This window comes from Clostridium hydrogeniformans DSM 21757 (genome assembly GCF_000686705.1).
Taxonomy (GTDB): Bacteria; Bacillota; Clostridia; order Clostridiales; family Clostridiaceae; genus Clostridium_Z; species Clostridium_Z hydrogeniformans.
The window spans coordinates 147,377-193,368 of record NZ_KK366006.1; the positions used below are offsets into that span (position 1 = coordinate 147,377).

General features: G+C 28.3%; 41 protein-coding genes and 1 pseudogene (1 of these 42 cut by a window edge). 5 read left to right on the forward strand and 37 right to left on the reverse strand.

Annotated elements, in window-relative coordinates; genetic code table 11:
• From BR69_RS20930 to BR69_RS0119405, 13 genes are all read right to left on the reverse strand, one after another.
• A protein-coding gene (locus BR69_RS20930) for a B12-binding domain-containing radical SAM protein (RefSeq protein ID WP_051623706.1) crosses the window boundary here: on the reverse strand, positions 1-368 show its start. 1,303 nt of this gene lie to the left of the window's left edge; 368 of the gene's 1,671 nt are visible here — the first part of the coding sequence; its start codon is at positions 366-368; the stop codon falls past the left edge of the window.
• Complete coding sequence (locus BR69_RS20935) at positions 331-1,548, reverse strand: DUF6365 family protein (RefSeq protein WP_051623707.1); 1,218 nt, start codon at positions 1,546-1,548, stop codon at positions 331-333. Before BR69_RS20935 ends, BR69_RS20930 begins: the two co-directional genes overlap by 38 nt.
• Positions 1,523-2,431 (reverse strand): radical SAM protein, encoded by a 909-nt coding sequence (locus BR69_RS0119355; RefSeq protein WP_027634674.1) that lies wholly within the window; start codon positions 2,429-2,431, stop codon positions 1,523-1,525. The genes BR69_RS20935 and BR69_RS0119355 overlap by 26 nt, the downstream gene beginning before the upstream one ends.
• Positions 2,428-3,261, reverse strand: a complete 834-nt coding sequence (locus BR69_RS0119360; protein WP_027634675.1) for a sugar phosphate nucleotidyltransferase — start codon at positions 3,259-3,261, stop codon at positions 2,428-2,430. The genes BR69_RS0119355 and BR69_RS0119360 overlap by 4 nt, the downstream gene beginning before the upstream one ends.
• Before the next feature lie 66 nt (positions 3,262-3,327).
• Positions 3,328-4,206: a hypothetical protein gene (locus tag BR69_RS0119365; protein ID WP_027634676.1), complete on the reverse strand. Its 879-nt coding sequence runs from the start codon at positions 4,204-4,206 to the stop codon at positions 3,328-3,330.
• Positions 4,187-5,449 (reverse strand): DUF6365 family protein, encoded by a 1,263-nt coding sequence (locus tag BR69_RS0119370; protein ID WP_027634677.1) that lies wholly within the window; start codon positions 5,447-5,449, stop codon positions 4,187-4,189. The genes BR69_RS0119365 and BR69_RS0119370 overlap by 20 nt, the downstream gene beginning before the upstream one ends.
• A 16-nt stretch (positions 5,450-5,465) precedes the next feature.
• Complete coding sequence (locus tag BR69_RS0119375; protein ID WP_034850160.1) at positions 5,466-6,092, reverse strand: hypothetical protein; 627 nt, start codon at positions 6,090-6,092, stop codon at positions 5,466-5,468.
• A 1-nt stretch (position 6,093) separates the two neighbouring features.
• Entirely contained in the window at positions 6,094-6,414 is a 321-nt protein-coding gene (locus tag BR69_RS20940) for a hypothetical protein (protein WP_051623708.1), read from the reverse strand.
• Positions 6,415-6,449: 35 nt separating this feature from the next.
• Positions 6,450-7,265: an ABC transporter permease gene (locus BR69_RS0119385; protein ID WP_027634679.1), complete on the reverse strand. Its 816-nt coding sequence runs from the start codon at positions 7,263-7,265 to the stop codon at positions 6,450-6,452.
• Between the two features lie 2 nt (positions 7,266-7,267).
• Positions 7,268-8,179 carry an ABC transporter ATP-binding protein gene (locus BR69_RS0119390; protein ID WP_027634680.1) on the reverse strand — a complete coding sequence of 304 codons (912 nt, stop codon included), beginning with the start codon at positions 8,177-8,179 and terminating at the stop codon, positions 7,268-7,270.
• A gap of 196 nt (positions 8,180-8,375) precedes the next feature.
• Positions 8,376-8,930, reverse strand: a complete 555-nt coding sequence (locus BR69_RS0119395) for a LemA family protein (RefSeq protein ID WP_027634681.1) — start codon at positions 8,928-8,930, stop codon at positions 8,376-8,378.
• A gap of 31 nt (positions 8,931-8,961) precedes the next feature.
• Positions 8,962-10,818: a DUF2207 domain-containing protein gene (locus BR69_RS0119400; RefSeq protein ID WP_027634682.1), complete on the reverse strand. Its 1,857-nt coding sequence runs from the start codon at positions 10,816-10,818 to the stop codon at positions 8,962-8,964.
• A gap of 232 nt (positions 10,819-11,050) precedes the next feature.
• On the reverse strand, positions 11,051-11,335 hold the full coding sequence (locus tag BR69_RS0119405; protein ID WP_027634683.1) for a hypothetical protein: 285 nt from the start codon (positions 11,333-11,335) through the stop codon (positions 11,051-11,053).
• Positions 11,336-11,477: 142 nt separating this feature from the next.
• Between BR69_RS0119405 and BR69_RS0119410 the strand changes: the two genes are divergently transcribed.
• Positions 11,478-11,879 carry a hypothetical protein gene (locus BR69_RS0119410; protein ID WP_027634684.1) on the forward strand — a complete coding sequence of 134 codons (402 nt, stop codon included), beginning with the start codon at positions 11,478-11,480 and terminating at the stop codon, positions 11,877-11,879.
• Positions 11,880-12,289: 410 nt separating this feature from the next.
• On the opposite strand, the gene BR69_RS0119420 is transcribed toward BR69_RS0119410, so the two are convergent.
• The 20 genes and pseudogenes from BR69_RS0119420 to thyX all read right to left on the reverse strand — a co-directional run.
• Positions 12,290-13,156 (reverse strand): DMT family transporter, encoded by an 867-nt coding sequence (locus tag BR69_RS0119420; RefSeq protein WP_027634686.1) that lies wholly within the window; start codon positions 13,154-13,156, stop codon positions 12,290-12,292.
• A 193-nt stretch (positions 13,157-13,349) separates the two neighbouring features.
• Entirely contained in the window at positions 13,350-13,850 is a 501-nt protein-coding gene (locus BR69_RS0119425; protein ID WP_027634687.1) for a VanZ family protein, read from the reverse strand.
• Positions 13,851-13,945: 95 nt separating this feature from the next.
• The gene (locus BR69_RS0119430) at positions 13,946-15,733 is read right to left on the reverse strand and encodes an ABC transporter ATP-binding protein (protein WP_034850161.1); all 1,788 of its coding nucleotides are present in this window, start codon (positions 15,731-15,733) and stop codon (positions 13,946-13,948) included.
• A complete protein-coding gene (locus BR69_RS0119435) occupies positions 15,733-17,523 on the reverse strand; it encodes an ABC transporter ATP-binding protein (protein WP_027634689.1) in 1,791 nt (596 codons plus the stop codon). The genes BR69_RS0119430 and BR69_RS0119435 overlap by 1 nt, the downstream gene beginning before the upstream one ends.
• Positions 17,524-17,720: 197 nt before the next feature.
• On the reverse strand, positions 17,721-18,272 hold the full coding sequence (locus tag BR69_RS0119440) for an AAA family ATPase (RefSeq protein WP_027634690.1): 552 nt from the start codon (positions 18,270-18,272) through the stop codon (positions 17,721-17,723).
• Between the two features lie 407 nt (positions 18,273-18,679).
• The gene (locus BR69_RS0119450) at positions 18,680-19,312 is read right to left on the reverse strand and encodes an ATP-dependent Clp protease proteolytic subunit (protein ID WP_027634691.1); all 633 of its coding nucleotides are present in this window, start codon (positions 19,310-19,312) and stop codon (positions 18,680-18,682) included.
• 595 nt (positions 19,313-19,907) lie between these two features.
• Positions 19,908-21,335, reverse strand: coding sequence for a 6-phospho-beta-glucosidase (locus tag BR69_RS0119460; RefSeq protein ID WP_034850162.1), 1,428 nt, complete (start codon positions 21,333-21,335; stop codon positions 19,908-19,910).
• 27 nt (positions 21,336-21,362) lie between these two features.
• A complete protein-coding gene (locus tag BR69_RS0119465) occupies positions 21,363-23,216 on the reverse strand; it encodes a beta-glucoside-specific PTS transporter subunit IIABC (protein WP_027634693.1) in 1,854 nt (617 codons plus the stop codon).
• Positions 23,217-23,407: 191 nt separating this feature from the next.
• Complete coding sequence (licT, locus tag BR69_RS0119470; RefSeq protein WP_027634694.1) at positions 23,408-24,244, reverse strand: BglG family transcription antiterminator LicT; 837 nt, start codon at positions 24,242-24,244, stop codon at positions 23,408-23,410.
• A gap of 273 nt (positions 24,245-24,517) precedes the next feature.
• Positions 24,518-26,362, reverse strand: coding sequence for a heavy metal translocating P-type ATPase (locus BR69_RS0119475; protein WP_027634695.1), 1,845 nt, complete (start codon positions 26,360-26,362; stop codon positions 24,518-24,520).
• A gap of 15 nt (positions 26,363-26,377) precedes the next feature.
• A complete protein-coding gene (locus BR69_RS22245) occupies positions 26,378-26,599 on the reverse strand; it encodes a cation transporter (RefSeq protein ID WP_027634696.1) in 222 nt (73 codons plus the stop codon).
• 2 nt (positions 26,600-26,601) lie between these two features.
• Positions 26,602-26,910, reverse strand: a complete 309-nt coding sequence (locus tag BR69_RS0119485) for an ArsR/SmtB family transcription factor (protein WP_051623709.1) — start codon at positions 26,908-26,910, stop codon at positions 26,602-26,604.
• Positions 26,911-27,140: 230 nt separating this feature from the next.
• Entirely contained in the window at positions 27,141-27,500 is a 360-nt protein-coding gene (locus tag BR69_RS0119490; RefSeq protein WP_027634698.1) for an ArsR/SmtB family transcription factor, read from the reverse strand.
• A 264-nt stretch (positions 27,501-27,764) separates the two neighbouring features.
• Positions 27,765-28,625, reverse strand: coding sequence for a decaprenyl-phosphate phosphoribosyltransferase (locus BR69_RS0119495; RefSeq protein ID WP_051623710.1), 861 nt, complete (start codon positions 28,623-28,625; stop codon positions 27,765-27,767).
• Positions 28,618-30,120, reverse strand: a complete 1,503-nt coding sequence (locus tag BR69_RS20945) for a glycosyltransferase family 39 protein (protein WP_242840725.1) — start codon at positions 30,118-30,120, stop codon at positions 28,618-28,620. Before BR69_RS20945 ends, BR69_RS0119495 begins: the two co-directional genes overlap by 8 nt.
• Before the next feature lie 754 nt (positions 30,121-30,874).
• Positions 30,875-31,216 carry a hypothetical protein gene (locus BR69_RS0119505; protein ID WP_027634700.1) on the reverse strand — a complete coding sequence of 114 codons (342 nt, stop codon included), beginning with the start codon at positions 31,214-31,216 and terminating at the stop codon, positions 30,875-30,877.
• Positions 31,217-31,298: 82 nt separating this feature from the next.
• Entirely contained in the window at positions 31,299-32,963 is a 1,665-nt protein-coding gene (locus BR69_RS0119510) for an ABC transporter ATP-binding protein (RefSeq protein ID WP_027634701.1), read from the reverse strand.
• A 38-nt stretch (positions 32,964-33,001) separates the two neighbouring features.
• A complete protein-coding gene (locus BR69_RS21325) occupies positions 33,002-33,664 on the reverse strand; it encodes a GNAT family N-acetyltransferase (protein WP_242840726.1) in 663 nt (220 codons plus the stop codon).
• A 56-nt stretch (positions 33,665-33,720) separates the two neighbouring features.
• On the reverse strand, positions 33,721-34,224 hold the full coding sequence (locus tag BR69_RS0119520; RefSeq protein ID WP_034850163.1) for a kinase: 504 nt from the start codon (positions 34,222-34,224) through the stop codon (positions 33,721-33,723).
• A gap of 493 nt (positions 34,225-34,717) precedes the next feature.
• Positions 34,718-35,260, reverse strand: a pseudogene (thyX, locus tag BR69_RS20955) (FAD-dependent thymidylate synthase); the annotation flags it as partial.
• A 374-nt stretch (positions 35,261-35,634) separates the two neighbouring features.
• On the opposite strand from thyX, the gene BR69_RS0119530 reads away from it, so the two are divergent.
• The 4 genes from BR69_RS0119530 to BR69_RS0119545 all read left to right on the forward strand — a co-directional run bounded on the left by BR69_RS0119530 (position 35,635) and on the right by BR69_RS0119545 (position 39,305).
• The gene (locus tag BR69_RS0119530) at positions 35,635-35,925 is read left to right on the forward strand and encodes a hypothetical protein (protein ID WP_027634703.1); all 291 of its coding nucleotides are present in this window, start codon (positions 35,635-35,637) and stop codon (positions 35,923-35,925) included.
• Positions 35,926-35,993: 68 nt separating this feature from the next.
• Entirely contained in the window at positions 35,994-36,617 is a 624-nt protein-coding gene (locus BR69_RS0119535) for an ABC transporter ATP-binding protein (protein ID WP_027634704.1), read from the forward strand.
• 13 nt (positions 36,618-36,630) lie between these two features.
• A complete protein-coding gene (locus BR69_RS0119540; protein ID WP_027634705.1) occupies positions 36,631-38,778 on the forward strand; it encodes an FtsX-like permease family protein in 2,148 nt (715 codons plus the stop codon).
• A 20-nt stretch (positions 38,779-38,798) separates the two neighbouring features.
• The gene (locus BR69_RS0119545) at positions 38,799-39,305 is read left to right on the forward strand and encodes a hypothetical protein (RefSeq protein ID WP_027634706.1); all 507 of its coding nucleotides are present in this window, start codon (positions 38,799-38,801) and stop codon (positions 39,303-39,305) included.
• 583 nt (positions 39,306-39,888) lie between these two features.
• Here BR69_RS0119545 and BR69_RS21920 read toward each other — a convergent pair.
• From BR69_RS21920 to BR69_RS21925, 4 genes are all read right to left on the reverse strand, one after another.
• Positions 39,889-40,041 carry a hypothetical protein gene (locus BR69_RS21920; protein WP_160169971.1) on the reverse strand — a complete coding sequence of 51 codons (153 nt, stop codon included), beginning with the start codon at positions 40,039-40,041 and terminating at the stop codon, positions 39,889-39,891.
• A gap of 50 nt (positions 40,042-40,091) precedes the next feature.
• Positions 40,092-41,918 (reverse strand): glutamine--fructose-6-phosphate transaminase (isomerizing), encoded by a 1,827-nt coding sequence (gene glmS, locus BR69_RS0119555; protein ID WP_027634707.1) that lies wholly within the window; start codon positions 41,916-41,918, stop codon positions 40,092-40,094.
• A gap of 1,307 nt (positions 41,919-43,225) precedes the next feature.
• Positions 43,226-45,004 (reverse strand): tetratricopeptide repeat-containing glycosyltransferase family 2 protein, encoded by a 1,779-nt coding sequence (locus BR69_RS21330; RefSeq protein ID WP_051623711.1) that lies wholly within the window; start codon positions 45,002-45,004, stop codon positions 43,226-43,228.
• A gap of 316 nt (positions 45,005-45,320) precedes the next feature.
• The coding region (locus BR69_RS21925) for a DUF6385 domain-containing protein (protein WP_027634708.1) at positions 45,321-45,992 on the reverse strand (672 nt) is incomplete at its 5' end.

A 45,992-nucleotide genomic window follows, 5' to 3' on the forward strand; every position in this document is an offset into this window, starting at 1 on the left:
AAGTGTATTTGCATCAAGGAAAAATCTGCCCCTATGGAACTCCCAAAGGAATCATATTTACTTAAGTCTATTCCATTTAGCAGATATCTAGCTATTTTCTCTATATCCTTATCCTCTTTTCCTTTAATATAATTTAAAACCCTATCTTTATCATAAATACACTTAAAAAGTTCTATGTTTTTATCTATATCTACATTATCCTGATTCTTATTATCCATATAGTTAAGATCAAACATATATGTTTCGATATCTCTCCCTTTTAAGTAGCCTGATAATACCCCAAGACTTATTGGTGGAATAGATGGTTCTTCTAAATTAAACAAGGCTTTCTCAGAAGGAATTAATACTATACATAGATTCTTTATCATCTTTAAAACCTCCTAATACTATAGATTCAACTATATAATTTGGTTTCCAAAGTGAACTTAAACTTTTCTTAAGTTCTATAATCCTTTCTCCTATTCTCTCTTTCTTTTCCTCGTTAAAAAGCATTTCTTCCACTTCTCTTATTACATCACTTTTATCAAATTGCTCTACAGTACTTATAATATCCATGTATGGGTTTCCTTCCATAAGTGGCTTTAAAAACTTATACCATCCTACTGGATACATATAATATCCATAGGTATAGACATCATCCCCCACTTTAGAAAACTTAGAATTCATAAGCATTATACAGGGTATCCTTGAAAGAGCGAGTCTTATCATAGAGGTAGAAGTTATATTTCTCCCAATATATAAGTCACTTGCCATAGCATATTTATCAAAGTCCTCTGTTGCCATAGAGGTAATCCTTTTAATATTATTATTCAATGAATACTTAGCCTCATCTCCTATATATAGGATTAAATATCTTTTACTTAAATCACTAAGTATTGACTCATATATTTTATCTGATATGGATATAAATTCATCGGCCCCTTTATATTTTCCATGGATATTCTGCCAGGTAGCTGAAGTCACCATTATAATTTTTTTATCTTTAGGAAGCCCTAATTCATCCCTGTACTTTTCCTTATTATCTTTGTTATATGGTAAAAAATCTTGAATAAGTGGATATTTAAATTGATTATTTTCTGAAGCTAAATGAGGATTAACAATTGGGCATGGTGCTAGTTTAAACCCATAATCCTCTATTTTGGTATTTTTAAGTATATTAGAGTTGAATCCATATGTGTCCATGGCTTCTCTTTGTAATTCCCAATGAAAGTTATCAAAGGTTCCTACTTTCCCTGAAAATATTTCTAAGTCATTAATATTTATTCCATAATGCTTTTCACAATAATGATAATTTAAAAAATCTGACAATATAATTATTTCTGGCTTAATTCTAAGTTCTATATCCTTTAATAAAACCCTATTTATTTTAGAGGCCTTAGGTATTAGTATGGTGTACGGGAAATTAAGACTTTTTACTACTTTTTCATGTCGTGGTGGTATTAAAAAATGTGGCTTATGACCATATTTCTTTATTTCCTTTGCAAATTCAATGGCTATTATAAGCTCTCCATAAGCCCAAAAGCTAGTTACAACAAATAATACCTTCAAACTCATCCCACCCATAAAACTCTAAGTATTCTTTATATACCCCACCACATTTCTTATTCTTAATACAGTTATTGCACACCTTTCCCTGATTACGAGTTTGTTTTTCCATAAAGTTATCATAGTTTGGCAATATAACATTATGGTAAAGAAGCTTGTACTTTATCTCTTCCCAGTTTATAAGGTGCTTGCTATAGTCCCCTAGGATACATGGAGGAAATCCTTCCAATGTAACAAAGGTATTTAATTTTATAGCTGCATCAACAGCCTCTTTAACATAAGGTACTATATCAGTAAGCTTTGGAGTTACCTCATAAAAATTTTTATAAGCTTTTCCTGTTGGATGTATAGCTGAAATATTTATATGATCTACTTTAAGTTCTTTTATGTTATACTCTATTATTTCCTTAAGTTTTTTATAGTTTTGTTTACAAACAACTGTATTAGTTCTAACCTTAGCTCCAAGTTCCTTCACATTCTTTATTCCTTCTACTACTTGATTAAAACATTTTTCCTTAACTCCACAAATTTCATCTAGAACCTCTTCATTGTTAGAATGTAATGAAACCACAAATAAATTTACTCCTAACTCCACTGTAGTTTTTGCAAAGTCTTTATCAGCTAAGGCTCTTGCATTAGTTTGTATTGATACATTAGGATAACCTAAATCTTTAATCTTTTCTAAAACTTCTAGAAAATGAGGACATATACAAGGCTCTCCCCCATGGATGTTTACCACCTCATAGCCTCCATCTTTATTACTCTCAAGAAATTTAAATATAACCTCTTTTTTTACTAACTCTTCCCTATCTTTATGTGAGTCTACCACACAAAATATACAAGAATTATTACAAGTATCCGTTAAATGTATGCTTAATCCTTTCATAGTTTACCCCCATTAATAAATAAATCATTATATACATTATTAAGTAAGTAGTTATATAACTTGTCTGTACAACCAATGTCATAGCACATCCCCTCTGGAAACATGATAGCCTTAGCCTTAAGCCCTTTTTCTACGGCTTCCATAAATATACTGCTCATTAGTAACTCTCCTTTATCTCTTTCTTCTCCCTTTATATACCTTAAAACTCTAGAATGTAGTAATTCTGTGAATTTAGGAGACCATACAGCAACATTCCATGAATTATATATTTTTGTTGATTTAGGCTTATCATATATCCCTAGCACCTCTCCATTTTTACCTATTTCCACTGGTGCTAATTCTTTTGGATTATCAGAAGGAAAAACTCCTAATGCTAAATCTAACTCCTCTTCTATAAAGGCTTTATATAAACTTCTAAAACATGTACTTGGCTTAACCACAGTATCTGGCATTCCAAAGAATACATCCTTATCTTTAACAAAAGGATAGGCAATATCAAGGGCTACAGGCATAGCATATAAGTTATTAGCAAGATCCTGTATCAAATATGCCATATTTACATCATACCCATTCCCATCTCCATAAAACCTTATAAGCTCAGTCTTTTGGGTATTCACCACCATATATAAATTGTCTACTCCAGCATTTTTCATATTTTCTATAATGTACTCTGAAATTACCTTAGGAACCCTTATCTCTTTTTTATTCTCATCTAAAGCAGTCTTATATCCTAAAGGGATTAACTCTTTCCATATCTGAAGAGGTTTCATCCTTTTCCCTATTCCTCCTGCTGGTATAACTGCAACCTTCTCCCTACTGCTAACTTTCATTATATCCCTCCTTTAATCAAAGAATTTTATATAAATATCTCTTTCTTTTATAAATAAATTTACTTTCTATATATTATCATATTCTAGTTGAATGGTAATTTTTCGTCTAACATATTCCTGCTTAATAGAGTTATCAAAATTCACATAATTCTCTTCCATATCTCCATATAGGCATAATCCATTTTCTACATCTATCATTATGTGACCAGAGTAAAAAGACTTTCCTTCCTTTGATGCTTTTTCATGGCATATCTTAACCTTTGAGTCATCACAATAATATTGAAATATAAAACATAATTTCTCTAAGCAAACTCCATATCCCATATACTTAAAATAAAACTTACCATTTTTAAAGGAGGACTCATCTTTATATAATCCAAGTCCTATAAAGCTTTCTTGGTTCGATATCTCATCTATCTCTACGAATTTACCAATTGAACTAAATATTTTATTATTAGAATGTATTATAGATATAAAGCTTTCAAAGGTTATAATATCAAAGGCTTGCATTATTAAGAGGTATACACTTGGGGTCTTTGGGAGCTTATTGAAAGAATTATATAATGACTCATACTGTTCTTTCTCCCTAGTAAAAGGAGTATCCCCAAATAACTTCTTTCTTATTTCTTCTTCCTTTATTGAATATAATGCATGATTAAGAATAACTGACTTAGGAAAATTCCAATTCATCCAAGTGTTATTAGAGGAATTTCTAAACTTAACATCTTCCCAAGAAATTTCTGTGAAGAAAACATTATTTTCAGGAGAGCTAACTATATTTCTTATATACCTAGAATGTAATTGCTGTAGCCTTTCCCTGTTATTCTTTAAATCAATATATCTATTATCCATGGTTATTTTATATCTACTCTTATGACCAATAGTTATATTTAAATTACTATTTGGTATTTCATTAAATAACCTCTTAAGTTCTAAAATATGCATCTCCTCCTTTATCCTTTTCTATAATCTCTTCCATAACTTCAAAGGAGTCTTTAACTTTATAATATTTTTCTATAAAGTCCATCTGCTGTTTTTTTAATTCCTCTATAAAAACTTTATTATTAAGAAGATTATCTAGGGCGGAAACTGCTTCACTCACCTTAAACATGCTAGCTACTTCAAAGGTTTTTACATAAGGATTTTCTTTTAATACAGCTGTTAGAAAATTACTCCATCCAAACACACTAGCCTTAAATGGATAGACTACTTTTACTTCATCAGCCATCTCTCTATACCACAATGGCATTTCTTTTATTCTGTTAGTTAATTTATAAAACTCTATTAATTTGTTGTTTTGAAAAACTAAGGAAGGTACATTACCAAGTATAGCTTTAGTTAATGTAATTGAAACAATATTAGTAGTTATATATAGATCTGATATTAATAAGTACTTTTCAAATTCTTCTGATGGTAGACCCTTATAATGTATATAGTTTATATTTTTAGACTTTCTCTCTATCCATTCCCCATGCCCTACATGGATTACTGTTACCTTTTCATTTAACATTTCTATATAGTTGTATAGAATTTTAGGTATCCATTTTATAAGCATTGATAAGGCTGGAATCCTATATATATTTAAAGTTTCCCAATAAGATGTGGTTATAAAAATTATCTTTTCTTCTTCTTTTAAATCAATACTATTTTTTATCTTAATCTTTTCTTCAAATTGTAGGGGTTTTATATGATTAAATAGTCTAAAATATCCTTCCTCCTTACTCCTTGGCATGGTTAAAGGACAGTTCTTTACTATATAATCACACTGATCTAACAAAGGTTTTAACTTTTTATTTATTCCTCCATAATAATCTATGGAATACCCTGCTTCTGAATACTCATATTCATCTAAGCTGATTATAGGAACTTTATACTGTTTTAAAAAACTTAAGTTTATTCCACTCCAATTCTCAGAGTATTCTACAGTAAAGGCATCACATAAAATTATATAACTTGGAAGAATATTTTTTATATAATTTTCCACTATACTACGATTCTTTTCTCTTCCATCTAATGTATCTAGATACAAAAATGATATTTCCTTATCACTTACATACATCTTATGTTTTTTAGGTAATATAAAATGTATATCATAATTATCCCTTGGTAATGATTTCTGAAAAGAATCTGCAATGGTGAGTTCTCCTGATGAAAGTTCTCCTAGTATCATAAACATTAATTTAACCATAGCTATTACCCCTATATTAAAAGTAAATCTCTTCTATTAAAGTAATCTTTTCTACTATATCACCATCCCCAGATATCTTAAGCTTGTTCTTGTATTCCACTAAAAAACTTCTAAAAAAATCTGATATTAACTCTATCTTACCTCCTTCTAATTCCTTAGAATCATCTATTATTTTTATTGCCTTATCCCTATTAGACATAGAATAATATATTTCTGATAAAAATATATAGGTCACTATATAATAGGACTTATATTCAGATTTTTTTTGCTCATCTATTAAGTTCTCCAGTCCATTAATTATGGTATCCTCTGCTTCGTAACTAAAAGATAAAAGCCTGTATTTCATTATTAACATTAACCAATTAAGTGGTTCCTGTTCTAGTATTCTATCTATAGCACCAATAATATCATTCATTATAGAAAAAGATACCTCATTATTATATTGATTAATGGTTTCATCATGCTTTGCTAAAAACCAGTTATAAAATATAAAGGTTAATGCTTTTTCCCTATTATCTAAATCACTATAATATAGGTCCTTAACCTTTTTATTATAACTACTATCCTTATATTTTAACTTAGCTAAAAAAGCACTAGTTCTAACACTTTCTTCTACTTTACTATCAATATAAAGCAAAGCCATACTATATATCATCCTCCGTTGCCTTTTCAACTTCTTCATTACCCTCTAAGTCTGGTGTATATACTGCTGAATCTGCTGCAAAAAACTCTTCCATATTCTCTGGGGTTAGTTTATCATAATCATCTTCTCCTAAAGACTTAATGAGTATCTTCTGTACTTCTGATAGTTCATAATCATTAAGAATTTCCTCTGGTTCTTCTATAAGTCTCTTTTTAAACTCCCCATCTTGTACTGCCTTCATTATTATCTCTTGTATTGCTGTGCCGCTATTATTTACGGTCTCCATTACCTTGTCATTTTCTCTTTCTTTAAAATCACTCATTTAAACCCCTCCATAAAATATTAATTTATATAAATTTATATAAATAATGCTGCTAATATTAAAGGTAAAAATATTAAAGCAGCTATTAAATCTTTATTACCTTCCTTATTTTTATTATCCCATTTAAAAAGCCTGTAGCTTAAAATATAGGATAATACTGCCATAATAAATAATATTATTAAGGCTTTTGAAGAAGGTATACCGCCCTTTAAGCTTTCTGTCCCCATTGCTAAGTTATTAATACTATTCATTGCATAGGTACTTGGAATTAATTTAGAGATTGTTTTTAAAGACTCTGGCATAGATTTTATTGGAAGCATTAATCCACCTATCATTACAGATGGTATAAAAATTAACTGAGCCCATAAGGTGGTTACTCTTGAATTATTACTACATACCCCTATAAGTATTGATAACCCTAAGTTTACAAAAGCAAAAACTCCACATATTAGTACTAGATATAATGGGTTTTCAGGGATATTTGCATTAAAAAATACCTTTGATGAGAAATATATTATTATTGAACTTATTAAAATATGAAAAAGAGTTGATATGGTTATAAGTGATATTATTTGTAGCCTGCTTATTCCATATATTTTGTAGCTTCTATATACTCCATTATCTCTTGAAGAAACTATAAGGTTTGGTATGCTTAATATAGTAGCTGCCATAATACTAAATATTATCATAGAAGGTATCATCTGCTCTTTAAAATCTGGTTGTAATTTTCCCATTATATTTCCTATGAAAAAGAAAAATCCTAGAGGAAATAAATAATTCATAAATAATATGGATTTATCCCTAAGTCCCATATTAAATTCTATTTTTAAGTGATATAAAAAATTCTTCATATTTACACCTCCTGCTCAGTTAATTTTATAAAGGTGTCTTCTAAGGATGGTCTATCTACCTTTAAATCAGTTATTATATTATTACTTTCCTTAAGATGATTTACTAAGGTAAACAACATATTATTTATATCTGTTGAATAGAACACATGATATTCCTCTATCTGTCCACTATATTTAATACTTTCACAGCATATATCTTTAATTCCTATATCTTCTTCATTAAGTTTAATCATAATCTTATTTCCTTTATTCATAGATGCTGATATCTCTAGCGGACTTCCAACCTTAACTAATTTTCCATTTACTAAAACTCCAATCCTATCAGAAAGCTTTTCAACCTCTGCCATATCATGAGATGCTAATAATATAGTAGTGTTTTCTTTCTTTAACTCTTCAATAATCTTATGAAGTTCTATTCTTGTAACTACATCAAGACCCGCAGTTGGTTCGTCTAATATAAGTAATTTTGGTTTATGTGCAATAGCTATGGCTAATACTACCTTTCTTTGTTGCCCTACTGATAAACTTCCATAACACTTATTCATATGTTCTGTTAACTTAAATCTTTCTAAAATATTATGGGGAAGACCTACATTATGATATCCTGTAAATAACTTAATAGCTTCTGATACCTTCATATCCTTTGGCAATGCTGAGGATTGCAATTGCACTCCCATTACCTTTCTTATATGATTTAGATTATTAGAAACTGATTTGTTATCAATTAATATCTCCCCTTTAGTAGGTTTAATTAGTCCTTCTAAACACTCTAAGGTGGTAGTCTTCCCAGCTCCATTAGGTCCTAATAAAGCAAATACCTCTCCTTCTTTAATAAAAAAACTTATGTCATCTACAGCTTTATGTCCATTATAATCCTTAGATAAATTTCTAACTTCTACAAGAAATCTATTCATTTCCCCTCTCCCCTTAAAATTAATAAATTATCAAATTAAAAAACTTTATTATATTATATATTTATAATATAATAACCTTTATTACATTTATTGTAAATTATTTTTTTGTTAATATATATTAACTTTAATATTAAGATAAACTAAGGGGACTAAGAATCTTCTATTCTTAATCCCCTTAACACATTCTATATTATATTTAAAACTTAACCCTAACTACGTCTCTATCCCTATCCTCTATTTTAAAATATGCTTCTTCTTTAAATCCAAAAATAGAAGCAAAAATATTTTTAGGAAAAACCTGAATACTATTATTATATTTAAGGACTATATCATTATAAAACTGTCTTGAATATCTTATTTTCTCTTCAGTATCCTTTAAGTCTCCTTGAAGACTTATAAAATTGCTATTTGCCTTAAGCTCTGGATAAGCTTCAACTACCACCATAAGCTTATCTAAGGCCTCAGCCATCATATTATTTGCATTAACAGTCTCTTCTATGGACTTAGCAGATATAGCAGCATTTCTTGCTTTTACTACTTCATCAAAGGTGCTCTTTTCGTGAGCTGCGTATCCCTTAACAGTTTCAACTAAATTTGGTATTAAATCTGCTCTATTCTTAAGCTGAACATCTATTTGTGCCCAAGAATTCTTCACTCTATTTCTTAAAGTAACCAGTCCATTATATATAGAAATTATATATAGTAGCAATATAACTACTAAGAAAATAGTAACTATTAAACCTATCTTCACTTTATTCACTCCTTATAATAAAACTTTATGGCTAAAAGGCTCCACCGCCGCCTCCGCCACCACCGCCTCCAGAACTACCTCCACTAAATCCTCCACCAAAACCTCCAGTGGAAGAATCCTGTGATGTAGCTACTGCTGCACTGTCAATGGCTGTATCAACTATAGTTGTAGTATCTGAAATCATAGAACTTATCATGTAATAATTATAAAAACTATTATTAAGTCCCATATAGGTTAAAGAAGGATCATTAAATTCCTCTTCCTTAAATATCTTAGGTAACTTTTCAATTACTTCCTCTGCAACTCCTAAGGATATTGCATATACTAAATAATGTTCCCATATAACTATTGAAGGTATATCTGCCTTATCCATATTAGAGAAATGTCTTAAGAACTTTTTAAATGCCATCCATTTAGCATTTTCTTCTACCCCAAACCTAGTTTTCTTTTTAATATTAGAAAGAAATGCCATTGCTACTATAATAATTACTCCTAATCCTGCTGCTACTGCTGAAATGGCTGATTTAAGAATAATAGCTAAAACTCCAAAGGCTATTGCAATTATAAATCCTAAGGTATAGAATATTTCCTTTCCATTAGCCTTATTTTGTCCAAAGAAATTTTTCTTTTCTCCTTCTTTATTAACTAATTCCTTAAATGTATCGTAGTCCTTATTAAATCTATTAGCGGCAGATTTTTTCTTAAGCTTCTGTTTAATATTATCTAAGATTACAGATTCTCCATCACCTAAGTGGTCTATAAACCACTTAATAATAAATCTCTCATGAGGATAAAGAGAATCTAAACTTACATTATTTATTTTCTCTATCTTGTACTTAGTTTTAATTTTTCCTCTTTTCCCCTCTTCATCAACACTAGATATTTTTATTTTTCTCTTTCTAACTAAGTCCATAATAGTTGCCATAATATCCTCTGAATTAGTGCTTCTATTATATACTAGGTAGCTCATTATTGCTGGAGTATAATCTCCTGGAAGATCTCTATAATATTCTCCTTTAAACTCTGGTTCAAGATCTCCTCCAAACTTTTTAAACATGTATAATAAGCTTGAAATCCCTGCCCCTATGCCTCCAAAGAATAATGGCGCTAGCTTATTCCTAGTTCCCCTAAGTTCTTCTTCTCTTTTTAATCGTTCTCTTTCTCGCTCTCTCATTCTATTAGCTTCTTCTGCAAAACCTTTCTCTTTATCTAGAAATTCATTAAGTTTATCTACATTATAAATCCTAGTAGAGTATCTTATAAGGTCTTTAGGGAATAGAATAAAGGTTTCTAATACATCCCCTTTATTTACAAAAGGTACTGTAAAATTAAAGGTTCTATTATCCAGAATAGAAGATGCCCCATTTAAAGGTCCGTGAGCAAATACTCTTAAATCATTTTTATTTGCTCCCTCTGGTATGGTAATTTTAATATTTATATTTTCTAAAGGTACATCCCATCCTTTATCTATTATCTTTCTATTAAATGTAGAAATATCATTATATTTTTCTGCTACATTTTTAAGAACATAACTATAGGTAAATGTCTTTTGTTCTGATTTTGACTTCTCATATATCTTAAGTTTTAAAATACTTCCCTCTTCTTTAGTTTCATAATTACTTATCTCCCTGTCCCCTACCAATATCTTAAGATTCTCAACTCCATCGCTTCTATCCCTATCAATATTCCTAAGAACTCCATTAAACTCTCCCTTAAAATCATAGGTTATATTCTCTTTAACATAGGCATCACCATTCTCTTTTATATCCACATACATATTATATGATGAAACCTTATAATCTTTGTTATCTCCATGAGCTATTATCCCTGGTATGAAAAAGCTAAAGAGTAATATAAGAGTAACTATTAAGGTGCTTTTTTTCTTCACCCTTATCCCCTCCTTTTTTTATATAAATATGTATTTATATTCTTCATTCATAATAATTAAAATACATACTCCATATATTTAGTTTATAGTTTTATAAAAATTACTATTATTATAATTATAGTTCATATATCTATAATTTAACATTATATCCACCTTAAATTTCTTATTTACAAATGAAACAAGGATGATCCATCATTCTCATCCTTGTAATATTATGCTTAAAGTTCCCCTTCTATTCACTTTTTTCTGAAGACTCCTTATCGCCTATACTGCTCTCTTGTTGCTTTTCCTTTGTATTTTTTTCTATAGTCTCCTTAATACTTTCCGTAAAAATCCCCATAAAACAAAATATACTTATTAAGGATAATACTATTTTTGAATTATCTTTCATTACCTCCTGACTAGCTACTCCGCTACTTTGACCATTGTTAATGGACAATGTAGTTGAACTTGAATCAGTTATAAGTATTGTAAACATACAAAATAATGCTAGGAAAAAATATATTATCTGTTTCATATTTCCCTCCTAATTTAGAGTTATATACTCACATTATAATATTCCATAATTTAGTTTTAATGTTATAATTATTCTATTGTATATCCCATTTATTTAAAATAAATACCATATTAAATTTACTTAAAAAGTTATGAGGTGTAAAATGATTTTTCTTAGAATTTTATCAGATAACATGTATGAAGATTTATTTTTTATGATAAATTATGAAGATTTTTATAAAGATATAGATTCAAACTTCTGTGTACAGAATAAGCTATTCTCATTAGATTTATTATCTATATTCAGCTATGATAATGATTTATTAGTTGGTTTTAGAGAATATGATAAGGATTTAGAACCTGATAAAGAGGAAATGAGCGAATATTGTCTGCATTCTTATCATAAAGGATTATATGGTGATAAAAATCATGGCTTAAACACTGTGGTAAAAGATACATTGTTCAATCATTATTTCAAGGATAATAATATTGAACCTTTAGGAGATTTGAATATAGTAAAGAATGATTTACTTCAAAACTTTATGAAAAATTATATAAGGATTTAAAATATGGATTATATAATAAAAACTATATATGTGAACTAAATGATTACTCAATAGATATTCAAAACTTTGTAAATGAACGCCTAGCCCTTATTAGTAATGATTTTTATTACCCTAACAATGATCGATTTAATTACCTAGAAAATCCTAGTTATGTGAGGGATCTTTGGATTAAACTTAAAGGTAAGAACGAAATATTAAAATACCTTGATAATATCAACCCCCATGTTACCTGTGTTTTTATAAAAGATAATAGCATAAATAATTACAGGTATTATCTTTGCCACCACTATGAACACATAAAAAGTGGTTCAGAAGAAATTGTAATTAATATATTAGAAAAAAACAAAGGGGATTTTATAAAATTTATTCTTCCTAGATTTAAAGATAGGTTTGGAGAACATATTAGTCCTTCAGATCCTTCCCTTTTCATCTAAATCTAGTGCAGCAATTAAAACACTTAATAATAAGATTATTGCTCCTATATAACCTTTTAAGGTAAGGAATTCTCCTAAAAATATATAGGCAAATAAGGCTGAAAAAACTGGCTCTAAGGATAAAATAAGACCAGTATGAGTAGGACTTATATACTTCTGTGCTGCTCCTTGTACTATATAACCAAGGGCTGTACAAAGTATACTTAAACCCAATACTACAATCCAGGATAAAGGAGTATTAGGTAGTTTAAAGCTTTCTGTAAATAGGGAAAATATACTACTAAATATTCCAACAAGTCCAAGCTGTAAAACACTAAGGGTTACTGAATTAACCTTTTTAACAAATTCTCCTGTTAAAACAATATGCACTGCAAATAATATGGCACATACTATACAAAGAATATCTCCTCTATTAATACTTAAGTTTTCATTTAATGTTAATAGTGTAATGCCAATTAATGCAAATATTATACTAATAATAACCTTTTTTCTAAGTCTTTCTTTTAAAAATATGAATGAAATTATAGGAACCAATACCACAGAAAGACTAATAAGAAATCCTGCACTAGAAACTGAGGTATATTTTAGTCCTAAAGTCATTGAAATAAATACCCCAAATAACACTAGAGATAACACCAAGGAATATCTTAGGGTTTTAATATCTGTATTTAAAATATCTTTTCTAAATACAGCTGCCCCTACTAGAAATGCAATAATAAACCTTAATGAAATAAGATTAAATGTTTCAAGAGTTTCTAACCCTATTTTAGTTAATATATATGATGCTCCCCAGAAAACTGTAATCATTAGTAACATAAGATTTGCTCTTACTTTCTTGTCCATGATTCCATCCCCTAAATATATAATTCTTTAATAATATTATATTGAATTATTACTATACTTTTTAGGCCTCTAAGGCTTTAACTATCATAATTTCAACTCCTCAATTTTCTTTTATCAACTTAACAATATCTTTTCCTTAATAATTATCTATTAATTTTCTTTAATAAGTAATTTTAGATTTATGACTATCTCTTTAATATGTATTTAAAACTTTTTTAGTGTAATACTTTCTATACTTATTTAAATAAAAAAACACTAAAAATCCTATGATAGCACCTAAAGTATTTAGTATAATATCATCTATATCACAACTGCCCAATAAAAACACTAATTGAGTTATTTCCAGAAATAGACTTACCATAAATCCAATTATCACAACATTTTTTAATTTCTTAATCCCAGTAAATAACAATGGTAATAAAAAACCTAATGGTCCAAAGGCAACTATATTCCCTAAAATATTTTCCACAATTATATGTTTACTTAGTCCTCCCGTACAAAATTCAGAAATCATTTTAAATGGGGTTAAATTTATCAACTTTAACTTGTCTATAATAGATAAATTTCTCATATATCTTGTCATAAGAAGAGCATTACCATTTTTAAATAAAATTAAATTTACCAGTATTATTAAATATATAATAAATAATGTCCATAAAAATATCTTTAGTTTCCCTGACTTTCTTTTTTCCATAATGTATATCCTTTCGCTCTTATATTCCTTTAATTTTTTTATCTAAATGATACCTTATGTCTAGGATTTTCATAATACTTTATATTCACTTTTTCCTAGGTCTCTACATACCACTTACTCTGTGCATTATACATTTCTGAGTACTTACCCTTAATATTTATAAGCTCCTCATGGGTACCTATTTCACATATTTCTCCTTTATCCATAACCACAATTCTATCAGCTATTTTAGCTGCTCCTAACCTATGTGTTACAATAATTGCTGTTTTATCCTTAGACATATCTGCAAACTTATTATATATCTTTGTTTCTTCAATAGGATCAATAGCAGCTGTTGGCTCATCTAAAACTATGGTATCATGAACCTTATAAAATCCTCTTGCAATAGCAATCTTCTGCCATTGTCCACCAGATAAATCTATACCATCAAACTCTCGTGATAGCATGGTTCCATAAGAGTCTTTAAATTTTTCTTTATCTATAATTAAGTCTGCCTTTTTTGTGGCATGGTTTAGTTTTTCATCATTAACCTGTACTAAATCACTTATAGCTATGTTCTCTCCTAGGTTCATTTTATATCTTTGAAACTTCTGAAATACTGCGGATATATTTTTATATAAAGATTTCATAGATATCTTAGAAGTATCTATTCCTCCAAAAATAACTTGTCCATCATTCGGAATATATATTCCAGTCATAATCTTAACTAAAGTAGTTTTTCCTGCTCCATTCTCTCCTACAATAGCAATAGTTTCCCCTGGCTTAATATCTAAATTTATAGTATTTAAAGTTTCCTCTTCCCTACCTGGATATCTAAATGAAACATTTCTAAGAGTTATTCCTGGAACCCCTTTTATTTCAAAGTCACTACCTTCTCTTTCAGGAATATCAAGAAATCTTATTAAATGATTTATATTTCCTAAGTCTTCAGTAATTCTTCCTATATGCCTACTTATTATTTCTTCCATAGTAGAAAACATCTGTCCTATAGATGCAAATACTGCTCCAAAGGCTCCGACTGATATTTCTCCCTTAATTAAGGCATCAACAAGTAAATATAAAACTCCCATATATCCTAAAAGCGTTATACCCTTCATCTTAAGCTCCATAATTCCTGATTCCTTTTCGGCAGCCCATCTCTTTTTATTTAGTAATTTAATGGATGATACATATAAATCAATAAAATATTTAAAGGCTCCTAATTGTCTTGTTTCTTTAAAATATTCTCTATCAACTATACAATCTTCATAATATTTAACTTCTCTTCTTACAGGTGCTGCTTCATCTGATAGTTTTCTAAAAACCTTAAGTCTTATAAATTGATTTAATGCCACTGGTATAAATATAATTATAATAGATAATGAAAGTACTGGCTTTAATCTATAAAGATAGGCTGCCATCATTAAGAAGTATGGTACATATGAGGTAAATATCATGGAAAATATAAAAACTAAAAACATACTATCCATCATTCCTACATTAGCCCTATTTATATCATCTAAGGTAGAAGGATTCTCAAATACTAAAGGATCTAAACTTCCCACCTTCTTATTAATTTTACCTCCTATATAAGCATTAACCCTATAGGATAAATCATCAGGAATAAAGTTTAAAACTCCATTTCCTATCTCATCAATTATTAATACTAAGCCTAAGCCTCCCCCTATTAACAATACATTGCTTACTGTTTCCCCATTATTCACTGCATTTGTCACAGAGTCAAAAAATTTTTGAGTCATAATGGTGCTCATTACAGCTAATATACCATTTACAATAGACACTATATTAAAAAAAATAAAATATATAGGAGATGCTAGAAATACCATAGGTATTATTCTTTTTAGTATTTTATAAAGAGAAATTTTTTCATTCTTAATATCCATTATAAATACCAACTCCTTTGACTTTCATACATTTTAGAGTAAGCACCTTTTATACTCATAAGTTCCTCATGGGTACCCTTTTCTATTACTGATCCATCTCCTAATACAAATATCTCTTTAGCTAATCTTGTAGATCCAAGTCTGTGACTTATAAAAATAGTGGTTTTATTTTTACTTACTTCTTTAAACTCCTCATAAAGATTACTCTCACTTATTGGATCTAAAGCTGAAGTGGGTTCATCTAGTATCCTTAAGGATGAAGAACTTATAATTGATCTAGCCATGGCTATTCTTTGCCATTGTCCTCCTGAAAGGTCTTGTCCATCTTCCTTGATTTTTCCTAGTGGAGTATCCAGTTTATTAGGTAGTTCTTCTATAACATCTTGAATATTAATTACCTTTATAGCATTTTTTATTTTATCTTCCTGACTCTCTTTTTCTTTATTATTAATATCTCCTAATAAAATATTATCTTTTACTGAAATATAATATTTTGAAAAATCTTGGTATACCACTGAACACATAGATTTTAATTCACCATAATTATAATCTTTAATATTTTTATCATTAATTAAAATCTCCCCTTCAAAATCCTCATATAACCCCGTTATAAGTTTAGTAATAGTGGTTTTTCCTGAACCATTTGCCCCAACAAAAGCATAATGCTCCCCTTCTTTAAGTGTAAAAGATAAGTTCTTTAATATATATAAGTCAGTCCCTGGATATTTAAAGGATACATTCTTAAATTCTAAGGATTTAATTTCCTCCCCCTTATTTAAAGGTAATACAGTAGCATCCTCCAATTCATCTAATGCAACAAACTTACTTAAATCTCTTAAATATTCCCTGCTCTTTGATAATTCATTAACTTGATAGTTTAAGTGCCATGACATCATTTGAGTTAATTCGAAAAGACCATTAACAATAGATATAAACAATCCCACTGATAATAGGTTATCTAAAACTGGTTTTATTAGAACCATACTCATAATAGTAGTTATAAAAGCAGTAACTACTCCCCCTGCCTTTAACTTTGCGAAAACCTTCGCGTTTACTTTAAATTGAATCTTTCTTGTAATCTCATATTGTTCTTTCCAACTTTCATTAATCTCATTTGTAAATCCAAAAATAGCTCTTTCAGAAACAGCATCTCTTCCTCTTAAAACCTCTTCTAAATACTCATATTTCCTTACATGCTTAGATACTTCTTTAATAGCATCATAGGATGCCCTTCCTCCTTTTATCGCTACTATTATAAGTGGAATGCTAATTAATAAAATAGCTACACTAGCCCACCATACTTTAGTTATTAATATAGATAATATTCCTAAAATCCTCAAAAAAATAGATACTAATGATAATATGTTAAGATATGATTTTTTAAGTAATACCTCTGGCTCCTTTGAAAGCCTAGATATTAAATCCCATACATCCTGATTCTCTATATATTTATATTTTAGTTTTGCTATCTTTTCTGTAATGCTAACCCTAAAGCTTTCCCTCAAAGCAAACTCTAATTTAGCATCTACAAATTTTATTAGCTGTGCTGATATCCATGAATAGGCTATAAGTGCTGCTACTAAAGTTATAGGAAGTATTATATTATAAATACCCTTTTCCCCTTTTGCTATTTGTATAGCTGTGTCTAAAAATCCTGCCACCAATATTATTCGTATACTAGGGATAATACCCTCTGTTAACTTTTGAAAAGCTATTAAGCTGCTGTGCCCTTTAGAACATTTAAATGTTATTTTTAATATGTCTATCATGGTATATTGTTTTTTCTCCATCTTACCCTCCTCCTATTTTTTTATTTTTAAGCAAATCCTTAATTTATAAAACCTTTTCTTATGGGATTCTAACATCTGCTCTTAGCTTATTTATAATAAATACCCTTTTTTTATGGATATGTATAAATTAACCTTAAACTTAATACCTTATAGACTCATGAGTTAGGGTTTTTATCCATGATGGTTTTGTACAATACTCAATTCAATTTCTCGTCATCCTTCATACCATACTCTGATAGAAGTACACTTTCTATAAACTTCTTACTTTCCTTACCTCTACTTAAAATCACTGCTTTGTTAGTATATTGATTAAGTCTAGTCTCTAAATCATCTTTTCCAATCTCATAATTATTTAAAGCCTTAAACATAAACTTAAGCATATGTATACTAGGCGTATATAAACATTCTTCCATTCCTAATTTTTGCTTAAAGAATCTGATAATAACTCTCATCCTCCTTACAAAGATGCTTGGTTTAAGATGTACTATCACATCAGCCTCTTCCATACCTTCAGAAAATATCTTTCTACCAGCATCTTCAATTACCCAATGAGATTCCATTATTGTGCTTTTGAACAGTCGATTAATTTCCTCATCAGTTCTTCTAATATTTCCCCACTCTTTATTAGTCTTATCTTTTATATGTACAATACCATCAAGATGTGTACATTTAATTCCTAATTTATTTGATAATTCTTTTGCTAAAGTTGTCTTACCACTTGCAACAGAGCCAACAATATAAATTCTCATATATACCCCTTTTGCTAATCAAATTGGAATTTAACTGTGTAAGAGCTTTTTTAAATTTTCGAAATTTACATTCGTAATTCCACTCGATGCTACAACTTTATAATCGCTATAAAATTGAGGACTTATGTATTGCAACCATAGACAACGTACCGTTGTGAATGCTACTCCAAGTGTATAGTCCAAATTTTTTGTTGAAATTCTTTCTATTAAACAATTTTTTCGCCTTCATATTTATACCTCCTATAATAGAATTATAATTCCAGGCTCAATATATCTAAATCCACCGCAGGTAGAATTAGTAGAGTAAAAGTAGAATATTACAAATTCAGTGAAAATCTCATTTATTTCTGATAAGATTCAGCGTATTATTTTTAATTGATATTCCTTTTAGCCCCTCAGAATTTATTTTACATAATTCCAGCATTCTCTAATTCCCTAATAACTTTCTCATAATAATTTCTATCTTTAATTTTTGTTATAAAATTAACTCTAGATTTTGACTTACTATCTATATGTGATGCTATTATTTCATCAACTAAATTACTCTTTATTATATTTTCAATGCTCAATATATTGTTAACATTGCATAGTACTGTCAACTTTTCTTTATCTAACCCAGTAGCTTTAGCATAACAATCAATTACTTTACTAATAACTAGGCCTATTCTATTGAAATTCTCTTCTAGAATATTATTAACACCATCTTCATTTGAATATAAATTAAAACCCATTCTTATCTCACTATTCTTAAAAGCATATCTTTTCCCTCTGCTACCTGTAGCTAATAATAGAGTTGCAATCGCAGATGAATTTTTTAAAGCTATAGTAATAATTTCACAACTCAAATAATTTATTACATCATAAATAGCCATTGCTGATGTAATTTGTCCTCCATTACTATCTATTAACACATATATTTTTTCCTTAGGATTTTTATCAAATAAACTTAATATATTATTTATAACCTCAGTTGCTAAACTATCATCTATGTCTCCATCTATAATAATAACTCTATATTTTAACAAATCTATATTCCTCATATTTACTTTATCTCCTAATTATCATTCGTAGTATAAGTATATCTAACCCGTTCTTTTCTTTTGCACCCATCATTTTCCCGTTACTTCTAACCCATATAACCTTTTCCATTTTAAACTCTCCTCTTAAATAATTTATTAATAATGTTCGATTAAATTATGATTTTACTTTCATAATTATTAAATTTTTAAAGTTCAAAATATTAATTTAATAGACTTCTAAATACTTTTAGGAAAATTTGTATTATAATTAATACTATACCATTTATTGTTATACTTTTGTTTTACAATATAGATTAATATATATTATATTTTTTATCCGTATTAAAGCTCATTTAAGTGGGAGGACTAAATTGAGAAGATTATATGAATTAGTTAATGATACTTTAAGTAATATTATTAAAGGATATTACACACTTTCTTAGATAGAATAATATTAATAAAATACTATTAGGTTATAACATTCTTATATTTAAAATAAAAAGGGCTATGGTATTAAGAAATCTAACTACAATATATTGTAGTTAGATTTCTTTGCACCACGGCCCCTTTTAAATATAAGTTAACCTTATATTTAAATTTATTTCATTAATTGATACTATAGTTCTTCTCCATTGCTAGAGATTACCTTCTTGTACCAATCAAAACTCTTCTTCTTACTTCTTTCTAAAGTTCCATTTCCTTCATCATCTTTGTCTACATAAATGAACCCATACCTCTTACTCATTTGCCCAGTGGATGCACTTACTAAATCTATACATCCCCATGGAGTATATCCCATAAGGTCTACCCCATCTTTTATACCTTCCTTCATTTGTTCAATATGAAGTTTAAGGTACTCTATTCTATAATCATCATTGATCGATCCATCTTCCTCTACCTTATCTACTGCTCCAAGTCCATTTTCTACAATAAATAGTGGCTTATTATATCTATCATATAATTCATTCATTGTTATTCTTAATCCTACTGGGTCAATTGTCCATCCCCACTCTGATTCTTTTAAATAAGGATTTGGAAGACTTGCAAAAGCATTTCCTACTTTCTTTTGCTTCATTATCTCCTTATCTGCACTTCTAAGCCTGCTTGAATAATAGCTAAATGCAACATAGTCTACGGTATTTTCAGCTAGAATCTTTTTCTCCTCTTCAGTTATATCTATGGTTATATTCATCTCTTCAAACATACGTGTTGCATAAGAAGGATATTTTCCTTTTGCTTGGACATCTATAAAGAAATAATTTTCTCTATTTCTAGCTTGAGCTTCTAAAATATCCTCTGGATTACAGGTATATGGATACACAGTTCCAGCAGCTAACATACATCCAATTTTATTTTCAGGATCAATTTCATGACCTATCTTTGTTGCTAAAGCACTAGCTACTAACTGATGATGGGCTCCTTGATATTTAACTTGATTTATATTTTCTCCCTCTTCAAAAACAAGTCCCCCGCCAAAAGAAGGTATATGCAATATCATATTGATTTCATTAAATGTCATCCAGTACTTTACTTTTCCTTTATAACGATTAAAGATTACTCTGCAATAATTCACATAAAAATCAATTAGCTTAGGGTTTTTCCATCCACCATAATTTTTAGTTAGTTCAAGTGGTGTATCAAAGTGATTTATTGTAACCACAGGCTCTATATCATTTGCTATTAATTCGTTAAATAAATCATCATAGAATTTTAATCCTTCCTCATTTGGAAGGTCATCATCTCCATTTGGAAAAATTCTTGCCCAACTAATTGAAGTTCTTAAACACTTAAATCCCATCTCTTTAAATAGCTTTATGTCCTCTTTATATCTATGATAAAAATCTATTGATTCATGGGATGGATAATATCCATAGTCTTTTTCCATAGCTTTTTTAACATCAGATAATGCTTCTCTTCTTAAAGTTCCTCCTGGAAGGATATCCACTGGTGATAACCCTTTATTTCCTTCAAGATATGCACCTTCACATTGATTGGCAGCTATTGCTCCTCCCCATAAAAAGGTCTCTGGAATTATATTTTTCATAAATAAAATCTCCTTTCTAATTGATTACTATACTATTGTTAATAAGGTATCTCCTGCATTAACACTTTCCTCTTCACTTGATATTATATCTAGGTATTTATCTGTATTTGTAATTATAATTGGTGTAACTATATCATAGCCTTTTTCTTTAACTGCTTCTATGTTAACCTCTACTAAAAGATCTCCGACTTTTACCTCATCTCCATCTTTAATATGGGCTACAAAATGTTCTCCATTTAACTGTACTGTGTCTAAACCTATATGAATTAGTATCTCTACTCCATCATCACTTACTAATCCAATAGCATGTTTTGTTTTAAATATAGTTTGAACTGTTCCATTTATAGGTGAAACTATTTTTCCGTCCTTTGGAATAATTGCAACTCCTTTACCCATTATTCCTGATGCAAAAGTTTCATCTTTAACTTCACTTAATTTAACAACATCCCCATTAATAGGACTAGCAATCTTAATTTTATTTACTAATTTTTCTTTTATTACTACCTCTTCCTTAGTTTCTTCTCCCTCTTCAATTGGCTCTTCAAAACCTAATATCCATGCTGCTAAGAATGCTACCCCAAATGCTATTGCAGCTCCAATGGAAGCATTAATTATATTAGAATATCCGTTGGTTCCAATATATCCTGGTAAAGCTAGTAGCCCTGGAGAACCTCCCACAAATCTAGCTACTCCTGTAAGACCTAGATATAATCCTGAAACTCCACCACCTATCATAGCGGCAATAAGAGGTTTCTTTAATACTAAGTTAACACCATACATAGCAGGTTCTGTAATACCACAAACTGCTGTTATACCAGAAGATGATGCCAATTGCTTTAACTCTTTATTCTTGGTTTTTAGAGCTACTGCTAAAGCTGCTCCCCCTTGTGCAATGTTAGAACCTAACATTCCTGGTCCAACTACTGTATCAAATCCTGCTGTAGCTAAATTGTTTATTCCTATTGGAATTAATCCATAATGCATTCCTGTCATTACTAATAATGGTGAGAATGTTCCTACAATAAGTGGCACTAACCAGCTTGCATATGTATCTAAAAATGCAATTCCACTAGCAATACCGTCTCCCATAATAGTTCCTAATGGTCCTAGAACTATTAACACCACTGGTGCTGTAACAATAATAGTTAATAATGGTTTAGTAAAGAATTTAACAGCCTTTGGTGATACCTTATCAGCTATTGGCTCAATAAATGACATAAACCATACTCCAAGTATTATTGGAATTACTGATGAAGAATAACCGGCTAAGGTTACTGGTAATCCTAGAAAAGAAACTGATTTCCCTGCTGCCTTTAATGCTCCAAAGCTCGGGTGTAAAAGTACCCCTGCAATTGTCATTGCTAAATAAGAGTTACACTTAAACTTCTTAGCTGCTGAATCTGCAAGTAAAAATGGCAAGAAATAAAATGCTGCATCTCCCATAAAATTCAAGATATAATAAGTCTGTGAGCTTGTTCCAATTAATTTAAAGGAAACTAGTAAGGCTAAAACACATTTAATCATACCTGCACCAGTTATAGCTGGTATAATTGGCGTAAATATTCCTGCTATTGTATCAAGTACTTTAACAACTGGCCCTTTACTATTATCCTCTTTTTTATCCATACCTTCTGAGAAATTTCCTAATTTATTAATTTCCTTATATACATTTCCTACATCACTGCCTATAATTACTTGGAACTGTCCACCGCTATTTACAACTCCAATAACACCCTTTGTTTTCTTTAAAGCTTCTACATTAGCTTTGGTATCATCATTTAAGTTAAATCTAAGCCTTGTAGCACAATGTGTTAAGAAGGATATATTTCCCTCTCCTCCTATCTTTTCTAAGATATTTTTTGCTAAATTTCCATAATCCATAATTAACTCCTCCATCTAAATATATTTATTAATGAAGGTTTTGCCTGCTTTACCAGTAACAATCCTATTTATATATATAACCGTACTTAGCAATCTAATTTTTATCCTCCTTTTAAGAAAACTTAACCTAATTTTAGTATATTAAGTTTTTATAATTAGTTTATATTTTGCCTATACAGTAAAAAACTTTATTAAATATTACTTTCTGTAACTCTCTCAATATGAATGGTTAAATATAATTTTTCTTCCTTTGTAAGCTCATATTTATACTTTTCCTTAATAAATTTATCTATCTTTTTCACACATTCATATGATTTTAAATACTTTCTCTTTATCATCTCAAATAATTCATCTTCTTTATCCTTATATGCGTTTCCATTAAATAATCTTTGAGCAAAAAACTTAAGATGAGTTATAAACCTATAATAACTTAAGGATTCTTCATTAAAATCTATTTTGAAATGGTATTTTACTATATTTAATATCTCCTGCATAACCTTAGTCATATCCATGACCTTAGGCATTTCTTCATTTAACTCTGCATTAACTATATGAAGTGCTATAAAAGCTGCCTCATCTTCTGAAAGTTCTACATTTAAATCATTATTTATCATATTTATGGATTCTTTCCCTATAGAAAATTCATCCTTATATATTCTCTTTATATCCCACAATAGAGGATTTCTAAGCTGAATACCTTCTTTATATCTTTCTACTGCACTAGCTATATGATCTGCCAGAGATATATGTATACTTTCATTTAACTTTTTACCCAATTTAAGCTTGGCATAGCTAATTATCTTCTCAGTTAAAATCACATATTCTACTGGTACTTCTAATAATAGCTGTTTATATTTATCACTTAATTCTTTATTTGATAGAGTAAATATTTTTTCAACTTTATCTTTTTCAACAATCATTCCTACCTTCTTTTGAAAAGCAATACCACGTCCCATAACAATTACTTCTTTGCCCTTATCATCTAAAGAAACTACCACATTATTATTTAAAATCTTTTCTATATTCATAAACTCACCTCCATTTATATAAAATAAAAAGGCAAAACCTACCCTAAAAAATAAGGTATAGGTTTTGCCTGCATTACCAGTAACAATCCGCTGTATACACTGTATACGTTTTATAACTTTATAATACTACTATAAATTATATGTGTCAATAAGGATTTTTATATTTACAAAAGATACCTAAAGTTAGGCCCATAAAATATAATAATTTTAAAATGACCCATAAAGAAATGAGAGGTTATATACTTTCCTCTCATTTCCTTGTAACACATGATATTAGTTAAGTTTCTTTATATTTAGTACTCTGGTTGCATTTAAGATTGCAATCACAGATACTCCTACATCTGCAAATACAGCTTCCCACATTGTTGCAATACCTGCTGCTCCCATTACAAGGACTACAGCTTTTACTAATAGAGCAAATATAATATTTTGTTTTACAATTCTTAAGGTACGCTTTGATATTTTCATCGCTGTTGCTATTTTAGATGGCTCATCAGTCATAATAACTATATCTGCTGCTTCTATTGCTGCATCTGATCCAAGACCACCCATTGCAATACCAATATCTGCTCTAGATAGAACTGGAGCATCATTTATTCCGTCCCCAACAAAGGCTAATTTTCCTTTTTGTGATTTCTCTCTCAATAATTCTTCAACCTTTTCAACCTTACCTGCTGGAAGTAACTCTGTATACGCTTTATCTAATCCTAATTCTTTGGCTACTTTCATACCAACACTGCTTGAATCACCTGTTAACATAACAGTCTGCTTTATATTAGCTTCTTTTAATTCCTTAATTGCTTTTGCTGCATCTGATTTTACCTCATCTGCAATTACAATATATCCTGCATATTTATTATCAATTGCTACATGGACTACTGTTCCTATTATCTCTCCCTTATAATAAGGAACATTTATCTTCTTCATTAATTTTATATTACCTGCATATACCTTCTTACCTTTTACTACAGCTCGAACACCACATCCTGAAATTTCTTCAACATCTGTTATTTTAGATTCATCTATCTTTTTATTGTAAGCTTCCTTTAAAGACATTGAAATTGGATGATTTGAATAGTTTTCTGCATAGGCAGTAAGCTCTAATAAATCTTCTTCTGGAATTCCTTTTGCATTTATTTCTTGTACTGTAAATACACCCTTTGTTAAGGTTCCTGTTTTATCAAATACAACCATCTCTGTCTCTGCTAAGGCTTCTAAATAGTTACTTCCCTTTACAAGAACTCCACTCTTAGAAGCTGCTCCTATTCCTCCAAAGAAGCTTAGTGGTACAGATATAACAAGTGCACAAGGACATGATATAACAAGGAATGTTAATGCTCTTGGAACCCACTCACTAAATGTAGCTCCTTCTATTAAAAGAGGTGGTAGTATTGCTAATACTGCTGCTACAATAACAACCGCTGGTGTATAGTATCTTGCAAACTTTGTTATGAAATTTTCTGATTTTGACTTCTTACTACTTGCATTTTCTACTAGGTCTAATATCTTACTTACAGTAGATTCTTCATATTCTTTTGTAACTCTAACAATTAAAACACCATTAATATTAATACATCCACTTAACACATCTGAACCTATAGATAATTCTCTTGGGACTGATTCACCAGTTAGTGCTGATGTATCAATCATAGAGTTTCCTTCTATAACCACTCCATCTAGAGGAATCCTTTCCCCTGCCTTAATTACAATTACATCATTTACCTTTACTTCATCAGGGTCCATCTTTACTAACTCATTGCCACGCTTTACATTTGCATAGTCTGGTTTAATATCCATGAGGCCCACAATTGATTTTCTTGATTGATCAACAGCATAGCTTTGAAACACTTCCCCAATTTGATAGAATAACATTACTGCTACCCCTTCTGGATATTCTCCAATAAGGAAGGCTCCAACAGTTGCAATACCCATTAGGAAATTCTCATCAAATACTTGTCCTCTAAAAATATTCTTAATTGCTTTTAGTAAAACATCTCCACCAACAATAATATAACTTATTAAATATAATAATAATTGAATTTCTGATTTTGTAAGTAAGGCTATCCCAAATAGTACTCCACCTAAAATTATACGAGTAACACGATTCTTATTGTTCATATATATCCCTCCTTATTAGATTTTCTTTACAACCACATCTGGTTCCATTTTTCTTATTATTTCCTTAGATGCATTAACTGCTTCTTCCATATTTCCCTCATCCGCCTCTAAGATTAATTTTGTTGTCATAAAATCTACGGTTACTTCATTTACTACTGGTAACTTTTTAATTGCATTCTCTATCTTTGCTGCGCAGTTGGCACAATCTAATCCTTGTAATCTAAATTTCTTTCTCATAATTAATTCCTCCTAAAATTTATAACATTATTAATAATTTTTATTGTGTATGAGTTACTTAAAAAATATATATTTCGTCTTCCATCCTTTCTAAAACTTACTAAGCCTAAATTTCTTAGTATACTTAGCTTGTGAGATATGGAAGATTGGGTATCATTAAGCAGGCTTGATAGCTCATAAACACACATATCTTTTTTACTTAATGCATATAAAATTTTGATTCTTGTTCTATCACTTAAAACCCAAAAGAATTCTGATAAATTGTTTAAAGTATTCTCTTCTAAATATTTATCATTGCTTTTGTTTATCATTAGTATATTAATCCTTCCTCTTATAGTTGAGCATGTATTCAACTTATGTTTATATTATAGTTGAGTATACACTCAACTGTCAACCTTAAATTTATAATTTATAAAAGAAAAAACTGCTACAGCTATATTTTGTCTAAGTGTTGATTTAAACTTTCCTTTAATATCAACCTTTAAACAAGATATTTATTCTGTAACAGTCTTTTAAATATTTATATATTAATTACTGGCCTTTATTCTTCTATAATATGTTCTAGCGCTTTCTCTAAAATACCTTTTACATGTTCATCATCAAGAGAATAAAATACATTTTTTCCGCTTCTTCTTGATTTTACTAAATGAGCTTCTTTCAGAGATCTTAATTGATGAGATATTGCTGACTTTGTAACATTTATTAATACAGCTAAATCACATACGCACATTTCATTCTGTACTAAAGCACATAATATCTGCATTCTAGTACTATCACCCATTATCTTAAAAAAATCAGTTAATTTATCCATTGCCGGTTTACTAGGCATTGTAGACTTAACCTTATTAAGTATATCTGGATGAATTACATTACAATCATGTGCCTTTATCATATCACTCATTGATAAGTCCTCCTAAGAAAATTAATTATAATAATATTATGGTTAAAGTATTCTTTATTGTCAATTATATTGTTTATTCCTTTCCTCTATTTATATTTATAATTTTAAATATAACATTATCTTTATTAAATTGATAAAAGTATATACTATTATTATTGTTTTTTTCTTAATGCCAAAAGTAATATTAGAAACATGACATTTCTGCTTATAACTATATAACTTACATAAAAGTTTTAAAAAGTGTCTTCATTACTTTCCACTCTTCTAGCCACTTAAAATTATAAAACATGTAAAACTCCATAATAATACACAATTCAAAAGTTGCTTGTCCTTTAAAACTAATTCTGTAGGACTTCCACCTTCTCCCTTAGAATACATTAAATAATAGTATCTTAATACCCCAAAAATAACAAAGATATTTGTCCATATAAACTTCTCTGAAGATGAACCTGCTATACAGTAAATAGCATAAAATACAATAGTACAGGTTAAAACTATATTTATAAGTTGCTCTAAAAGCTTTTCAGTATATTGTGATAGGTTTTCCCTATGCTCATTGGCAGATTCACCTAGAATAATAAGTTCATTTCTTCTCTTTCCAAATCCCAAAAATAAAGATAAAAACAATGTACATAAAATTATCCAACTAGAGGTTTTAACCCTTGTAGAAACCCCTCCAGCCAATACTCTTAAAATAAATCCTATAGATATAGAAAATACATCTACTAAAACTATATTTTTAAGCTTAAAGGAATATAGTATATTATTAAATAAGTATATAAGTATAATAATAGCTATATATTTATCTAAGTTAACTGCTATTATCAATGATAGTGTAGCTAATATTATCCCAACTATGGTAGCTTTAGTAGTACTAACTTTCCCACTAGCTATAGGTCTCTTAGACTTTATAGGATGTTTTCTATCTCTCTCTAAATCTACCATATCATTAAGTATGTACACAGTAGATGATATAAAACAGAATGCTATAAATGTAAGAATGTTATTTTTTACTATATTAAAATTTGTAAAGTTATTTGAAAAAAGTATTGCTCCAAAAACAAAGAAATTCTTAATCCATTGCTTAGGTCTTAATAACTTTATTATATATTTAAGATTACTCATACTCTCCTCCATTACTCTCAAGCCTACTTCCACTAAAAGCTGTCATAGCTAATATTATAAATAGCCATGAAAATGGATAAGTATATCTATCCTGAGATTCTGTTATTAAACATTGAATGGAAATTCCACAAAATATAATATAAAAAAGATCTATTCTATAGTTTTTACATTTCTTATTCCTATATAATCCTATATAAGAAAGAACTAAAACACCTATAAAAAATATCTGTATATAAAGTTCCCCTTCTTTACTTACTCTTATTAACATTCTTCCTTCATTTTTACCAAGCATATTTAAATACTCATCTTTATTATAAGCCTCATCTAACCCAATTTCTGACCAATAAGCTCCACTAAAATCCCCTGCATACCATTGATTTATATATTTTAAAGTGTAAAACTTAAGTAATTCTTTTGGTGGTGTCTCTGTTAATCTTTTTTTTATGATTTCCTTTGCAGCTTTATCTACCTTTTCATAATCTCTATCATATTTGTCAAATACCTCTGCATCCTCTTCATTCCACCTTCCACCAGCCTCAATATTTGTACCTTTTAGCATTGATATACTTGGTGGTTCTGTACCACGCCAGAGAGGATTCTCTGTTATATTCAATGCCATTAAAGTATAGCTAATAATTACTAGTGGAAATATAAAGGCTAATATAACTGATGCATTCATAATAATTTTTGATTTAATATTTTCTTTGAAATATATAAATATATACATAATATATGCAATAATCATTACGTATCCAATAGGTCTAAAAAGCTGTGTTAACCCTAAGAATAGACCTGATAATAAAAGTAATATAAACTTAGACTTATTAATTTTATTTTTATTGTTAAATGCCTTTAAGAACATCAATATACTTAAAAGTAATAATGGTATAGCTATATTTTCAGAACAATAAACATTATTATAAAGAATCATAGGTGGGTATATTGCACTTATAAGTAATACCCATATGCTCTTGTTTTTATCATTAAAAACCTCTTTAGCTATAAAAAATAATAGTATTATATTTATCATTGAAAATATAATATTTATAAATCTTATAGCCACTAATGGATTAGTAAATAAACTTCTAATTAAAGAAAAATATAAAACTGTTATGCTCATATGAGGAAACCTTGCCATATAAGCAGTTCCCTTAAACATATAAGAATCTCCACCTAAGAAATCTCCCGCACATATAAACATCCTATTAAAATCCCCTATTGGAATACTGTCTATGCTATAGAACCAAATCATTCTTATAATTAAAGCAATAATTAATATAATAATGATTATTAATTCTGTCTTGAAATTATTTCTTAAAGCATAAAATGTTCCCCAAATTAATATTAATGAAATAATAAAAAGCCAAGTTGAGAATAATGTAAAATCAGGCTCTACTATTCTTATGTACCTAATGCTTCCAAAAACAATAAATAAAAATAAAACTTTTAAAGAGTAGTTTAAAAACTTACTAAACCCATAATTTATGCTTTTCACTAAAGTCCCCCCTCACCATTAACATATATTAACACAAAAGTATTTCTCAAACAATTTCTAATTATGTAGATTTTTGTATTTTCTTAAGATAAATGATAGATTTAATTAAATCTATCATTTATCTTAAGAAAATCTTAATTATTTATCCCTCTTATTCTTATATATTTTTAGCTTCTTACATGCTTTTCACTACTATGAATAATACTCTATTTTTAAAAATTAACTTTAAACTAGTAGCCAATGCTGTAAATATATACACTTTTAAGGGATCTATATATTAAAATAACTAGTCCAATATAGTTTAAATTCTATAATTATCTAAGGGGCTGTCGCAAAATGCAACAGCCCCTTAGATAATTATAAAACAAATTAAAAATTTAATCATAAGAAAATTTTTAATTGCCTCCACTCTCATCCTATTACTTTGGAAAGAGTTTGATTATTATACTTTTAAGATATTAATATAAAAAAACTATTTGCTGACTATATCATTAAACAATATTCCATTTCTAACTTTAAGTTCCATTTAAGTTTATTAAGCTATCTTATTTGTTAAGATTATAAAATTTTATTAATTTTTTAATCTCCTCTAAACTATCTTTACTATAGGATACTATATCTGGCTTAAATCCATTTAACTCAAAGTTTTCTACATCTGAGGTTAAGTGAATACCAGACCCTAACCCAATTTCAAGTTTTGAATTTGGAAGCTTGTAATAAACTCTCTTCCCTCTTTATTCATTGCTCTATCCCTCTATATATTTATTAAAGAAATAAAATATATAATCAATGCCATAAAAAGTAGCTTTATTCCCCTATATATTGCTGACTTTGTCCTACTTCCATCCTCTATAACCCCATCTACATTAGACTGATACATTCCCCTATTTTGTATATATGCCATATCCTTAGAACCTATAAAGGTTCCTAAAATACCAAGTGCTGATATTATAACCAATACTATTGCAACAATCTTTAAGATACTCTTATAATCATTACCTGTAATAAAACATATAGATATTGTAATAAAAGATATTCCTATGCTAATTAAGCAATATAATAATAATCTTTTTATAAACCTAATTAACCAATCCATAATAAACTCTCCTTTATATTTTATTGCTATATTTATATTATCTTATTAAATAATATAGGTTACTTTCTTTAAAAAACTGATTTTATTCTAAAGACTCAATAGTTCCACTTTCCAACTTTAGTATTCTATTAAAATATGATTTATCTTCAAAATTATGATCTACAAAAATTACAGTTCTGTTCTCTAAAAAGCTTTTCATATTCTCCCAAATAGTATCTACTGTTAGCTTGTCTATTCCAGTAAAGGGTTCATCTAATATAACTATTTTTTGATTTTGAACAAATAGCTTTGCTAAATTTAACCTTTGCTTTTGACCTACAGAAAACTTATTTGCATTTTTAAATAATATTGTATCCAGTCCTTCATATTCTGATTTTTTAATTGCTTTATCAATTTTTGCCTTATACAACGCTTGACATATTTCTTCATCTGATAAATCATCATTAATTCTTTTGAAATTCTCTCGAATACTTCCCTCAAAAAACATATTATCCTGTGAAATATAAAGTATCTGTTCTCTTAAATCTTTCAAGTTCATAGTATTTATATTCTTATCATCTACAAAAATTAGTCCAGAATTAATGGGATAGAATCTTTTTAATATAGAAAAAATTGTTGATTTTCCATTACCACTTTTTCCACTTAACAACACCTTATCCTTGCTGTTAATAATAAAACTCGCATTTTTTAATATCAATTCATCTTTATATGAAAAATCTACATTGCTAAATCCTATCTTACCTTCATTTATATTATGTTTTTCTCTACTCTTAAAATCTTCTAAGTTGTCTTCATTATTGTATTCAAAAAAACGTTCAACACATACAATAGTTCTGTTAAGAACTGAATATGTATTTGTAATATTTAAAAAAGGACTATATATGTGTGATAAATAAGAATTAAAGGCTATAAGACCACCTACTGTTAACTTTCCATAATAAATAGCATAAGTACCTGCACATAAAATTATTAATTGATTAATATTAGTACAAATCTGCATCATACTATGCATAAAATACCCTGTAAATTCGGTACTGATTTGTATTTCCTTCATTTTTTTATTAATTTCTTCACTTTTTTGGCACTCAAATTCTTCATTATTAAAATTCTTAATTAATTTTATATTTTTAAATGAATTTATATAAAAGTTTGTTAATTCAGTATTGTACTTACGTGAAATTGTAGCTTGGTCTTTTAACTTTTCTCCATACTTTTTATTTAACCACAAAAATACTGGAACAGTTAATAATGCAATAAATGCAAATATATAATTCATTGAAAATAAGATTACAAATACAGCAATAATTTTAAATCCATCGACTAAAAATTGACTTATTATATATGACAACATAGTATGTAAATACCCTGAATCATTCATAAGCCTTGATATGATATCCCCCTCACTAGTTTTATCAATAAATCTCATATCTTTTTTTATAAGTTTTTGAAATAATGAATTTCTAGCATCAGAGTAAATTGTTTCAGAAAACTTCGCATATACATATCCAGATATAATATTTGCTATTTGATTAACTACATAAATTAATATCATTATAATTACAAAGTAGGGAACTTTTCTCCAGTTATTTTCTGATATAATATCATCTATTAAGTATTTAATTGCCAAAGGAATGCATAGTGTTAAAATCATTGATATTTGAGAACATATAAAATTAATAACATTTTCAAACATATAGGGCTTTATATAAGGATATGTTTTTTTAGCCAGTAATAATATCTTTTTCATTTTTACTCCTTATTAAAGAATGATGATTTTTATATAATTTACATGCAATCTTCTTTTAAATCTACACCACTATTTTCTTCTAAGAACCATCCAAATTCTAATCTTACTTCTTTTCTTTGTAGATCATTATTCTTGTAACAACAAGTATCCATACCAATTAAGCTAAAGCCTTCATGTTGATAAAAATCTATTGCATTAACATTACAAGATTGTGTTTCTAATATAATAGCTCGACGACCTTCTCTTCTTGCTTGTTCCTTTGACATTTCAATTAACCCATGACCTACTCCTTGTTTTTGATATTTCTCTGCTACCCAAAGTTCTGTAATTCTTAAACGATTAGACCATAACTCTTGGTTAGTTTCAATTGCAGCAACCAATTCATCATTAACTAATACTCCCCAAGCATAAGCATTCTCCCACTGATCTTCATATAACTTATCTGGGAAATTATATTCTTCTGGTGTGTGAGTTACTGGCTCTTTAAAATCTTTTTTTTCTATCTTAATATCAAATCCCTTGTCTGTTTTATTTACTATAACATCATAATATTTGTCTGTTGTATACTTTATTGGAATTATAGTTCCCTTCCATTTTTCTTTTGGCAAATGTATAATATTATATTCCATAGCCTTTACCCCCTTTTTTATATTAGTTATTGTCTGAGCGTAGTCTAGTTCTGCTAACTTTATAGTTAACATACTCTCCCCATAAGTTACTAGTTACATTATTCAATCTTAAATTTAGAGTTTATTCTTTACTTTATAACATCCTGATAAATCATATCTACTATTTCATTTAAAGTTAATTCTTTATGTAGACATACCTCAGGAATGATATTTAGTAAATCTTTTTCATTCCACCATGTTTTCATTTCTTTTTCTCCAAATTCATGAGCATTAGGTTTTTGTTTATGCCGATTTAATGTTTCTTCAAAAGGTATATCAAAGTAATATGCAAAAATTTGATTGTTAAATTCATGAAATAAATCTTCAAATAATTTTTTATACCAATTTGAATTTAAAATACCTTCTAAAATTATAATATTGCAATGCTTTTTTCCGTATAATGCAAGTTCATTTAGTAATTCACTGGCTTCCGTATTAGGTCCATCTTTCACAAATAGCATTTCTCTCCTAACCACATCTTGTGAAATTAGCATTGTACCATGCCCAAACTTCTTTTGTAATGCCCTACCCGTTGTAGTCTTACCACTTCCTGAATTACCCCTTAGTATTATTAACTTTGTCACTTTATCCATCTATTATATACCCTTCCGAATTCATTGAATTCCTAATTTGTCGAATTTTTTTATAGCTTTTATAAGTTGCATTGTCACTACTAAATTAAAGTATTTTTTGTAATATATATATAATTATACCATTTCATGGAGCTTATTTAAATATATTAAGTCACTTTGATTCCATAGATATATTGAATCACTTTTTCTATAGTTACTACACAAAATGTGCCTTTTTTAGAGTTCGTTCTTGCTAATCCTATGTATATGATTTTTTCGTGCATTTATTTTCTACTCATAGCTGAAAGTTTTTAGAACTCCCCACATATCAGGTGATATTTAAAATACAAAAATAAAAGTTATTACCTCAAAAATTTGATGTAATAACTTTTAGATAATTATAAAGCCAATTAAAAATCTAAACATAATAAAAATTCAAAACTAACCTAATCTCAGCCTATTTTTTTGAAAAAGTTTTATTATTATACTTTTAAGATATTAATATTTTTAAAAATTATTTATTAACTATATCATTAAATAATATTCCATATCTAATTTTAAATTCATTCAAAATCATTATAGCTATTTCTCTCATCTGGGGATGTGATTTCTCACTTGTTCTAAGCTTAAAGAAATGTCTCCATTCCCTAATATTCATACTAACGATAATTTCAGTTTTTAATGAATTTGGTAAGATAGCTCTAGCCTCTTGAGGACTTGCTCCTAACTCTAATAATTTCATATAAGCTGTCTCTATTTCTAATATTTGAGTTATCCAAAGTTCTCTTTTTAACTTATCCTTCTCTTCATTCCAAAAGCAAGGCTCTATAAATGTAAGTTCTGATCCAAACTTATCTTTTGAATAATTACAATACCTAGTACTTTCTTGACTGTAACTTGCCATTCTATTTCTTACAATTTCATGTGTTACTCCTCTATCACAGATCATTCTTACACTTATTTTCTCATGTTCTAATACGGATTCATGTCCACTTTTTAAAATCATTTTTATAAATGTAACATTTGATTCATCCGTGATTTTTTCTTCACTTTTATAGCATCCTTTTCCAAAGTCCTCTAATTTTTTTTAAGTCTAAGTAAATTAATAATTTAATAATAATCAGAATAGTTATTTAGATTATTTCTATATAATTTTTTTGCAAGATAATCTCATAATTCTATTAATAAATATTATTATTAATAGTTAAAAAATGTAACAAATCCACGAAAAAATCTTATAAATTAACTTTTATATCTTATTTTGAAATATTTTCAATATAAGTAATTGACTAGACTAAAATAAATGGTATAATAAGTAATTGTAGTGCAAAATCATTACAATTAATATAATTTTTTCCATGTATTAAGGAATGAAATATTGTTGTAAAAGATTTCGCACTACAATTATTAAAGAAAAAGGGGGGAAAGAGGATGAAAAAGAAAATAGCTACAATCGCTTTAGCAATAGGATTAATGGTGACTACTATTGCTCCAGTAGCAGTACATGCTTATGATTCATGGGATTACGGAATCGATCATTCTAAAAATCCAATAGAATGGTATAATCATTATTATCATAGTAGTCTTAAGCATTATGGTTCAATAACCAAAAATGGGTATACGTATTATGGACCAACTGCATCAGCTGGATATTGGTCAAGGTTAAACTTAGAAGTTACTGGACCATATGCAGTGACGTATAATCGTCATACTATATTCTAAATAGTTATCAAAAAGGGATTTAATTATTTTTATAAATCCCTTTTTATTTTTAAGAAGGTGATAAATATATGGTAGAAATAATAGATTTATGTAAATCATTTAATAATAAAATTATTTTTAAAGATTTCAATTTAGAAGTACAACAAGGAGAGTTTATTGGTATAGTTGGAAAAAGTGGTCAAGGTAAAACTACTCTTCTGAATATAATTGGCACACTAGAAAAAGTTGATTCAGGTATTATAAAAATAATGGGTAAAGAAGCACTTGGAAGAAAATCGAAAAGGCTTTTATTAAGAGATCATTTAGGTTTTATTTTTCAAAACTATGCTTTAATTGATAATGCATCAGTAAATGAAAATTTAGAGATTGCCCTTAAACATAAAAAAATAAATAGAAAACAGAAATATAATGCTATAGCCTTAGCATTAAAAGACGTAGGTCTTAATGATTATGGTAATAAAATAATACATACTTTGAGTGGTGGAGAACAACAACGTGTGGCTATCGCTAGATTATTGCTTAAAGATCCATCTTTAATTTTAGCAGATGAACCGACTGGATCATTAGATATTGAGAATCGTGATATTATTGTAGATTTATTTCAAAAGTTGCACAAGCAAAAGAAAACGATTATTATGGTTACTCATGACAAAAACTTAATTAAATTCTTTTCAAGAACAATAGAATTATAATGGAGGAATAATTATGAAAAAATTAATTTTTCTTCTGTTCACGACTACTTTAATAGTTATAAATTTTTTATCTATAAAACAATTTGAATATATACAATTTCAATCTTTTAACAATAATGTGATAGGTGAAAAATGGAATATTGCTATTGAAAGCGGAAATCCTCAAAAAAGTAAATCAGAAAACTTTCGTTTATTAGAAGATATGACGATGCAAATAAAGGTAAATCTTCAACGAGTATCTTATGAAAATGATATAGATAATAAAGGAAAAATAGTATATTATGTATCTTTTTTTGAAAATGATAAATACTTTAAAAATTTAAAGTTAAAGACAGGTAAATTTCTAAATATTAATAGCGACAAAGAGGACTTTCTCTCCACAATAGAAAGCAATAATAATCATCAAGTAGGGCAACTAGAAATTTTTCACAATTTTGATCCAATAGAAATTCGTCCAATTATTGCTGCTGAAAACTCAAGAGATATCAAAGGAACCTATACCGTAAATGGATCAGAAAATGCAGAAAAGTTTAAAAAAATAGCTTCAGAATATGGATTCACTGTTGAAATTTCAAAAGATGAAGCTCATACTGAATTTGCTAAATATCCTTATCAGGATATGATGTACAAAGCATCCGTAATATTATGTTTATTAATAGCTCTTGCAATGTTATATGATGCAATTAGTAATTATAAAGAAATATCAGTAAGATATTTGTTAGGATATAACTTCTGGCAGATTGGAGCTTATTTATTTAAAAAATATATAAAACTTTTTATAAGCTCATTATTTGCTGGAGTATTAGGGCTACTTATATATTTATATTTTTATAATGACTTTCAACAATTACTACCTTTTCTATATTTTTGCTTAAAAAATATTATTCCATTAACTTTAGCTATATTAATAATTTTTATTGTTACATGGTTAGGAACTAAAACCATAAATATTTCTCAAATGATTAAAAATAAAAAACCTATAAAATTATTGTTTTGTACAAATATTATTATTCGTCTTATATTAGCTGTTTTCCTTGTCTTAGGATTACAACAAGGAATAAGCACTTTTTTTACACTTAAAGGTACTGCTGATAAACAGGAAAAATGGTCTATATTAAAAGATTATTCTTATTTAGGAATAGTTTCAAATTCTCAGCAAGGATTATCGATGATTCAAAATGACGAAGAAAAACGACGATTTAAACTAATGTATGAAGAATTAGAATCTCAAGGAAGTTTTTTCATCTCTCCTTCTAGTTACTATCTAGATAATTTTACCCGTTCTTTAAATAAAAATCCTTGGGGAATGGATGGAAGAAAAGTCGAAATAAATAAAAATTATTTATCTGTTAATCCGATTATTGGAATGGATGATAAACCGGTGAAAGTTCCAGATAACACTAAGTCTAATGAAATAACTGTAATTTTACCTGTGAAGTTTCAACAGTATGAAAATGACATCAAAACAACTATAGCAAAAGATTATAATGATATATATACTACAAATCAATCTATTCCTCTAAATGTAAATATAATATTAGTTAAAAATGACCAATCTTATTTTACATTTTCAACTAATATGGCAAGTGATAACAAATTTGAAATAATCGATCCAATTGCTGTAGTAGTAAATAGCCAATTTGATCCTCAAGTTTTAGCAGTGAGTATTTCTATGGGGTATGGATACTATACTAAAAATAGTGAAAATATAAATCCATTTGGTGCAACACAAAACACTCTAAAAAAATACAACTTTGATACTGATTGGGAACCTGTTTCTGTAGCTTATTCTAATGTAGAATTGAAGATAGCAAATAATAAAGAATTACTACAATTATATACAACTTACTGTGGATTATTCATCATATTGGCCGCAGTTTTATTATTCTTTTCATCTATGTATTATTTGGAAATGAATAAAAAATCATTAGCCATACAATGGATTTTTGGGCATACATTCTTTCAAAAACATTATTTAGTCTATTTATCACTATTAGTATTTTGGAATTCTATATTTGCTATTTGCTATTTTAGAACTAGCAGTACTTTATTGTTACTAAAAATAGTTTTATGCCTTGAATTTTTGGATATCATATTAATTAGTACAATTTTAAGTATAAAAGAATACAACATTACAAAACAAGTACTTATAGAAAGCTAATAGTAGAGGAGGGTATATTTATGAAAATCCAAAAAGCAATAGTTGTTATTTTCAGTACTACACTTTTTATCTCCTTAGGAGTTTATTCATATAACTTTTGGGATAATAAAAAAGAAAAAACTCCTAGTGACAGTAACAATACAAATATAAGTATGAATGAAAATTCAGATCAAGCTCACACAAGCATTGATAAAGATCAAAATACAGTTGAAAAAAAAAAGTATTACGTTGTAGAAGTTGTATATAACACTGGTGGCAGTTCTTCATCTTTTGTTCCATTAAAGCTTAATCCAGGCTATAAATATGACTCTGATTTTCATATGAATATATCACGCGATGATAATGGGAATCTTATAAATGGTGATAAAATTATCGAAATTAATAATTTTGTTATTTCAGATAAAAATAAGGAAAATATTAAAAATATAGCTGGATCAAAAAATTATGAGGAAGCCTTAAAAGAAATAGAAGATAAAGTAGAAACTCTAAAAAATGATGCTATAAAAAAAGGACATTTTAAAGAATAGACAAAGTATTGGAATAAGATAACATAATGTCATATAAATAATAGACGTAGTAACTACGTGTATTATAGAGATTTTAAAATTTATTTAGATTAATTGTAAACTTAGAATAACTAGGAGTTGAAGTAGCAAAATCATAGGGAATGTAGATAACTTTGTGTAAATTGATAAATAAGTTATGTATTTAGAAATTACTACTGAAAATTAATAACCAGTAGTAATTTTTATTTCTTATTATTACTAATAATGAAATAGTATATATCTGTTTATAATTATATTTTTAAATCTCAAAATCTACTTCAAACATTATACTAAGTTGCGCTAAAGTACTATGCCACTTCTGAAATGAAGAAGTCTATTTTTTCATTATTTACTTAGTTACAAGGTATAATAAGATTCTTATACAATATATAGACTTATATGCTATATTTCTTTTAACAACTTTTCTAAATTAGCTATTATTTCATTAATTAAATCTAACTTTCCCTTATTAATAAAAAAAGAGAACAGCTGACTTCTGTTCTCTTTTTCGGTGATTTATATTTTGAATGATATTTATTTAAATATGTGAAGACTAGTTTTGGCTTTACGCTAATTTTTCAAGATCAGCTATTACCATTTTAACTATTTCAAGTTTTCCTTTTCCATAGTTTTTGTCCTCAACATAATCTAAAACTAATTCTATGCTTCTTTCTGTTTCTTTATATTCTTCTAATAACTTCATTAATTTATCGTTCATAATATAGCCTCCTATAAATTTATTATATTTTAGGCCTGTCCACTTAGGTCTTATTCTACAGTAACTGATTTTGCTAAATTTCTTGGTTTGTCCACATCTAATCCTTTCTGGACTGCTGTGTAATAAGCAAGTAACTGCATTGGTATTATAGCAAGTACTGGAGCTAATAGATCAAGAGTTCTTGGAATGTATATTACAGCTTCCACACTCTTTTCTACTTCAGTATCTCCTTCATAAGCAATAGCCATAACCCTTGCACCTCTTGTTGCCACCTCTTGTATATTACTTACCATCTTGTCTCTTAAAGCTGTTTGAGTTAAAGAACTTATAACTACAGTTCCCTTTTCTATTAAAGCTATAGGACCATGCTTAAGCTCTCCTCCTGGATAAGCTTCTGAGTGAATGTAAGTTAACTCTTTAAGCTTTAGTGAAGCTTCCATTGCTATAGCATAATCAAGTCCACGTCCTAGGAAGAACATATCCCTTTCCATATAGTGCTTTGAGGCAAACTTTTGTATTTCTTCTTTATTTTCTATTACTTTTTCAATCTTCTTTGGAAGTTCTAACATTTCTTTCTTTATTTCTTCTATGTCTTCTACAGTAAGCTTCTCCTTAAGAGATGCAAGGTGTAGTGCTAAAGTATACATAGCTATAAGCTGAGTTACATAAGCCTTAGTAGATGCAACAGCGATTTCTGGTCCAGCCCAAGTATATAATACATCATGAGCTTCTCTTGAAACTGAGCTACCAACTACATTAGTAACAGCAAGAACTCTACATCCCTTCTTCTTTCCATCTCTAAGAACAGCTAAAGTATCTGCAGTCTCTCCTGACTGACTTACAACTATAAGAAGTGTTCTATCATTCATAAGAGGTTCCCTATATCTAAACTCTGAAGCCACATCTATCTCTACTGGTATTCCTGCTAACTTTTCTATAACATATTTTCCAACTACTCCCGCATGATAAGCAGTTCCACAAGCCACTATATAAACCTTGTCTATATTATCTAAGTGCTCTTTAGTTAAGCTTATTTTATCTAGCTTTATCTTCTCTCCCTCTACTATTCTTGAAGTCATAGTATCTTTAACTGCCTTTGGTTGTTCATGGATTTCTTTTATTGTAAAATCTTCAAATCCACCTTTTTCAGCAGCGTCTGCATTCCAAGTTACCTTGTATATCTCTTTCTTTATTTCTTCTTTTTCTTCATTTACAAGCTTAATCCCTTGTCTTGTCATTATAACAAACTCTTTATCCTCTAAAAGATAAACATTTCTTGTGTGATTTAATACTGCTGGTATATCTGAAGCTATAAAATATTCATCTTCTCCAACTCCAACTATTAAAGGACTATCCTTTCTAACAGCTACTATCTTATCTGGTTCTTTTTCAGATATAACTCCTATAGCATAACTACCTTCCATCTTTCTTGTAGCTTTTATTACTGCATCTATAAGATCTCCTTCATAGTAATAATCCACAAGATTTGGTATTACCTCTGTATCTGTATCTGATAAAAACTCATATCCCTTAGAAGTAAGCCATTCTTTGATGCTTAAATAATTTTCTATTATCCCATTGTGAACCACACTAACTGTTTCATTTCCATTGCAGTGTGGATGTGAATTAACATCTGATGGTTCTCCATGAGTTGCCCATCTAGTATGTCCAATTCCTAGATTCCCCTCTAAAGGTTCAACATTTAATTTTTCTTCTAAATTTCTAAGTCTACCCTTACATTTTTTAACATTTATATCTCCATGGTTTAATATAGCAACTCCTGCTGAGTCATATCCTCTATACTCAAGCTTTGAAAGCCCCTCTACTAATACCTCTGACGCATTTCTTTTTCCTAAAAATCCTACTATTCCGCACATAATTTCTTCTCCCTTTCTTTTATTTAATTTATATTTTTATTTTTTCTCTAAATATTAGGCCTCTTTAGCTTTACCTTAAACTTCTTAATAACAACTTTCCATGCTAGATAAAACCTAGAATAATTTATCTAAGAATTATAAAAAATTTTATATATAATCTTAAAATAAATCTCTTAATATCTCATCTTCATGTAATTTTGGCATAAGAAATAAACCTTTAGAATTAATTTTTTCTAAAAATTATATAACTTTCCATATTTATCTATTATTAATAAAACCAAATTTAATTTAAGATAAACTTATAAATACAAATTAAACATATCTACATAACTATAGATACTGTAACTTTATTCTACAAATTACCTCTTACTAAATTGATCTTTAAAAATAGATTCTTATAATTGTCTAATTTTTTATTTATAAAAATTTATACAATTGAACTCAGGACTTAACCTATTCTATAAAACTCTGATATAGATATGGTTACCCCTTGTATTTTGATTTAAAATAATTTGGAAATTTTAAAAGAAAGGTTTTAACACCACATTGAGTCTGTTCCTAAAATCACTTCTAGGGTTTCTCAATGGTTAACGGTAGTGATTTACCGTGGGGCATCCGCCGAAAGTTTCGATACTCCCCATCCTCGTCAACTTAAATTTATGGATAATGGCTATCCAAGACTCTTTGGAAGTCTTATTTAAGTTCTGGCGCTTAGTACTACTTAAGACAAAAGATAAACCTTACTAAATCCTTTAATCTTAATTTATTTAATTTTAAATTCCTCATATACATTATATTCACTTACTTATTATGTTTCAACTAAAATTTTAATATTTTTTTATTTCTATATCTAATTTAATAATAATTTAATAAATCTTCTTTCTTAATGAAGCCTTATAAATTGAGCTTTTATCAAATATTATAATAATAATATTATTACAATATTTTAACTAAATATTTACCTATTTAAATCTTAGATTAATAAAAACAATTTTTTAATTTAAACTTTTTCACCCAAAAATAATTCCAACTTATACAAATAAACTCATCATTCATTTTAACCTTATTTATAAATATCTAAGTAAAATATTTTCCTACAATAACTATTTAATTTAAAGTTACTAAACTCTAAATTAAATTTTTCTACTTTAACCCTTAAACTTTAAATTTGTCTTTTTGTATTTAATTAGGCAAAAGAATAATTTAGATTATTACTAATTTACTAATAGCTATGTACTAAAGGAAGAAAACATCTCCTCCTTTAATTTTATTTTCCCATCTAGATAAAAGTATAATTAAAAATAAAACTATATACATTGGAACATAATTCTTATCATATCCTCATTACAATAGTTTAACTCTCTTATGGATCTTATGAACTCTTTTAATGCCATAGCGTTTATTCCTTCGCTATAATATAGTTTTCCTAGAGCATATAGTACACTATCTCTTTCTATATAATTTAGTGCATAAAATGCCCTCTCTAAAATTTCAAATTCTCCTGTTCTTAAGATATCTCTATATAAATTTATAAGTATTTCAAGAGCTTCATCCATTTTATTCTCTAATATATAATTCTCGCTTCCTCCATTCAAAACTTCTTCTATTTGCTTTATTCCGCTGAAAAGAACTCCATCTTTGTTTTTTATATTTTCTAATATATCCTCATTAATTTTAACTCCTTTAATTAAATATATTAAAGATATATATTTTATTCCTTCTTTAAATTCATCATCCTTCTCATTAATTTTATTTAGATATTCCAATGCATTATCATATTTTTTTCTATAAAAATTTAGCTGTCCCTTTAGTAAATATAAAATACTCCCTTGAAGTCCTAACTTTTCTGCTCTATCTATATATTCTTCTCCACTATCATATAACTTTTCTTTTATTAAGATTTTACCAAGTAATGCAGAGCTACTGCTGTTTTCTAGATTAAAATAAGAAGATAAAACTCTAGGAACTTCTTCCTTATTTTCTTTGGACTTATTTATCATTGCTCCAATATTATATAATAATAAATAATTATCCTGATTAAATTTAAAGGCTTGTAAATAATATGAAAGTGCTTTTTTATAATCCCTAAACATTTCATATAACTTTCCTAGTTCTATTGCTGGCTTAAATGTACCACACCCCTTAAAAAATTCTAAATTACTTGGTGGTTCCCCAAGTTCTAATGCTCTCTTATAACTTTCAATTGCTAAAGTATACTTTTTTAATATTAAATAAATATTTCCCCTCTCAAACTCTAAGTCTGTATAATTAGGATATATTTTAAGACCATCCTCTATGGTATTCAGTGCTTCATCGTACCTTTTTAAATAGCATAAACAGTACATTTTCCTTATTATTGTCTTAGGGGAATACCCCTTTGATACATCTATATTTTTATATACTCTATCATAATAGTACAAAGCCTTATCTATCTCCCCATTAGCAAAATATTCAGTGGCCAAATTAAATATATGAAACTCACTCTCTGGATCTTTTGAAAGCTCATTTAGTATGATTTCTATATTTCTCTTTCTTTTGTTCTTTTCTTCTATAACCTTAGTTAAATATCCATAATGATATATATTTATATCTCTTATGCAATGATTGAAACTATTCCAATCTCCACTTATATGATTTAGCTGTTCATGTATATCTCCAAAAAACTTATATTCTCCATTATTAATTAAAAGTCTTGGGTTTAAATTTGTTATGGTATCCCCTTCCCCATTTCCTGTATAGCTTAAAGTCTTAAAAAAATACACATGGAACTTTTCCTCATTTAGTAATTCTATAAATTTTTCCTTATGATTACTTGAAAATTCGTCATCTGCATCCATAAGTAATATCCATTCTTTTGAGGCTTTAGATAAGGAAAAATTCCTAGCATTTGAAAAGCTATTATCCCATTTGTAATGATATATTATAGCTCCAAATTTCTTTGCAATTTCTATAGTCTTATCTGTAGAGCCTGTATCAACTATTATAATTTCATCTACCAGATCTTTCACACTATTTAAACATCTATATAAATGATTTTCTTCATTTTTAACAATCATACATAAGCTCAAGGTTTTGAATCTATCCATTTTTTATTCTCTCCTTATTCTTATATCTTTTTATAATTCTTTATTTTTAATATTATAAGTATGCTTTTAATCATTCTGATCATATAACTGTGTTTTAAAGTCCCAAGTTAGATATTAATATTTTTATAAAATAATTTCCTCTCTACCAATACTTGCTCTAGAATAAGTTCTTAAAATTAATTTAAATTTAATAATCAAAAATATCTTATACATTGTTATCTTAAAATCTTTATATTCTTATAACCTCTTAAATTAAAACAAAAATCTTTACTAATAAGGACATAAGTATAAAACTCATGTCCCCTAAGATTAATCCTTAAACCTTAGCATTATAATAAACATGTACGCTACTGCTTACTGCTGCATTAAATGCTAATCTTGAATATTGAAGTGAATATTTTGGAACCAATACAGCATGTCCCGATGGAATTAAAGCTGTTGAACTATCATTCATAAAATAAGCATCTGCTGTTGTTGGACTTATTTGTAAGGATACAGTTACAGCTGCTCCTCCAGTATTGTATATATAATAGGAATATTCTATTTTATCACTGTTATCTTTTAATAAAACATTCCCTTGAGTTGGCGTTCCACTAACTATTAAGGCATTATCTGTTGCAAAGGTTCTAGAACCTAAAGTTATACTATCGGTTACTGCACTTAAGGCTCTAGTTGCTACTGTATCGGATATTCTTACGCTATCTGTTGCTCCACTTAGTGCTCTTATTGTTACTGTATCAAATATTCTTACGCTATCTGAACTTCCTGTTAATAGCCTTGTTGCTACTGTATCTGCTATCTTTATGCTATCTGTAGTTCCACTTAAGGCTCTTATAGTCACAGTATCAAAGATTCTTACGCTATCAGTATTTCCTGCTAACGGTCTTGTTGCTATTGTATCTGTGATTTTTATGCTATCTGTGGTTCCACTTAATGCTCTTATTGTTACCGTATCAAAGATTCTTACGCTATCAGTATTTCCTGTTAA

Excerpts from the sequence above, each read along its gene's own strand:
- BR69_RS0119355 (WP_027634674.1), bottom strand. The coding sequence starts at position 2,431 with ATGAAAGGATTAAGCATACATTTAACGGATACTTGTAATAATTCTTGT.
- BR69_RS0119360 (WP_027634675.1), bottom strand. The coding sequence starts at position 3,261 with ATGAAAGTTAGCAGTAGGGAGAAGGTTGCAGTTATACCAGCAGGAGGA.
- BR69_RS0119365 (WP_027634676.1), bottom strand. The coding sequence starts at position 4,206 with ATGCATATTTTAGAACTTAAGAGGTTATTTAATGAAATACCAAATAGT.
- BR69_RS0119370 (WP_027634677.1), bottom strand. The coding sequence starts at position 5,449 with ATGGTTAAATTAATGTTTATGATACTAGGAGAACTTTCATCAGGAGAA.
- BR69_RS0119375 (WP_034850160.1), bottom strand. The coding sequence starts at position 6,092 with ATGGCTTTGCTTTATATTGATAGTAAAGTAGAAGAAAGTGTTAGAACT.
- BR69_RS20940 (WP_051623708.1), bottom strand. The coding sequence starts at position 6,414 with ATGAGTGATTTTAAAGAAAGAGAAAATGACAAGGTAATGGAGACCGTA.
- BR69_RS0119385 (WP_027634679.1), bottom strand. The coding sequence starts at position 7,265 with ATGAAGAATTTTTTATATCACTTAAAAATAGAATTTAATATGGGACTT.
- BR69_RS0119390 (WP_027634680.1), bottom strand. The coding sequence starts at position 8,179 with ATGAATAGATTTCTTGTAGAAGTTAGAAATTTATCTAAGGATTATAAT.
- BR69_RS0119405 (WP_027634683.1), bottom strand. The coding sequence starts at position 11,335 with ATGAAACAGATAATATATTTTTTCCTAGCATTATTTTGTATGTTTACA.
- BR69_RS0119410 (WP_027634684.1), top strand. The coding sequence starts at position 11,478 with ATGATTTTTCTTAGAATTTTATCAGATAACATGTATGAAGATTTATTT.
- BR69_RS0119420 (WP_027634686.1), bottom strand. The coding sequence starts at position 13,156 with ATGGACAAGAAAGTAAGAGCAAATCTTATGTTACTAATGATTACAGTT.
- BR69_RS0119425 (WP_027634687.1), bottom strand. The coding sequence starts at position 13,850 with ATGGAAAAAAGAAAGTCAGGGAAACTAAAGATATTTTTATGGACATTA.
- BR69_RS0119430 (WP_034850161.1), bottom strand. The coding sequence starts at position 15,733 with ATGGATATTAAGAATGAAAAAATTTCTCTTTATAAAATACTAAAAAGA.
- BR69_RS0119435 (WP_027634689.1), bottom strand. The coding sequence starts at position 17,523 with ATGGAGAAAAAACAATATACCATGATAGACATATTAAAAATAACATTT.
- BR69_RS0119440 (WP_027634690.1), bottom strand. The coding sequence starts at position 18,272 with ATGAGAATTTATATTGTTGGCTCTGTTGCAAGTGGTAAGACAACTTTA.
- BR69_RS0119450 (WP_027634691.1), bottom strand. The coding sequence starts at position 19,312 with ATGAGGAATATAGATTTGTTAAAATATAGAGTTATTATTATAGATGGA.
- BR69_RS0119460 (WP_034850162.1), bottom strand. The coding sequence starts at position 21,335 with ATGAAAAATATAATTCCAGAGACCTTTTTATGGGGAGGAGCAATAGCT.
- BR69_RS0119465 (WP_027634693.1), bottom strand. The coding sequence starts at position 23,216 with ATGGATTATGGAAATTTAGCAAAAAATATCTTAGAAAAGATAGGAGGA.
- licT (WP_027634694.1), bottom strand. The coding sequence starts at position 24,244 with ATGAATATAGAAAAGATTTTAAATAATAATGTGGTAGTTTCTTTAGAT.
- BR69_RS0119475 (WP_027634695.1), bottom strand. The coding sequence starts at position 26,362 with ATGAACAATAAGAATCGTGTTACTCGTATAATTTTAGGTGGAGTACTA.
- BR69_RS22245 (WP_027634696.1), bottom strand. The coding sequence starts at position 26,599 with ATGAGAAAGAAATTTAGATTACAAGGATTAGATTGTGCCAACTGCGCA.
- BR69_RS0119485 (WP_051623709.1), bottom strand. The coding sequence starts at position 26,910 with ATGATAAACAAAAGCAATGATAAATATTTAGAAGAGAATACTTTAAAC.
- BR69_RS0119490 (WP_027634698.1), bottom strand. The coding sequence starts at position 27,500 with ATGAGTGATATGATAAAGGCACATGATTGTAATGTAATTCATCCAGAT.
- BR69_RS0119495 (WP_051623710.1), bottom strand. The coding sequence starts at position 28,625 with ATGAGTAATCTTAAATATATAATAAAGTTATTAAGACCTAAGCAATGG.
- BR69_RS0119505 (WP_027634700.1), bottom strand. The coding sequence starts at position 31,216 with ATGGATTGGTTAATTAGGTTTATAAAAAGATTATTATTATATTGCTTA.
- BR69_RS0119510 (WP_027634701.1), bottom strand. The coding sequence starts at position 32,963 with ATGAAAAAGATATTATTACTGGCTAAAAAAACATATCCTTATATAAAG.
- BR69_RS21325 (WP_242840726.1), bottom strand. The coding sequence starts at position 33,664 with ATGTTAACTATAAAGTTAGCAGAACTAGACTACGCTCAGACAATAACT.
- BR69_RS0119520 (WP_034850163.1), bottom strand. The coding sequence starts at position 34,224 with ATGGATAAAGTGACAAAGTTAATAATACTAAGGGGTAATTCAGGAAGT.
- BR69_RS0119530 (WP_027634703.1), top strand. The coding sequence starts at position 35,635 with ATGAAAAAGAAAATAGCTACAATCGCTTTAGCAATAGGATTAATGGTG.
- BR69_RS0119535 (WP_027634704.1), top strand. The coding sequence starts at position 35,994 with ATGGTAGAAATAATAGATTTATGTAAATCATTTAATAATAAAATTATT.
- BR69_RS0119540 (WP_027634705.1), top strand. The coding sequence starts at position 36,631 with ATGAAAAAATTAATTTTTCTTCTGTTCACGACTACTTTAATAGTTATA.
- BR69_RS0119545 (WP_027634706.1), top strand. The coding sequence starts at position 38,799 with ATGAAAATCCAAAAAGCAATAGTTGTTATTTTCAGTACTACACTTTTT.
- BR69_RS21920 (WP_160169971.1), bottom strand. The coding sequence starts at position 40,041 with ATGAACGATAAATTAATGAAGTTATTAGAAGAATATAAAGAAACAGAA.
- glmS (WP_027634707.1), bottom strand. The coding sequence starts at position 41,918 with ATGTGCGGAATAGTAGGATTTTTAGGAAAAAGAAATGCGTCAGAGGTA.
- BR69_RS21330 (WP_051623711.1), bottom strand. The coding sequence starts at position 45,004 with ATGGATAGATTCAAAACCTTGAGCTTATGTATGATTGTTAAAAATGAA.